Genomic DNA, 55,568 nt, shown 5'->3' with positions numbered 1-55,568 from the left:
ACGATGCCGATATAGACCGCGAAATCGGTCTGCATCATCACCAATGGCTGGTCGATCACCCCCATGCCCATCAGCATGTTGTTGATCACACCATTGCTGCGCAGGAAGCCCATCCATGCATAAACCCGCAACAAAAAGCTTGTCCAGAAGGGCAGGATCACCAGCAGCAACAGCAAGGACCGGCGCGGTTCCGGCGCACGGGCAATGAAATAGGCCATCGGATAACCGATCAGCAGCGCAAAAATCGTCGAGACCGCAGCAATCCGGATCGAGGACAGATAGGCATTGCGATACAGCGCATCAGTCAGCAGGAAGCGGTAGTTTTCCAGACTGGCGATGATTTCCAGCGACCCGTCAGGACCACGTTCAAACAAGGGCGTATAGGGCGGGCGGGCAATGATGGCCTCGGCCAGCGAAATACGCCCCAGCACGAAAAATGGCGCCAGAAAGAACACCAGCAGCCACAGCATGGGAATAGCAATCACCAGCGTGCGCCCCGACAGGCCCAGCTTGCCCATGGCCCAGGCCGTGCCGCGCCAGGGGGCGGAACCTGTGATTACCTTTCCCGCGTTCATTCTGTCAGCACCCTGAAAGCCGCCGGTTGCACACTGATCCAGACCGGTTCATCCCATGAAATCGGGTCTTCATCACGCAGGCGGTTGGACTGGCTGGCGCGGATAAGACGGCCATTTTCCAGCCGGATTCGATACTGCGTCATATGGCCAATATAGCCCAGATCCTCGATCACGCCGCGCCATACATTATGCGCGCTATCAGGCTTGCGACGCGACAGGGCAAAGCGTTCGGGGCGTACTGCCCCCCAGACCTGCTGACCCCGTGTCAGTCCCGGTTGCGGCGGCAACAGCACCGGCCCCAGTTCCGCCGTTTCAATACGCATCAAATCGGGGGCAACCGCGTCAACCTTGCCTTCAAACAGGTTCACTGTGCCGATGAAATCGGAAACAAAGCGCGAATTCGGTCGCTCGTATATCTCGGCGGGTTCGCCGATCTGCTTGATGATCCCGTCTTTCATGACCCCGATGCGGGTTGCAAGCGTCATTGCTTCATCCTGATCATGGGTCACCACGATAAAGGTCACCCCAAGGCTTTCCTGTATCCTGATCAGTTCGAACTGGGTTTCTTCGCGCAGCTTCTTGTCCAAGGCGCCCAGCGGTTCATCCAGCAACAGAAGCTTTGGCCGTTTGACAAGCGCGCGGGCAAGGGCCACGCGCTGGCGCTGCCCGCCCGATAACTGGTCGGGTTTGCGCCGCGCCAGTTTTTCCAGCTTGACCATTTTCAGCATCTCGCCCGCGCGGGCATAGGCTTCACGCTTGGGCAGACCTTCGCGCAGCAACCCGTAGGCCACGTTCTTTTCCACGCTCATATGCGGGAACAGCGCATAGGACTGGAACATCATGTTGGTCGGGCGCCGGTCCGGAGGCACGCGCGCCATATCTTCGCCATCGATCAGAATGCGCCCTTCGGTCGGGGTTTCAAATCCCGCCAGCATGCGCAGTAGCGTGGATTTTCCGCAGCCGGATTCGCCCAGAAGGCAGAATAATTCACCCTTGTAGATATCCAGATCGACATCGGACACCGCGGTGAAATCATCAAACCGCTTGATCAGCCCTTGCACGGAAATAAACGGCACCGCGTCCGGTTTGCGCCACGGTTTGGTATCAGCAGCTATCGCTGGATCTGGCATTTACTGTCCCCGCAACATGACCCGAAAGCAAAAATTCCGCGCCCGCAATATATCTGCGGGCGCGGCATGTGGGTTACTGGCCCGTGCGCAAGCGTGTCCAAAGGCGGGTGCTTACCCGCTCTGTCCGGTTGTCATAGGGCTGCAATGTCCAGAACCCCGCCCGCGCAGCGTCGGACGGATAGACTGTCGGGTCATTCAGCACATCTTCGTCAATCAACGGGGTCGATGCGGAATTTGCGTTGGGGAACATCACATAATTGGTGATATCGGCTGCGATCTGTGCATCCATGATGAAGTTGATGAACGCATGCGCCCCTTCGGGGTTGGGCGCATCGACCGGAATGGTCAGCATGTCGAACCACAGATGCGCGCCTTCATCGGGGATGGCATAGCCTACCTCGAATTCCTGATCAGTCTCGGATGCACGTTCTGCAGCTTGCAGCACATCACCCGACCACCCGACAGCAAGGCAGATTTCACCATTCGCCAGATCGGAAATATACTGCGAGGAATGGAAATAGCGCACAGTCGGGCGCACCTGCATCAGCATGTCAGCGGCGGTGTTGAAATCCTCTTCCGAGGTGGAGGTCGGCTCCAGCCCCAGATAGCGCATCGCGGGCGGGATCAGTTCCTTTTCAGTGTCCAGCCATGCAATGCCACAATCCTGAAACAGGGCCGCTTTTTCAGGGTCAAACAGGATGGACCAGCTGTCCACGACATAATCTTCGCCCAGCCGCTCCGCCACGGCCTGCGTGTTATACCCAATACCAGTGGTACCCCACAGGTAAATGACCGAATGCTCGTTCCCGGGGTCAAACGCTGCGGCGAGTTCCATCAGATCGGTATCCATATTGCCCAGATTGGGCAGCAGGTCGCGATTCAGCGGTTGGTACACGCCTGCCATGATCTGGCGCTGCATGTAATCCGATGTCGGCACCACCACGTCAAATCCAGAAGACCCGGCCAGCATCCGCGCTTCCAGTGTCTCGTTGGAATCAAACACATCATAATTAACGGAAATGCCGGTTTCCGCTGTGAATTTTTCGATCGTGTCGGGGGCAATGTAGTCAGACCAGTTAAAGACATTGATACTGTCTGCAGTTGCGGCACCGGCCTGCGCGGCCATCGCGGCGCATACTGCAAGAATAAATCGGTTCCTCATGGATTTCTTCTCCCTGTTATGGGCTGGCACCATTTGAACATGATACGCTTGTTGCCCAGTCTTGCCGGACCATTCCACAAGAAAAAGGCAGGCCTTGGCAAGCCTATTTCTGCCTTGAAGCTCAAAATTTGATCAAATTTTTCCGGAAATCCTGTGATAAGGGCAGCATCCACACGCGCATCAATTCCCGATCTTCAGAACAATCTTCCCGATATGAACCGAGCTTTCCATCCGCGCATGCGCCCCTGACGCATCTGCCAGCGGGAATTCACTGTCGATGACAGGGGCCAGCCGCCCACCCGACAGCAAGGGCCAGACCTTCGCTTCCAGATCAGCTGCAATCGCGGCCTTGGCAGCATCGGATTGCGGGCGCAGGGTGGACCCTGTAATGGTCAGGCGGCGCATCATCAGGGGCGCGAAATTCACCGCAATTTTCGGTCCTTGCAGGAAGGCAATCTGAACCAGCCGCCCGTCTTCGGCCAGTGCTTTCAGATTGCGCGGAATATAATCGCCCCCCACCATATCAAGAATCAGGTCCGCCCCGCCTTCGGCTTGCAGGATAGGCACGAAATCTTCATCGCGGTAATTGATCGCGCGTTCCGCACCCAGTCGGGTGCAGGCCGCGCATTTGTCGTCACTGCCTGCGGTGGCGAAAACGCGCGCACCAAACGCATGCGCCAACTGGATAGCGGTGGTTCCAATGCCAGAGGAGCCGCCATGTACCAGAAACCGCGCACCCGCCTGCAAACCGCCGCGCATGAACACATTGGACCAGACCGTGAAGAATGTCTCTGGCAAGCAGGCCGCCGCTTTCAGGGTCATCCCTTCGGGGACCGGCAAAACCTGTCCTGCATCTGTCACAGCATATTCGGCATAGGCCCCGCCGGGAAACAACGCGCAGACCGCATCGCCAATATTCCAGCGCGTGACACCCGGCCCCACGGCCACAACATGCCCCGCGCCTTCCAGCCCGGGCAGGCGGGACGCACCCGCCGGCGGGTCATATGCCCCCGCCCGCTGCAAGGCATCGGGACGGTTGACACCCGCATAGGCCAGCCGGACCACAACCTGCCCTGCCCCCGGTACCGGCACCGGACAGGCCACTTCGTGCAACACCTCCGGCCCGCCTGGCGCGGAAATTTCGATCGCGCGCATCATATGTGACATGCTCATCCTTTTCCTGCCCGTGTCATCTTGCGTCAAATACTCCGGGGGCTGCTATGGGGCAGCGCCCCCAATCCCCCTGCGCTTACGTCACTCCTGCGCTCAGCGCATAGTCCCAGTAAAGCTGCCTTGCGCGCAAGCCCATGCGCGGCGTTCCCATAACGCGGTCCTGATAGCGCGACACCGGCATCACCTTGGCAATATTTCCGGTCACGAAAATTTCTTCGGCCGCATCAAAATCCTGCAGGCTCAGGCTGGTTTCCACCACCTCCACCCCATCGGCGCGCAACAGCCCGATGACCCGCTGGCGGGTGATCCCGTTCAGGAACATGCCATTGGGCACTGGCGTAAACACCACCCCGTCGCGCAGCATGAACACATTGGTTGATGCGGTTTCGGCAACATGCCCGTCCACATCCAGCGACAACGCATTGGAAAAGCCGCGCGCACGGGCATCCGCCATGATGCGGGCGTTGTTGGCATAAAGCGATCCGGCCTTGGCTTCGGTCTGGGCCATATCAGGGCGGGGGCGGCAAAAGGGCGACACGGTCAGGCTGAAGCTGCCCGGTTCAGGCATGGCCAGCGCTTCGATACAAATCGCGAATCCGGTGCTTTCGGGCACGGCATCAATGATACCGGGGGCAGATTCGCGCGACCACATCATCGGGCGCAGGTATAGGGCTGCATCCGGGGCAAACTGCTTGCAGCCTTCTTCCAGCAGGCCCTGAACGGTGCCTGCATCCACGGGCGGCACCATTCCCATGACTTGTGCGGACCGGATGATACGCGCTGAATGCAGGTCCAGATCGGGGCGCACGCCTTCAAACTGGCGGGCGCCGTCGAACACCTGCGATCCCAGCCATGCGGCATGGTCGGCGGCCCCGATGATCGGTGCGCTACCCTTGTGCCACTGGCCTTCATACCAGGTGACAATCTCTTTTCCGACAGCCATCGGCCATACCCCGCGTCATTTCACAACCGGCGCAACCTGCGGCGCAAATGCGCGGGCGTCAACCCTGTCCGGGCGGTGTCGGGCGCAGATGCCCCGGCAGGTCGTCACGCAGATCGCGCGACGGAGCCTTGATGCAGGACAACATCGCCTGCGGCCCCGCCAGAATCGTGCGCAACAGCGGGTTGCGGTTTGCAGCAGCCTTCATCCGTTCGAATTGCATCACATCATCAATGCGCCGGTCCAGAAACGCCCAAGTCGCCTGTGCGCCTGCACTGTCATCGCCCAGCCAGAACAGAATTGTCGCGGAATACACTCCCGACAATGTGGCGCGTTTGGTATACCAATTTACATCATGCGATGTGTCGCCAAGGGCAGTCCAGATATGGTCCGCGGTGCCCCAGATGGCGCGCGCGCCATCAGCGGCATAGGGCGGCAAGGCGAAAAGCGTGGTGCCGCGCCGGACCAGTTCGCGGTCCTCGCAGGCGTCAATCCGCAGGCGCACAGCAGTCGCAATCCGGTCACGAAAGCGCAATTCCTGCAAATCCGTCACCGCCAGCGCCGCCAGCATCTGCGCGTCGCCCCGCCGGTGATAGGCCAGCGCAAGGTCCACGCCGCCACGCGGAAACAGCGCCTTCGCATGCGCGGTGTCCAGCCCGGTATCGCGGGCCGCCGCGTTCAGGCTCGCATCACTCCAGCCATCGAAGGGAACATGGTTCAATGCTGCATCCAGCAGGATGTCGGATTGGTCAGCCATGATGGCGCACCTCCTTATATCGGTTGCCTTGGTCGCTTCCGGGTAGACATAGCACATGGTTTTTGCTATGCGACCCATTCCTGCACTATATGCAACTCTAACTTGGAAAGGTGGTGAAAACCACATGCAGGTATCGGTTCGTGATAACAATGTCGATCAGGCGCTTCGTGCGCTGAAGAAAAAACTTCAGCGGGAAGGTGTGTTTCGTGAAATGAAGCTTAAAGAGCATTTCGAGAAACCCTCTGAGAAGAAAGCCCGCGAGAAAGCTGAAGCGATCCGCCGTGCGCGCAAACTTGCGCGCAAGAAGGCGCAACGTGAAGGTATGCTCTGATCCGGCAGAACCATGGCATGGGCTCAGTCCCTGTCTGAAATACGAACCCCCTCAGGCCCGTCCTGCGGGGGTTTTTATTTGACGGATCCCTGCCTGACCTTCCACCTTGCGGGCATTCACAAGGCATCCCCCATGATGACGCAGGGGTATTTGATCAAATCTGTTGCGCAGGCTTGCGTTTATCGGGATTATGCGTGTTAGTATTGCAGCACAGCCAATCCGTGACGGGGACCATGCCAGCGACGCCAGTGATAGAGATTCGCGATCTGCACAAATCCTATGGCACGCTGGATGTGCTGAAGGGTGTCAGCATTAACGCGCAGAAGGGCGACGTTGTGTCGCTGATCGGGTCATCAGGGTCGGGAAAATCCACGCTTTTGCGGTGTTGCAACCTGCTGGAAGACAGCCAGCAAGGCGAAATCCTGTTTCAGGGCGAACCCGTGCGCTGGCGCGGCGCCGGGCAAACCCGCCACCCAGCAGACCGCGCGCAGGTGACACGCATCCGCACCAATCTGTCCATGGTTTTCCAGAGTTTCAACCTGTGGTCGCATATGACCGTACTGCAAAATGTCATGGAAGCACCGCTGCATGTCCTGAAACAGGACCGCGCCAGTGTCGAGGCCCGCGCCCGCGCCCTGCTGGACAAGGTGGGCATTGGTGACAAGGCCGATGTGTTTCCGGCACAGATGTCTGGCGGGCAGCAACAGCGCGCGGCAATTGCACGCGCGCTGTGCATGGAACCCGCAGCGCTGTTGTTTGATGAACCCACATCCGCGCTGGACCCGGAACTGGAACAGGAAGTCGTGCGCGTGATCAAGGCGTTGGCGCTGGAAGGGCGCACCATGCTGATTGTTACCCATGACATGCGGCTGGCGGCGGATGTGTCCGATCATGTCGTGTTCCTGCACGATGGCCGGATTGAAGAACAAGGCCCGCCGGAATCGCTTTTCAAAACACCGCAATCTGCGCGGCTCAAACAATTCCTCAGCCATGCGCAAGCGGCCTGAGGCACCTATAACCAACAACAGACCACCACCAACACGGGGAGACGACATAATGAAAACAACAAGCCTGACACTGGCCGCACTGGCCTTCGCGACCACCGGGGCAATGGCGCAGGACGTTGTGCGCATGGGGTCCGAAGGGGCCTACCCCCCCTATAACTTCATCAATGACGCCACGGGCGAACTTGACGGCTATGAACGCGAACTGGGCGACGAAATCTGCCGCCGCGCAGAACTGAACTGCGAATGGGTCATCAATGACTGGGACACGATCATTCCCAACCTGGTGTCCGGCAATTATGACACCATCATGGCCGGGATGAGCATTACCGACGCCCGCATGGAAGTGATTTCCTTCACGCAGAACTACCTGCTGCCGGAACCTTCGGCCTATATCGGGCTTGCAGGCACGGATGCATCGGTGCGTGACGGCGGCGTGATTGCGGTGCAGTCCAACACCATTCAGGCAGGCCATGTTGCCGAAGGCGATGCCGATCTGCTGGAATTCCCCACACCGGATGAAACCATTTCCGCCCTTCGCAATGGCGAGGCTGACGCCGTTCTGGCCGACAAGGCGTTTCTGGCCCCCTATGTGGGTGATTCCGGCGGCGAGCTGGTCTTTCTGGGCGATGACGTATTGCTGGGCGACGGGATCGGTGTTGGCGTGCGCCAAAGCGATGACAGCCTGCGCGAAACCCTTGATGCCGCGATTGCCAGCATGAAGGAAGACGGTACGCTGAACGAAATGATCGTCAAATGGTTTGGCGATGAACACCCGCTGTTTGACTGATTGACCATCGGGCGGGGCCGCTCGGCCCCGCCCATGGCATTTCGCGCACGCGCATGTTCAGTTTTTGCACCGACCCGTCCAGCCTGCCGGATTGGCAGTGGTTCGCCTGTTATCTGACAAGCGCAACCCATCTGAACTTTTATCGCGCCTTCGGGGTGGTGCTGCTGCTTCTGGCCATCACCGCGCCTGCCGCCCTTGCCATGGGCATGCTGGGGGCGCTGGCGCTGCGTTCGCGAGTGCCGCCGCTGAACTGGCTGGGCAAAGGTTATGTCAATATCGTGCGCGGTGTGCCCGATATCGTGTTTTTCCTGTTTGTTCCCATTGCGTTGGGACAAGGGATCGAATGGGTCATGCATCACATCAACTGCCCCGACTGGGACCAACCCATCCGGCAGGGCAATGATTTCATCGTCTGCCGCGATGCCAAGGTGCCGCCGGTCAATTCGCCCCGTTGGGTGTATGACATCTATGCGTTCTTCATGGCGGTTGTCGCGTTCGCGCTGGTTTTCGGGGCGTTTGTGGCGAACACGCTTTACGGGGCCATGCGCGCAGTACCGCAGGCGCAGATTGAAACGGCCGAGGCCTATGGCATGACGCGCAGGCAGGCGTTCCGCCGCATCATCCTGCCGCAGATGTGGGTTTACGCCCTGCCGGGCCTGTCGAATATCTGGCAGATCCTGACCAAGGCCACGCCGCTTCTGTTCCTGCTGGGCATTCAGGATATTGTCTATTGGGCGCGCGAGTTAGGCGGACAGAAGACATCGCTGTTCACATACCCGCATCCGGACTGGCGAGTGTGGTATTTCCTTGTTCTGCTGTGTTTCTACCTGACGCTGACATGGGCCAGCGAACGCGCTTTTGGTCGCCTGAATGACAGGCTGTCACGCGGACAGGCCACGGCTGCGGGCGAACGCCAGCGAAAGGCCGCGCCATGAGGACCTGTCTGGAAAGCCTGCAAGGCTACGGGTTGCGCGCGCTGGGGCGCCAATATGGCGAAAACCTGTTGCCGCGCGGCCTTGATATTACGCTGTGCGATCAGATTTTCCTGATCGGCAGCGGGCTGATGTGGAACATCTATTTCGCGGCAATTGCCATTGTGATCGGGTTCTTTCTGGCAACCGGGGTGGCGCTGGCCAAATTCAGCCAGAACCGCTGGGTCAACCGCCCTGCATCTGCGTTTGTCTTCATCTTTCGTGGATCGCCCCTGTTCATCCAGTTCTTCTTTTTCTACGCCGTGTTCATTCTGCTGCCGCGTTCGGGTGTGGACATTCCGCTGGGGTTCACCACCCTGACGCTGGACACAAGCGCGCTGACCACCGCGCAGGTGGGCGGGCTGGTCGTGCTGGTGCTGAACACCACCGCCTATTCCGCGGAACTGTTTTATGGCGCGCTGCGGTCAATCCCCAAGGGTGATCTGGAAGCGGCAGATGCCTATGGTCTGCACGGGTTCACAAAATTCCGGCGCATTGTCTTTCCATCCATGTTGCGGCTGGCATGGCCCAGCTACACGAATGAAGCAATCTTCCTGACGCATTCGACGACGCTGGTGTTCCTGTCCGCCTTTCCCGCGCGCCAGCAATCGGGAGAAGCGTTTTATTACGCGCGTTATTTCGTGGACCAGACTTTTAACCCTTTCGTCGCCTATCCGATTGTTGCGGCCTATTTCGTGGCACTGACACTGGCCATCATCGGGATATTTGCGCTGGCCAATCTACGCCTGAACCGCCATCTTCCGCGCGAACGCCGCCAACGCCTGTGGTTTCGTCCGCAATACATCCGCTAACTCATGGACCCACATAAATTGCAGAATATCCGGATTGCCATTCCCGACCTGAACGGCCAGGCCCGCGCCAAGCGGGTTCCGGCCGTACAGTATGATAAACTGATGCGCGGAGAAGCGAAAATGCCGCTTTCAGCGCTGAACCTTGACATATGGGGCAATGACATCGCCGACAGCCCGCTGTTGTTTCAGACCGGCGATGCCGACGGTTTCCTGCGCCCGACCGAGCGTGGGCTGCTGCCCATGCCATGGATCGGCCCGGATGCAGGCCTGCTGCCCATGAGCATGTATCACGAAGATGGCCGCCCCTTCGCGGGCGATGCGCGCCATGCGCTGGCGCAGGTCGTCGCGCGGTTGCAGGCACGCGGGCTGACCGCGGTGACCGCCACTGAACTGGAATTCTATCTGATCGATGACAGCGGGCCGGAATACCTGCCGCCCGCCAGCCCGATTTCCGGACGGCGCGCAATGGGGTCTGCCACCCTGTCGTTACGCATGCTGGATGAATTCAACGCCTTTTTCGATGCGCTTTATGACGGCTGCGATGCGATGGGCATTGACGCCGATACCGCCACATCCGAAGCGGGGCCGGGGCAGTTCGAGATCAACCTGAACCATGGGTCCGACCCCATGAAAATGGCCGATGATACATGGGTGTTCAAACTGCTGGTGCGCAGGCTTGCCCGTCAGCATGGCATGGCCGCAAGCTTCATGGCGAAACCCTATGCGGGCGCATCCGGCAGCGGGCTGCATCTGCATGCATCCCTGCTGGACAGTGACGGGGCGAATATTTTTGACAATGGCGGGCATGACGGCAGTACGGCACTGCACAACGCCATCGCGGGCACATTGTCCAGCATGTCCGATGCTACGCTGATCTTTGCGCCCCATGCCAACAGCTATGCCCGGCTTGTGCCCGGCGCGCATGCGCCGACGGCAATTGCCTGGGCCTATGAAAACCGCACCGCGTCTGTGCGCGTGCCACTGGGTTCCCCCAAGGCGCGCAGGCTGGAACACCGCGTAGCTGGCGGTGATGTGAACCCCTATCTGCTGATGGCCGTGGTTCTGGGGGGCATGCTGCTGGGGCTGGAAGACGGGCTCGCGCCGCCCTCGCCCATCACCGGCGACGCCTATGCACAGGACTTGCCGCAAATTCCCGCCACATGGTCAGATGCGCTGACCGCGTTTGAGGAATCGGCGCTGATGCGGCGGATTTTCGACCCGCTGTTGATTGACAACATGATCCGTACCAAACGCCAGGAAATGGCTGCATTACAGGGGCTGGAACCCCAACAGGTGCTGGATCTGTATCTGGAAACAGTCTGACGGCATCCTTGCCCGGTGCAACCAAGGCTGCTAGGTTTGATCAAATTCTGAAAGTCCCGGAAAATGAAAATCGGTATTCTGCAGACGGGCCAGGCCCCGGACACATTGCGCAGTGAACTGGGCGATTACCCCAGCATGTTCGAGGATCTGCTGTCCAGGGGCGGTTTCACTTTTCATACATGGCATGTCGAAGGAATGGAATTTCCCGCATCAGTGTATGATGCCGATGGCTGGCTGATTACCGGTTCGCGCCACGGTGTTTACGAAGACCATGCCTTCATCGCGCCACTGGAACAGTTTATCCGCGATGCTTTTGCTGCAGGACAGCCGGTGGCGGGTATCTGCTTTGGCCATCAGATCATGGCGCAGGCCCTTGGCGGGCAGGTCGGAAAATATCCGGGCGGATGGGCTATTGGCGCGCAAGAATATGATTTTGAAGGCGAAACCTTGACCCTGAACGCATGGCATCAGGATCAGGTGCTGACCCCACCCGAAAATGCCCGCGTCACCGCCAGCAGTGCATTCTGCCGATATGCGGCGTTGTCCTATGGCGATCAGGGCTATTCGGTACAGGCCCATCCGGAATTTTCAGATGCGTTCATTCAAGGGCTGATCGACACGCGCGGACGGGGAGTTGTGCCAACGCCGCTGCTGGAACAGGCCGAAGCCGCGCAGAGTGGCCCGCGTGATTCCGATATCATTGCCGACCGTATTATGGCATTTTTCCAATATCACGCCCAAGAACACCCCGGCGCATCCCGCGCCTGAACCCTGTAGGAGGCCCTATGGCCGAATGGAGAGAACAAATCCCCCAGACCGCGCGCGACTATCTTAGCGGGCGCCGTCTGGACGAAATTGAATGCATCATCGCCGATATGGCCGGTGTGGCGCGTGGCAAGGCGATGCCTGCAGCAAAATTCGACGGGAATTCGACATATTACCTGCCCACGTCAATCTTTTTGCAGACAATCACCGGCGGCTGGGCCGAATTCCGGGACGGGGCCGATCTGGAACCTGACATGATCATGCGCCCCGATTTTTCGACCGCGACAGCGGCGCCCTGGACCGCAGACTGGACATTGCAGATCATCCATGACGCGGAAGATGCGAACGGCAATCCCATCCCGACTGCACCGCGCAATGTACTGAAACATGTGCTGGATCTGTACCGCGCCGAAGGCTGGCAGCCGGTCATCGCGCCGGAACTGGAATTCTTCTTTGTCGCGCGCAACACCGACCCCAATATGCCGATCATTCCGCCTATGGGCCGCACCGGGCGGCGGGCGGCAGCGCGCCAAGCCTATTCCATGTCGGCCGTTGATGAATACGGCAAGGTGATCGACGATATCTATGATTTTGCCGAAGCCATGGGGCTGGAAATTGACGGTATCCTGCAGGAAGGCGGCGCAGGTCAGGTCGAAATAAACCTGGCCCATGGCAAGCCGATCGAGCTGGCAGATCAGGTCTTCTATTTCAAGCGCATGATCCGCGAAGCCGCCCTGCGCCATGACATGTTCGCCACCTTCATGGCCAAACCCATCGAAGGGGAACCGGGCAGCGCAATGCATATCCACCATTCGGTGATCGATATTGCGACCGGGCAGAACCTGTTCTCCACCGAAACAGGCGAAAGCACCGAAATGTTCATGCATTTCATCGGAGGGTTGCAGCGCCACCTTCCGTCAGCGGTTGCGCTGATCGCGCCCTATGTGAACAGCTATCGCCGGTATATTCCGGATTTCGCCGCCCCGATCAACCTGGAATGGGGGTATGACAACCGCACCACGGGCTTGCGCATTCCCATTTCTTCACCTGCGTCGCGGCGGGTAGAAAACCGGCTGGCGGGAATGGATTGCAACCCTTACTTGGGTATCGCGGCCTCTCTCGCCTGCGGCTATCTGGGCCTGAAGGAAAAGCAGCACCCGCGCGCGCAATGCACCACAAACGCCTATATGGACGCCAATGAACTGCCCATGACGCTGGGCGCATCGCTGGACATGTTCGACAATGCGGAAAAACTGCATTCGATCCTCGGGCCGGAATTCTGCCGTATCTACAGCGCGGTCAAACGCGACGAATACAATGAATTCCTGCAAGTCATCAGCCCATGGGAACGCGAACATCTGCTGCTGAACGCATGAACCTTCTGTTCGCCAATGACCGGGCGGGGGAATACCCGCCCAGCTATTACGCGGCATCAACCGAACTGCCGCCGCCCCTACCCCCGCTTGAAGGCGCCGCAACTGCGGATGTCTGTATTGTCGGCGCGGGGTATACCGGCCTGTCTGCTGCATTGCATCTGGCGCAGCGCGGCTACCGCGTGGCCGTGCTGGAGGCCCATCGCGTGGGCTTCGGCGCATCGGGGCGCAATGGCGGGCAGGTCAGTTCTGGCCAACGTGTGGAACAGGATCAGGTTGAACGCATGTTCGGGCGCGATGACGCCCGCAATCTCTGGCAGGTCGGCGAGGACGCGAAGGAACTGGTCAAGCATCTGATCGCCACCCATGACATGGGAACCGGTTTTCGCCCAGGCGTCATTCACGCCGACTGGCAGACGCGCGATGTGGCCCATTCCCATGCCTATGCCGAAAAACTGGCGCGTGACTATGGCTATGATCAGGTGCAACCGCTGAACCGCGACCAGATCAGGGGCATTATCCGCACCGATGCCTATCAGGGTGGGGTCATCGACACTGGCGCGGGCCATGTTCACCCGCTGGCCTATGCGCTGGGGCTTGCGCGGATCGCACAGGCCGCAGGCGCGCATATATTCGAGAATTCGCTCGTGGTGGATATTCAGCACGGCGCGCGTGTCCGCGTCCGGACAGACAGCGGTCATGTTGACGCAGACCACCTGATACTGGCTGCGAATGGCTATATTGGCGGGCTGGTGCCGCAGGTCGCGGCCAAGGTCATGCCGATCAACAATTTCATTGTCGCGACCGAACCCCTGCCCCATGGCACGGTTCTGACCAGTGATGTGGCTGTGGCGGACAGCAAATTCGTGATCAACTATTTCCGGCTGTCGCGCGACGGGCGGCTGTTGTTCGGCGGCGGCGAAAGCTATGGATACCGCTTTCCGGACATCATGAAAACCGTGCGCAAACCTATGCTGCAGGTCTTTCCGCAGTTGAACGACACGCGCATCGACTATGCATGGGGGGGCACGCTGGCAATTACAGTGAACCGCATGCCCCATTTCGCGCGGCTGGCCCCGAATATTCTGTCTGCATCGGGCTATTCGGGGGCGGGTATCGGGATGGCCACATTGGCGGGACGCATCATGGCAGACACAATCGCGGGGCAAACAGAGAGGTTTGACCTGATGGCCGCGCTGAACCTGCCCCGGTTCCCGGGCGGCCCGGCCCTGCGCAGCCCGTTGCTGGCGCTGGCCATGACCTGGTTTGCCCTGCGCGACCGGCTGGGCGTGTGACTATTTATCCAGACCCGAAAGCTTGCTTTGCAGCTCCGCCAGTTGCCGCTTTATATCGGACAATTCCTCAGACGCGGATTTGTCATCATCCTTGTCAGCGACACCGGCAACGGGTGGCCAGCCCGCCATCATGGTTTTCATGAACGCCTGTTGTTGGCGCTGCATTTCCTCAAATCCCGGCATTGCTGCCATCGGGTTGGCGCGGGTCATGTTTTCCACGATATGTGACTGACCATCGCGCAGCATTTCAAAGGACATGGCAAGGAACTGCGGTACAACGCTTTGTGCCTGCGTGGTATAACTGCGTACAAGATCGGTCAGCACATCCAGCGGCAGCACGTTTTCGCCCCGGCTTTCGTGTTCCGCAATGATTTGCAGCAAATACTGGCGTGTCAGGTCGTCCCCCGATTTCAGGTCAACAATCTGCACTTCACGCCCGGCGCGGATGAATCCGGCGATATCTTCCAAGGTCACGTAGTCGCTGGTCTCGGTATTATATAACCGGCGGCTGGCGTAGCGCTTGATCAGCAGCGGTTTGTCGTCTTGGGCCACGAGCGTCCCTCCCTGGGGTTTTGCACTGCAGCAACACTAGGCGAGCAATTTCCAAAAGAAAAGGGCGAGCATGACGCTCGCCCTTATTGAAGGCATCCGACGGGGAGGACATCGTACGCTTCGTATTCACATCCGGCGATTATTTCGCGCCAGCGGTCTTTGCAGCTTTGGTTGCTGTGTCGGTTGCTTTTTTGACAGCAGCAGCGGTTTCTTCCTGCATGTCCTTGCCAGCGGCCATCAGCAGTTCAACTGTGTCCATCTGCACTTTTTTCGCGATTTCAGCGAAAGCAGCAACATGTTCAGCAGTCATTTCAGCCTGTGCCGATGCGAAATCGGTGATGGCTTTGCTGTAATCTGCCGGGTCTTCCTTGACGGTGGACACGTCGCCGACTTTGGCCAGCGTGGTCTTGGTCCATTTGGTCGAAACTTCGGTGGACTTTTCCGCGGCTTCCAGAGCAACTTTGCTCATTTTTTCGGCCAGAGCGGCTTGCGATTTGAACGCATCCTGCAGTGCGGTTGTGTCCATCGGGAACGCGCCCATCATGTCTTTCATCATCTTGGTGTAATCAACGGTCTTGGTCATGGTCTCTCTCCAATGTTAACTGTTTTGCAGTTTCTGGATCATCCATTCCCTGCATCTGCAACCAATATGCATGCTGCAGTGCAGCATTTCAAGTGTTTTTTCTGCACCGCAGCATTAATTTAGATTGCGATGGTTCAAGCCTATGACATTTCATCATTTTTTGAACTTACCACATAGCGCCCAGGGGCGTCATCCAGCGCGGGATAGGACGAATCACCCGGAATGCGGGCCTCAACTTTCGCGCCAGAACGCCTGGACAGCCAGTCACCCCAACGTGGCCACCATGACCCTTCGTGGAATTCAGCGGCCGATTTCCAGTCATCGGGGCTGCCTTCGGGGGCCGCGCCAGTATAGTGCCCGTATTTCTTCTTGGAAGGCGGGTTGATGATACCGGCGATATGCCCCGACTGCGACAGAATGAAGGTCTTGTCCCGGCTGCCCATGCGGGACATGCCCCGGAAACTGGACCGCCATGCCGCAATATGATCGGTTTCGCAGGCAATAGCACATAACGGGTGCTTTACATCACTGATGCTGACATCTTCACCGCAGATGCGGAAACTGGCTGCGGAAAACCGGTCCTGCTGGCACAGCCCGCGCAGGTATTCGACACACATTTTCCCCGGCAGGTTGGTGCTGTCCCCGTTCCAGTACAGCAGATCGAACGCGGGCGGAGCTTCGCCCATCATGTAACTGCGGATCGCGGGCGCATAGATCAGATCGTTGGAACGCAGGAACGAAAAGGTGCGCGACATGAAGAAACTGTCAAGATAGCCCTTTTCGTTGCATTCCGCTTCAATCCCGTCGACGAAGTCATCTTCCAGGAACACGCCCACTTCGCCCTGATCGGAAAAATCCGTCAGGGTGGTAAAGAACGTGGCAGAACGCACGGATTTGTCCTTGCGCTTGTTCATCAGCCCCAGTGTCAGCGACAGCGTGGTTCCCGCGATACAATAGCCCACGGCATTAACCTGCGCCTCTCCGGTAATCTCCTTTGCGACGCGGATGGCCTCCAGATAGCCTTCTTCGACATAGGTATCCATGCCGACATCTGCATAGCGGGCATCAGGATTGACCCAGGACACGACGAATAGCGTATAGCCCTGATCGACGATCCACTTGATCAGGCTGTTCTGGGGTTTCAGGTCCATGATATAGAATTTGTTGATCCAGGGCGGAAAGATCACGATCGGCGTGCGATAGACCTTCTCGGTAGAGGGCGCGTACTGGATCAGTTCGAACATCCGGTTACGGAAGACCACCTTGCCGGGCATGGTCGCCAGGTTCTCGCCCACCCTGAATGCGTCCTGATCGGCAAGGGTCACCAACAGTTCGCCCCCTCCCGCCTCTATATCATGCACAAGGTTTTCCAGACCCTTGATCAGGCTCTCCCCTTCAGTTTCAACCGCTTTCATCAGCGCATCAGGATTGGTCGCAAGAAAATTCGTCGGGGCCATCATATCGACGATCTGCTGCGTGAAATAATGCAGGCGTTTCTTTTCACGCGGGGACATCGTGTCCAGCGTCATCACTGCGTCCTGCACTGCCTCGCTGGCGATCATATATTGCTGTTTGATGTAGTTGAAATAGGGATGGGTTTTCCAGAGCGGGTTGGCAAAACGACGGTCATCAGGCGTGTGGTCTTCGGGGGCCCGCAACTTGCCGCTGCGCAGCACTTCCTGCGCCTCGACCACATGTTTTAGGGATTTGCCCCAATACTCCAGCTGCTTTTCCAGAACCTTGGACGGGTTTTTGACCATTTCGGTCCAGAAGGCCGCTGTGGCCTGAACAAATATGTCCGAATCGGGTGCCTGCAGGCTGCCACGCGGCGGATCACGTTGCGCCAGCGCATGGGTCAGGCGCGCGGTCAGTTCCTCGATCCGTGCCATATTTGCCTTCATACGTTCGGCTTTTTGGTCGTCGTCATATTCAGAAGTTGTCATAAATTGATTTCCCCCCTATCCTTCGCACGTGCAGCATATGATAGCTGATAATTAAGTAAAGCCGCGTAAACTCGAATCGCTGCGGGAACGACGGGCAGCTTGAAAGGGACTGGTATGAAGGGCATGGCAACCTATGATATGATGGAAACCATCCGAAACACGAATGAGTGGATGGGCGCATCTGCGCGCGCTTTTGCATCATACCCGATCTGGGGCATGGTTCCAAACCCCATGTTCAAGGCGCTGTCGGCATGGGGCCGGGTGACCGAACGCAGTTTTGCGCGCATGGTCATCAAGCCCGACTGGGGCATCCGGTCCGTGGTTGGTGCGGATGGGCGCGACCACGTGGTCGAAGAAGTCGTTGAAGTCGCGCGCCCGTTCGGGGACTTGCTGCGCTTCAAGGTTCACGACCGCCCCGAAAAACCGCGCCGCGTGCTGCTGGTCGCGCCCATGTCCGGCCATTACGCCACCTTGTTGCGCTCCACAGTGGCCAGCCTGCTGCCTGATTGCGAAATCTGGATCACCGACTGGCATAATGCGCGTGACATTCCCGTGTCAGAAGGCAAATTCGACATTGAGGATTATACCCTCTATCTGGTGGATTTCATGCGCCATATGGGGCCGGACACCCATGTTCTGGCCATTTGCCAGCCTGTCCCGCTGGCACTGGCTGCAACCGCCTATCTGGCGGAACTGGACCCCGATGCGCAGCCCCGCACCCTGACATTGACAGGCGGCCCGGTGGACCCCGACGCCGCCCCGACCGAAGTGACCGATTTCGGGCGCAGTGTCACCATGGGCCAGCTGGAACATCTGGCCATCCAGCGCGTGGGGTTCAAATACAGTGGCGTCGGGCGGTTGGTTTATCCCGGTTTGCTGCAGCTTGGCGGGTTCATTTCCATGAATCTTGAACGCCACGCCAATGCCTTCTCGGACAAGATTTCCGCCGCAGCACGCGGCGAAGATGGCGAAAGCGATAAGCACAACCAGTTCTATGATGAATACCTTGCTGTGATGGACATGACCGCGGAATTTTACCTGTCCACTGTGGAACGTATTTTTAAAGACCGTGAAATCGCGCGCAATGCCTTCGTTGTGGACGGGCACAAGGTTGATATCGGCAAAATCACCAATGTTGCCGTCAAGATTGTCGAGGGTGAAAAGGATGATATCAGCGCCCCCGGCCAATGCCTTGCTGCACTTGGTCTGCTGACCGGCTTGCGCGACGACCAGAAAGCCAGCCATCTGGAACCGGGGGCTGGCCATTACGGCATCTTCGCAGGCAAATCCTGGCGCAACAACATCAGACCCTTGGTCATGGAATTCATGGATGCGCATTCCGGCCCCGACGGCGGCAAGGCACAGTTGAAGGCAGTTGTGTCAAACGGTTAAACCGACCACCAGACCAACAAAAAGCCCCGCAAAACAGCGGGGCTTTTTGTTGGCTACAGCATGTTCAGGAAAACCCTTGAAAACAGGCCTTGAGAATCCCGAACACGCGCATCCCCTGATCCCCGATGGGTGCTTATGGGCCGCGTGCAGCATTTAACCCTTGCCGTGTTTCAGCAGTGGCCAGTTGCGAATGCAGTCTTTCAAACTGTTCACGGGCCACAACGCGCTGGCCGGAATTCAAATAAGCATAGGCGCGCAGAATGGCCAGATCGCGGCGCAAACCACCCTGCACCTGTTCCAATGCGTTGAAATAGCTGATGGCATGGTGGAAATCCCCCTGCCGGAAGGCACGCACGCCACGCTGGTCCAGAACAATGGTTTCGATTTCACGGCGTTGGGACGCATCAAGGCTGACTTGCGACGCAACCTGCGCGCCTTGTTCCGTCATGTTCATCGCCAGATAAGACAGCGCCAGCCCGAACACCGCGTCCCGTCCCACATTCGGCCCCAGACGGTCGCCCACACGCGCAGCCTGCTGAAAACCCACAAGCGCCTCTGTCGGGCGGTCGTGACTATAGGCGCACCACGACCGTTCATATAACAGATCGAGTGATCGCGGCCCGGTCGATGCCGCCAGACACCGTGCGAATTGCTCCTGATCTTTCAGGCGGCGGGCTTCCGACAGACGCGGATCCCCTGACAGCGGCAGATTAGCAGGCGCTGTGGCGGGCTGTTCCATAACCAGCGGGGCCGCCACGGCCTGCGGCTGGGCAGCGGCGGGCGGCGAGGCGACGGGCTGGGCCGCCGGCGCGGGGGCCTGTTGCTGTGGCGCAGCGGCAGCGGGCTGAGGCGCGGGCGCGCCACCTGTCAGTTCTGCATAAAGCCGGTCCAGCTGCGCAGACGCCCCGCTATTGGCGGCGCGCGCGGCAGCGAATAATTCCTGTAACTGCACGCCTGATGCCACGGCGCTGGCCTTTTGCAGGCTGGTCTGCATCTGGCCGAAGCTGGTGCAGGACTGCACGGCGTTGCGATAGGTGGTCAGCGCCGCCTGTGTCTGCCCGGCCAGAACATACATATCGGCCAGAACCCATGCATTGTTGATGCGTTCACAGGTCATGATTTGCGGCGACCGGCGGGCAACGGCAATGGCCTGCCCTGCATCGCGGCTGTTTACGGCAGCGTCGAAATTGCTTTGCGCCTCGTTCATTTCCAGAACGCGCAGCATATCCGCGGGCGGCGACCAGCCAGACACGCGGGCGCGGCCATCATCGATCAGGCGGCGCGCGCCTGCATAATCATTCAACTCGATACGCCGCCAGATTTCGCCTTCATCCACCCCGGCCTGCGACGGGGGCGCGGCCAGAAGTTCGTTCAGGTCGGCGGGTGGGCGCCAGTCAGGAAACGCCCCGCGCAGGCGCCGCAATTCGGCCTGGGTGGATGCAGCGTCATTCTGGGTCAGGTAGTAGCGCAGCGCACGCAGGTCATCATAGCTGGCAGTCTGCGCCGCTATTCCCGGCGCCAAGGCCAGAACCATGAGTCCGGCCAGCGCCAAGGGGCGATATTGTGCAAGCAAACTGGTCATAGTGGCACACATTCCGGAAGGGTTTCATTTGACGCAACCATCGCAAACAGCTGCAAGGTCGCAGGGTAATAGGGCTGATCGGCTGAAAATGGCGGGATAGCTGCGCCAGTCGCATTGCGCGCAGAACACATTGTCAGCCCGGCAAGCGCCTGATAGCCCATATCCCCGCTTGTTTCCAACACCACGCCCGACAGCGGTTCAATCACCGTCGGCACACCAACACCCGGCTGAACCGTGCGTTCATATACGGCCGCCATCCGCCGGACTGCTGCATGTTGCGGAATGCGCGACCAGATCATGAACAAGGGCACGCGCAGTGCTTCGTAACCCGCATTTGATGACAGCGATTGCGACCCGCTGACGCCGCCTTCAGACACATCTACCCAATCGGGCACCAGCCCTTCCGCAGCAATCCGGTTCAGCAATGCCTCTCCCTGCTGGGCACAGATCGCGATGCGGCTGACACCTGTGGCCGCAGCCAGTTCGCGCATCGCAACCGGCATGTAATAGGACGGGTTGATGGACATATGCGTGTCATGCTGAAATCCGAATGCCGCAGGCAGAAACACTGTCTGATCGGATGAGCCCGGCATGGCAACAACACAGGTTTCAGCAAGCGCCTGCGCGATGTCCCGCGCGCGCGCCAGATAACCGGGATTGTTGAATTTCTGCGCAGCCTTCACCAGCGCCCAAGCATAAAACAAATCCCCATCCGATGCATTGTTGCGGTCGGGCACCGGATTGCCCTGTCCCGGCAACCAGCGCCACGCCAGCAACGGGTCCGGACGGATTGCCAGGTTCCGCTCGGTCCAGTGATACATGGACTGAAAACTTGCAGCGTCATCAAATATCGCGGCCAGCACCATACCATAGCCCTGCCCTTCGGAATGGCTGGCATCGCGCTGCAACCCGTCAATGACGCGGCCGTCACTGCCCAGAAAGGCTGATTTCCAGCTTTCCCATAACGGGCGCGCAGACTGCGCCAGATCCACCTGTCCAAGTGCTATGGCGGACCGTGCCAGACCTGCGGCGGCAACGGCACCAAAACCTGCAATCAGTGTTCTTCTGTTCATGTCTTGGTGTCTCTTGTTGAAATGACCAGACGCAGCGCAATCACAGCCGAAAGCAGCGCCAGGAAAAGTATCATCAGCGTGAAGAAAATCGGTCTGGCCGATACCAGATTTCCCATGGCATGGCGGAAATTCCGCAATGACCAGGGTTCCAGCAAAATCGGGCGCCTGTCAGGCGCGACCCAGTTCTGCCAGGCGCCCTGATGGCTCAGGATGGACACCTGCCCGCGCGGCCCCGCCCCGCTGATACGGGCTGCGGCAATCGCATGGGCGATCGCGTGAATGTCACTGTCGGGGCTGCGCAACATCCAGATTTCATCCGGGCGCGCGGGGTCCAGATGAAACAGGATTGCCTGTCCGTGCCGGGCGGCCAGCCATTGGTTCAGTTGCTCGCCGGAATTGGGGAAAATCCTGTCCTTTACCCAGATCACGGTTCCGGTAATTACCCCCCAGCCATTGCTGATGGCACGGCTTACCCCGATACTGAAGCCGGACCCTTGCTGGCGACGGCGCTGGAACGGGTCGTCATTGGACGCAAGCGCAGGGTCGGTTACGGCATCACCCGCAGCCGGAATACTCAACACCGAATCTTCCAGCAGTCTGCGATCCGCCCTGTGATGCGCCGATGGCACAGATCCCAGATCATCAAGCGATATCAGGTGCAGCGTGGCTGCGCGGATTTCGGCCTGCGACCGGTCCAGCGCCGCCGACAAGGTTACAATATCAGCGTCGCTATAGGCGCGCCCGCTCATTTCATTCAGCCGGATGCTGTCAGGCGTCAACGCCCCGAAGGCCAGATCCATATCTGGAATCGCCATGGACGGGCTATAGGGCACATGTAGGGTTGATGTGTCGCTGATCTGCAGGAACGCATGGTCCGCAGCAGGACAAGGCAGGTCGGGCGGGTCACCGGGAACCATCAGTTCGAATGTCAGCCGGTTGGTGCCGGGCTGCAGGATGCGCGCTTCAAAATCGATAGGGAACTGCGAAATATGCTGCCCCCCTTCGTCACGCAATGGCAGCAGGCGAATGGCCTCGTCGTTCATGCTGATCAGCAGCATCGACTCCCGCGGCAGGCCGGTCGCATAGATATAGTCGAAATTCAGCCGTGCCTTGGCGGCGGTCAGAACCAGCCAGTCATCGGGCAACCGGAAAGGGTGGTCCCGGCGGGCATAGCGCTGCGAGAAACTTTCTGTCTGCACCCCGAACGCGGATAGCGGCACATCCTGTTCAGGCTGGATCAGTGGCGCACGGCTTGCGGCTGGCTGCGGTGCCAGCTGCGCCATTGTCAGAATATCTTCCGGGCGCGTGTCGGGACCGATTTCCAGCACCATCACATGCGCCCCGTCACCCCCGATCTGATAGCTGACGCGCCCGCTGGATGCTGGCAGAACGGTAATCCGCGCCAACGCGCGGTCCTGCTGAGCAAGCGTCCAGTAATCACTGAAACGAAACACCACGGGGCTGCCCAGAAGGGCCTGATTGAAACCCCGCACCAGATGCCGCCGCCATTCGGCAGCCTGCGGCCCCAATTTGTCCAGCCCGCGAATTTCGGCAGAATGGCCGCTGGCGACCTGCGCCGCGAACGCCATCATGAAACCGTCCGCATCCGCCACAGCATCCGCATGGTTCACCGACAGGCCCGACTGCGCCAGATCGATATCTGTCCATAACCCGAAGGATGCTTCCGGCCCGCAGAAAATGCGGTGGCCCTGCCGGAATTCTATCTGAACCTGATTACGCCCAACGCGCAGCACCCCATCGGGAATATCCAGAAAATCGGCGGCATACCCGTCAAAATTCCCCAGCCGCGCAACACCGATGTCCTGTCCGTTCACGTGCACCCGCATGGATGACCGTTCCGGCAACAAATCAATGCTGGACTGGGTTGCCAACTGCAACTGACGGTGCGTGTCTGGCGCACTGACATAAAGGTCAAATCCCACGACCTGCCGCTCGCCGCTGATGCGTGCATTGCGCCCGGTGACGGGAATTTGCATATTCGTCAGCCGTAGCGGCGAAACCCAGTCAAGCGTCGCATTTTCGGTTGCAGTGTCGATGCTGCGGCGCGCGGGATCAATGCGATCCGCATTCAGGGTGGGTGGGTCGTCCTGCACCAGCGGAGTCAGCCCGTCATCATCTGGCAGCAGGATAAGCCCGCCGCCAGTTTCCTGCGCCAGCACCGCCCCGCCACCATCTGCCAATGACAGGAAGAACCCCGCAGCAATAGCACCGCACAGCGCACGCCCGATATGCGCGGTCATGTCGGCACCTCGCGGTCAGCGGTCGGTTGACCATGCGTCGGCATAACCGCACGATGCAACATCTCCCGGTGGGCGGCGGGCGAATAGGGGCGCGGCAGATCAGGGTTCACGACGACAGGGTCGAATGCTTCACCAAACGCCAGAATATGCGCTGGTGCCTGAATCGCGCCAACCTCTGTACGGTCGCGTTCCTCGGCGCGTTTACGGCGTGCAGGTTCAGCCGCCAATGCACGCATTGTATGGTAAACTCCTGTAACAGCAAGATAAATCACATACCCAAATCCGGCCAACAGGCCCTTGGGCTTATTCCTGCTTTCACGGACGGCTTCCCAGACGGCCGAGTCACCAAAAATCAGATAAGCGATGGTTTCGCGCGCCACCATCGGCTGTTCCGGGTCATAATTCACGCCCACGATAATACCGTTATTTTCACGCTGCACATTCTGGACCTGCACGCGGATAGCATTTTCCAGATGCGGCGATTTGGGGAATTCCGGGGTGAAATAGAAGATATAACCCTTCTCGATCGCGGCAAATTCGCCCATGTCAGTATCTGGGCCGGGGCGCAGCAAAATCCGCGCGCCACTGGTCGAGGAATCAAGTACCGTCGCACCCGTGAAGCTGAACATGTCATTGCGCCCGATTGCCGCGACAGCGGGCACATTCATGTCCACACGCGGCACACCACGACGCTGCTGGCGTTCGGCAATCGCGCGCAGCGATGCGCTGACAATCACAAAATTGAAAACGGCCCAACCGCCAACGATTGACAGGATGGTCTGATCGCCCGGAAACATGACCCAGCGGATACCTGCGGCCACCACGCCCATCAGCGACAGAATCCAGACGAACAGAAGCGGCTTGTACAGCGGCGAGATGTAATCCTCGATCAGCACTTCGTCCTTGGCGGTCACATTGAACTTTGCCCCGCGCGGCTTGAAAATTGTCTTGATGACAACGCCTGACAGATAAGGCGCCTGCGCGGTTTCATAAAGTTCCGAAATCAGCGGCCAGCGCACCCGCGCATAAAGCGCGTTCTGCACCATGAAGCTGATCGCCATATAGGCACCCATATAGACCAGCACTTCCTGAATCGTGGCGACGAAAATATGCAGGCCGAAAAACAGATAGGCCAAGGGTGCCAGAATAAAGATCATACGTACCAGCGGAAACAGCCAGAACGTCATGGAGTTCAGGTAGCATAACCGCTGGGTCAGACTCATGCCTTTGCGGCGCAACGGATTTTTCAGCATCAGAAGCTGCATCATCCCCGCCGCCCAGCGCCCGCGTTGTTCGATGAAGGTGACAAAGGTTTCGGGCTGAAGCCCCGCAATCATCGCGTGATCGACATACAGGCTTTTCCAGCCGCGACTGTGAATTTCCAGTGCGGTTTCCGCATCTTCGGTAATGGTTTCGCCCGCGAACCCGCCCACATCATCCAGTGCCGCGCGGCGCAGAACGGATGCCGATCCACAAAAGAACGCCCCCCCCCATCGGTCAAGCCCGCGGTGCCCCTGATGATAGAACATTTCATTTTCAGGGGGGCAATCAGCGCGCAGCCCGATATTGCGGTCAATCGGGTCAGGGTTAAGAAAGAAATGCGGGGTCTGGACCAGAAACAGTTTTGGATCGACCACAAAATACCCCACCGTGCGCGCCAGAAAATCGCGGCTGGGAACGTGGTCGGCGTCGAACACCACAACCAGTTCCCCGTTCAGCCGTTCCAGCGCAGCGGACATATTGCCCGCCTTGGCGTGGACATTGCGCGCGCGGGTGGAATAAACGATGCCCAGATCCGCACAAAGCGCCTGCAATTCCTTGCGGCGTGCCCGGGCCTTGCTGGCAATGTCGGGGTTTTCATGGTTGCAGCGTTCATCCGTGCCGCCATCATCGCACAGGACAACCGTGCGTTTGCTGGCCGGATAATGCATGTTCTTGGCCGCAGACAGCGTAACCGCCAGCATGTCGGTCGGTTCATTATAGCTGGGAACCAGAATATCGACAGTCGGCAGGCTTTGGGCGGCCACTTTTGGCGGAAGCGTCCGGTGAATCGGGTCAGCGGTTACAAAGGAACTGACAAAGAAAACCCAGATCGCATAGGTTTCAACCGCGAAAAGCGACACCGCAATCCCGAATTCCAGCGGATTGGACACCGAAGGCAGTGTTTCCGTCAACCGCCAGAACCAGTAGCGCATGACAATCGCACTGGCTATGGCCAGAAGCGCGAAGCGCGCGACAATGGTTTTCATGGTAAAGGGTTTCAGCGCGGCCACAATCAGCACCGCAAACAGTCCCAATGCCCCCTGTACCGCAGTCGAGGTGGGAATACTGGCCAGAAACGCCAGCGGAATGACGACCGCAAGCCACAAAAAGGCCAGCAGCACCTCTCCCGGGCGCAGACGTCTATTGGCTATCAACATACTCATCGCAATAAAATGCCTTCCCGGCTGACTATCAGAAAACGGGGCCCGCCAACCCGAAAGCCCCCTGCCCGATGGGGGCAAGCGCGCGTTCGGTCTGGCCGGAAATACAATTCCTTAGCATGATATCAAGCGCCGTTGCGCCACGCGGCAACGCACGGCTGCCCATTTGCGTCCGGCGGAATGCCAGTACGCAAGTGACGTCTCCGCCGGGCGCGCGCGTTGTATAGGTGACATCGCCATATTGGTCGGTCGCGGCCATCAGACCACCGTCGGAAATTGCCCCGAAAGGTGCTGGTGCGCCGCCGAACTGACGCAGCACATCATCCAGAACCAGCCGTGACCTGCTAGCCGTCTGCGCGGTCTGGGCACGCAGCAAAATGACATTCTCGCCTTGCAGGCTGGTCGTGTTGGGCAAGGTGATCCGTTGTTCCAGTGCGCCGTCAAGTTCGCGTTCCAGAACGACCAGCGCATTGGGCACGTTGATCAGCGCACGGGAAGCGGGCACGACGCGATATTCCGTTACGGCCTCGGCCAGTTCGGTGGGGCTTGATCCGTCCATACTGGCCAGAAAACCGCCATCACAGGCAGACAAAGCCAACCCGCCAACCACGGCCAACACCAGAAGGTGTATGCGCGCACGAACGCCGGGCGCGAAACTACTTAATCCGCCAGATACATAACCTTTATACATTGCCCTGCCTGTCGGGGCATGACCCGCGCACGAACACCCAGGACACATAGCGCCCTGACGTCACATTGCCGGATCTGGTCGGATGACCAGCCCATTTCTTGCCTCTGCCTCATCGATGTCGCACCTCTTGCGGGTGTCTTTATCGACAGTTTCCGGAATTTCGTTCCGGTTTATTCTTGATTTCTGCGTCAAGAATACCCCAGCGCTTTGCCATTTGCAACGATTGATCAAACTTGGCGCGCGCCACGGGCATGCTCGCCCCGACTGATAGTGCGCGGCAGCGCGGTCATGCGGCAGCGCCGCCTGACAGGGCGCGGTACCCCTGTACAAAAGGGCGCAAATAGCCCTTTACACCCTTTGACCTACAATATCTCGTCACCTTGGTGGGATGGCAGGCCTGTTGCGCGATGGCAACAACTCCTGCCCCCACACGGCTGTTCTGTCAGCGCCGGGCGCGCAACTTGCCCAATTCGCTGTCCAGAAGATTGCGCATCTTGTCAGTCGCGCCAGTCACGGCGGAACGGATATTGTCAGCTGCATCCTCCGCCGTGACGGGCTGGCGGCCTTCAAGCCGCACTTCCACCTTGCAATGCTTATCATCAGGGCCGTTCTTGGTGGCGTTCTGATCCTTCAGATAAACTTCCACCCGCGTGATGGAGCCGGATACCGCGCCAAGCTTGGATTCAATCACCTGAGTGACAAAACTGGTCACATCCTCGCGCCCTTCGATGGTGTTATCAGTGTTGACCTGAATATGCATGGCGTTGCCCTTTCCGGCTTGTTGTTACCCCTCAAGGGTATGCATCATTGCGCGCCGCTTCAAGATTGCCCGGCATGATTGCGGCGATATTCGCGCACCATGCAGGTCGGCGCATCCGCACGCAGGGAAAGTTCCGCCACAACGGACCACTGGTCCGGCGCAACGGCTGGAAAGAACGTGTCCGCATCGGGCACGTCCAGGTCAACATCCGTCACCAGCAGCCGGTCGGCCAGCGGCAGGAAGGCACGGTAAATCCCCGCCCCCCCGATCGCGTAAATGCGGAAATACCCCGCAGCCCGCGCAGCACTGACAGCCTGATACAATGGCAGAAACAGCGCATCTTCGCTGTCACCGGGTCGGGATGTGACGACAATGTTCAGCCGCCGGGCCAAGGGGCGCTTTGGCAGGCTGTCCCAGGTGTTGCGGCCCATAACCACCGCACCGCCCAATGTCTCTCGCTGGAAGAATTTCAGGTCTTCGGGCGCATGCCAGGGGATAGTGTTGTCCCGGCCGATGGCCCCGTTTCGCGCACGCGCAACAATCAGGCTGATCATGGGCTATACCGCCACCGGGGCCTTGATCCCCGGATGGGGGTCATACCCGTCTATACTGAAATCCTCATAGCGGAAATCAAACACGCTGGCAGGGCTGCGGGCGATGGTCATCTGCGGCAACGGGCGCGGGTCGCGCGCCAGTTGGGTGCGCACCTGATCCATATGGTTGGAATAGATATGCGCATCGCCCAGCGTGTGAACAAAACTGCCAAGTCCAAGCCCGGCAACCCGCGCCAGCATCATCTGCAACAGCGCATAGGACGCAATATTGAACGGCACGCCAAGGAACATATCAGCGGATCGCTGGTATAGCTGCAAATGCAACTTGCCCGCAAGAACCCGCACCTGCCACAATGTATGACATGGCGGCAGCGCCATATCCGGCACATCCGGCGGGTTCCATGCCGATACGATCATGCGGCGGCTGTCGGGCGTGTCGCGGATCATGCGTTCTATTTCGGCAATCTGGTCAACACCGCCGAAATCGCGCCATTGCCGCCCATAGACCGGCCCCAGATCGCCGGAACTGTCCGCCCATTCATCCCATATGCTGACGCCGTTTTCCTTCAGATAGCGGATATTGGTGTCACCAGACAGGAACCACAGTAATTCATGTATGATGGATTTCAGATGCACGCGCTTGGTGGTCACCAGTGGAAACCCGTCCGCCAGATCATAGCGCATCTGCATGCCGAAGACCGACAATGTGCCGGTTCCCGTGCGGTCATCCGATGGTTCCCCATGGTCCAGAATATACTGCAATGCGTCCAGATACTGCTTCATGAATCCCCTGCCCCACAAGATACGGTGGTTAAGTGCCGCAGAATGGCGGCAACGCGCTGATTCTGGAACCCCAAACAGGGATTGAAGCTGCTGGAAATGGAATTATCATACCCATCAACAAGGAGAGCACGCATGAAATATCTGCACACCATGGTCAGGGTCAAAGACCTTGATGCATCAATTGCCTTTTTCAAACTGCTGGGGCTGGAAGAAACCCGCCGCCATGAAAGCGAAAAGGGGCGCTTCACATTGGTATTTCTGTCCCCGCCGGGACAGCCCGAATGCCCGGTCGAACTGACCTATAACTGGGACGGGGATGAAGACTTGCCTTCTGACAGCCGCCATTTCGGGCATCTGGCCTATGAAGTGGCCGATATATACGCGAAATGCGCAGAGTTGCAGGCCGCAGGCGTGACAATCAACCGCCCGCCCCGCGACGGACACATGGCCTTTGTCCGGTCCCCCGACAATATCTCGATTGAATTGCTGCAGGCGGGCGATGCCCTGCCCCCGCAGGAACCCTGGGCCAGCATGGAAAATACCGGTCACTGGTAGGCGCTGGTCGTCAGGCCCGCTGAACAGGCGCGAAAAATATGCCATCATCCAGCACGGACTGGACGGTGGCACGTTTCACGACAGCCTCGTTCTGCGCAAACGCATAGGTCAGGGACATGTCGCATAACTGGTTTATCAGCCTTGGCACACCGCCGGTGGCTTCATAAACCAGCATCGCGGCCTGTTTGCTGAAGATACTGGAACGCCCGCCCGCAATCTTCAGGCGGTGGGCAATATAATGGGCCACGGTTTCGGGCTTCATATAGGGCAAATGGTAGTTGGCCGCGACGCGCTGCGCGAACTGAACCAGATCGGGGCGGCGTACATGATCGCGCAGTTCCGGCTGACCGATCAGGAAAAGCTGCAATACTTCTTCCTTGCCCAGATTGATGTTGGTCAGCATGCGTAGTTCTTCCAGCGCCTCGGGGGAGAGGTTCTGCGCCTCGTCAATGACAAGCAGAACGCGGCGTCCCTCGTTATACTCCTGGATCAGGAATTCCTGCACTTTCAGGAATTTGCCTTCCTCGCTCAGGTCGGATTTCGTCAGTTCCGGCAGCAACCATTGCAGGATGTCGCGCGTATTGGGCCGCGTGTTGGTCACCAACGCAATGGACAGCGCGTCATCATCTTCGGCTTCTTCGATGAAATGCTGTAACAGGACCGTCTTGCCTGCGCCAATCTCGCCGGTCAGCAGCGTAATGGGGGACCGTGTTGCCAGCCCGTATTGAAGCATGGCATACGCCCCGCGTGCGGCATCCGACCAGAACAGGAACTCCGGATCAGGTGTCAGGGAAAACGGCCGCTGATGCAGGCCGAAATGCTCCAGATATGAACTAAAACTATGGGACATTGATCCTTGAAGCCGATACAAAACGTTGATCACAACCTACTACGCAACCCGGTCTACAGGCGGGATGTGACAAAATTCAAGCTGAAACAAGACAAGGTCGTGGCAATCCAACTTCCGAAATGACCCTGAAAATCCGATTCGCCGATGTTTACGCGAGAAGGTCAGAATCACGACATAATACTGCCACTACAGCACTGAAGTACTAAAGCATATGTCAACAATCAGGCCCGGACGCAGCGACAGAACACCAACCAGAAACAATACCGCCGGTTTTGCAGTAGAATCCCTATACCGCATGAATCTGTGGTGCTTTTTTAAAGCGCGGCCAGCCTGTGTGATGTATCAAACTTTATGTGTTTAGGAATCAGTAAGCTTTTCAGGCCGTGGATTCGTTCGGTCCAGGGAAGCGTCTATCAGGACTAGTATTATGGCAAGTGTCACGTCATCCAGCTCCCCCATTGCGCAGTATCAGGCACAATCACAGAAGATGGTGATGCCACGTTATTTTCTGCGTGGGGCCTATGCCAGATTTGGCAAACGTATGGTCGACATTGCCTTCGTCCTGCTGCTGCTTCCCATTGCGATTCCGGTTGTGGCATTCAGTGTTATTGCGCTGCTTGCCACTGGGGCCAGTCCGTTTTACGTTCAGCCCCGGATCGGGCGGCGCGGCAAGGTGTTCCAGATATTGAAATTGCGCACCATGCATCCGGATGCGGATGCCCGCCTGAAACATATTCTGGAAGCAGATTCCGCCCTGTGCGCCGAATGGACCGAGAACCAGAAATTGCGCAATGATCCGCGCATCACATGGGTTGGGCGCTACCTGCGCCGCACATCAATAGACGAACTTCCGCAATTGCTGAATGTTCTGCGCGGCGACATGAGCCTGCTTGGCCCGCGCCCGATGATGCCTGAACAGGTGGCGCTCTATGGCCCGACCTTGCCCGTATATATGGCATTGCGTCCTGGCATTTCAGGTCTGTGGCAGGTCACCGAACGCAATGATGCCAATTTTGCCCAGCGCGCAAGAATTGACGCCGATTATGCTGCAACGCTGGGCTTCGCCAATGACCTGCGGCTTGTGTGGAAAACCATTCGGGTTGTCCTGCGCAGCACCGGTTTCTGAGCGGCCATGCGGCTGATCGCCAGACCACGCGGCCATAATCACGGCACCGATGATGACTTGCAACCGGTGGAATACAGTGTCAAAGCCGCGATTATGGCGCCCAGAAACGTGACCTTTCAGACCAGAACCAACAGCCCTGCCGTGCTTGTGCTGGTCGCAATCACCTGCCTGCCGGAAATTCTGCTGACGCTGTTGGGCACAATTTCTCCCAATGCGTCCCAATGGCGCATGACCGCGATTGCCTATGGCGCCTTCTGGAATGGGCTGCTGCAGGGATGGGAACCGCTTTATCTGTTCCAGCGTGAAGCCATGTTTGCAAGCTATGCATTCCTGCATGGCGGGCTAATGCATCTGCTTGGCAATATGGTTGCCGTGCTGGCGCTTGGCGGGATTGTTGTCGCACGCATAGGGCAAAAAGGTTTCCTGCTACTCTATGCAATCAGCGCCTTCGGCGGGGCGGCGGGGTTCGCGCTGCTGTCGGGCAGCGAGACACCGATGGTTGGTGCATCAGGTGCGGTTTTCGGCCTGATCGGGGCGTGGAAATTCTGGGAATGGCAGGCACGTCAGCATTTTGGCAGCCCGATGCGGCCGCTCTGGTCGTCACTCATCGGGCTGGTCATATTGAATATCGTGCTGTGGGTATTGCTGTCGGGCCTGCTTGCATGGGAAGCGCATCTTGGCGGGTTTCTTGCCGGTGTCCTGTTCGCCGCGATCGTCACGCCGACCCTGCGCTACCGGGTGTAGGAACACGGTTATCCTGATTCAGCGGCTAACTGCCGCGATAGGTCGAAAACCCATAGGGCGACAGCAATAGCGGGACATGATAGTGACTTGCCGCGTCGCTGATGCCGAAGCGGATTGGAACCTCGTCCAGAAACAGCGGCGCGGCCCCGGCCTGCCCGGTTGCCCGCAAATAATCGCCAGCGGCAAAAACCAGTTCATACCGGCCTGTGGCAAAACCCGCTTGCGGCAGGATCGGGCTGTCGGTGCGCCCGTCCTCATTGGTTGTCATCCGCGCCAGTTCCACGCGGGCACCGTCTTGCAACCTGTAAAGCGTGATCTGCAAGCCCTGCGCGGGCAATCCGCGGGCCGTATCCAGAACATGGGTGGTCAGAAAACCGGACATTGCGCGACTCCGTTTTGTGCAGATATGGTCAACAGTCTAGACCGGCGCACCTGATACACACCAGCCCCTTGCCATGACCCACGCTTTCAGGTCTTTCAAAAAATGACTGAAAGCGACAGTGGTTATTCTGCGGTATCACATCGTCGTCCTGAATGATCGGAGGCCACCTTGCAACGCTACCCCCGCAACCTGACCGGCTATGGTGCAACACCCCCTGATGCCGCATGGCCCGGTGGCGCAAAAATCGCCATCTCGCTGGTGCTGAACTATGAAGAAGGGGGCGAGAATTGCCTGCTTCATGGGGATGCCGCGTCTGAAGGGTTCCTGTCCGACATTCCCGGTGCCGCGCCATGGCCCGGTCAGCGGCACTGGAACATGGAATCCATCTATGACTATGGCGCAAGGGCCGGGTTCTGGCGGCTGCACCGGTTGTTCACATCGCGCGGATTGCCGGTCACGATTTATGGGGTCGCCACAGCGCTGGCACGAAACCCCGAACAACTGGCCGCCATGAAAGCGGCGGATTGGGAAATTGCCAGCCATGGCCTGAAATGGGTCGAGCACCGTGACATGCCAGAGGATCAGGAACGCAGCGCCATAGAAGAGGCTATCCGCCTGCACACAGAGGTTGTGGGCAGCCCCCCATGCGGCTGGTATACGGGGCGCTGTTCAGTCAACACGGTGCGGCTTGCGGCAGAAACAGGTCAGTTTGACTGGATTTCCGACACGTATGACGACGATCTGCCGCATTGGATGGAATTCGGACCGCGTGATCAGCTTATCCTGCCCTATACGCTGGAAGCAAATGACATGCGCTTCGCCACTGCGCCCGGCTGGGTGACAGGCAGTGATTTTGAAACCTATCTGAAAGATGCTTTCGATGTCCTTTATGCCGAAGGGGACGCGGGCGCGCCGAAAATGCTGTCCATCGGGCTGCATTGCCGCCTGATCGGGCGTCCGGGCAAGATTGCGGGCCTTATGCGTTTTCTGGACCATGTGCAGGCGCATCAGGGGGTGTGGTTCGCGCGGCGCATCGACATCGCGCAACATTGGGCCGCCACGCACCCTCATCACCGCCGCACCCGCCCCAGCACGCTTGACCGCGCCGGTTTCATCGCATGCTTTGGCGGCGTTTATGAGCATTCACCATGGGTTGCCGAGCGCGCCCATGCACTGGAACTGGGGCCTGCCCATGACAGCGCGACAGGGCTTGCCAATGCCATGGCGCGCGCCTTCCGCGCGGCCAGCGCGGATGAACGTCTGGCCGTGTTGCGCGCGCATCCCGACCTTGCGGGCAAACTGGCCGCCGCCAAACGCCTGACACCGGACTCGACCCATGAACAGGCCAGCGCCGGGCTGAATGCACTGACCGACACCGAACGCGCCACCTTTGAAAAGCTGAATGCCACCTATGTTGAAAAACACGGCTTCCCCTTCATCATTGCCGTGCGCGACAACACCAAGGCATCCATTCTGGCGGCATTCAATGCGCGCATCGAGCATGACACCGCAACAGAATTCATCACAGCCTGCCAGCAGGTCGAACGCATTGCCGAATTGCGCCTGCACACTATTCTCGGGGCTTCATCTTGCTGAAAACACTCAATTGCAGCCGCTAAACCCAACGGAACCGCCACAATGACGCGCAACCTGGCCATACGCCCCCTTACCCCCGCCGCATTCGTACTCTTTGGCGATGTGCTGGACATTGAAGGGCAACCTGACAAGCTGATCAATCAGGGCCAGTGCGGACGCTATCACGACCGCGCACACGTGGATTTCGGCGAAGGCGGGCGGGCGGGGATTTCGCTGTTTGACGCCCAGCCCCGCGCTCTGCCCTATACGCTGACCATGATGGAACGTCATCCCGATGGCAGTCAGGCCTTCATCCCCATGCATACGGAACCATTTCTGGTGATCGTGGCCGAAGATGCCGGAAACCGCCCCGATACCCCCCGCGCATTTTTGACCAATGGCGCACAGGGCGTCAATTTTCACCGCAATATCTGGCACGGAGTTCTGACGCCATTAGCGCAGCCCGGCCGCTTTGCCGTGATCGACCGTATCGGCGATACGCCCAATCTTCAGGAATACTGGTTTGACACCCCATGGCAGGTTCAGCACCGGATCTGAATGCGCGTCACGAATCGCAGATATTCAGCAAGCTGACCCATTGACCGTCATTCAGCAACGCACCGCGCGGGGACTGCGTCAGCGTGTCCATATCCGCGCGCAGCTGGTCGGAGATCTGGCCCAATGCGGGATCAAGGGGCGTGGCATTGGCCAATAGCGGGCCGGGCGACAGCTCCAGCCGTTCAAAACGCGCCTGTATCGCCGCAATATCCGGCACAGCCACTGGCGCATTCAGAACCGCGCGCGCATACCCACGTATGGCATTGGGTCGCAATTCCCCCGATGTCAGCAACCGAAAGGTGGAAAACACCCCCGCATGCCGCAACAGCGGGCGCAGCGGATCATCCGCTGCAGCACGCGCACCGGCAAGGACCAGCGCACCGGCCAATGCTTCGACGCTTTCGGCCTGATCAACAAGGCGCGCATCCACCACGAATAACCGCCCCGGCAAGTGCTGTATGCGCGGGGCTTCCAGTGACAGATCACGCAGGATAACCAGCCGCGCCGGTGCGTCGAACAAGCGCCGCTGCAAGATACCAAGCGCATTGGTCCCCAAACTGCTTTGACATTGTGTCGCACCCGTTTGGCGCAATTCGGCCAGCAAGCGCTCCGCGATCTCTGTGCGTTTGGCCATGGGCACGACCGACGCAGTATGATCGACCAATGCAGGCGGCAGCAGGAATGCACCAAGCCCCAGAACCAAAAGGCTTAACGCCCCCATGATCGGCACGCGCAAGCGTTCAATCAGACCCTTTGGCGGGGCCAGCGCCGCATGCAGTTCTTTCAGCGCATCGATCAGCAGATCTTCGTCCAGTTCCAGCACTTCACTTGCATCGCCATCGGGGCTGAACAATGCGGGGCGCTTGCCCGGGTTCAGACGTTCAATCGCTGCCAGCGACCAATGTGACAGCACATGCATGCTACGGCTGTCCATGATGACCAGCGTCGCATCCCCGAAGGATACCACGACTTCGCGGCGCTGTTCTTCAACCGCGCCTGACCAAAGGCCCATGCCTTCAAGTTTATGATATTTCTTAAGCGCGGTCGTCATGCCGCTTGCCTGCTCTGCCGTTTTGAGGGCATCTTAGCGCAAACCCGCACGCAAGACCAGCACGTCACAGCGCGCGCACCAGGTCACGCAGATCGGATTTCTGTATCTTGCCGGTCGCTGTTTTCGGCAGGTCCATGAACACGACTTTCTTCGGGGTCTTGAACCCTGCCAGATGATCACGGCAAAAGGCGATCAACTCCTGTTCGGTCACCTGCGCACCCGGTTTCACCTCTATACAGGCGCAGGGCACTTCACCCCATTTCGCATCCGGCCTTGCAACCACCGCTGCCAACCACACCGCCGGGTGCTTCATCAACACGCTTTCCACCTCGACCGAGCTGACATTTTCGCCCCCCGAAATGATGATGTCCTTGGCCCGGTCCGCGATCTTGATATAGCCATCGCTGTGCCAGAACGCGATATCGCCGGAATGGAAATACCCGTTGCGAAACGCCTCTGCCGTCGCTTGCGGGTTCTTGTAATACCCTTTCATCACGCCATTACCACGATGCAGGATTTCGCCCAGGCCGACCCCGTCGCGGGCCACCTGCACCATGCTGTCGGGCTGCATCACGATCACATCTTCCATGAAGGGCATCAATACGCCGGTGCGGGCCTTCACCTCTGCGCGGTCATCGCCTTGCACGCTGTCGAACCCGTCATGCCACAGGCATTCCGTTGCGGGGCCATAGGTTTCGGTCAACCCGTAAACCTGCGTCACATTGAACCCCAGCGGTTCAATAGCCGCCAGAACGGCCGATGGCGGCGGGGCACCTGCGGTAAACACCTCTACCAGATGATCAAAGGGCAGCCGATCTTCGGGGGGCGCATTGATGATGGTCTGCAACACAATCGGCGCCCCCCCGAAATGGGTCGCCTTTTCCACGCTGATCGCATGATAGATGCCCGCAGCGGTCACATCGCGCAGGCGGAGGATACACCCGCCAAGCACAGGAATCATCCAGGGGTGGCACCACGCATTGCAATGAAACATCGGCACAATCGTCAGATACCTGGGGAACAGCGTCATGCGCCAGGATATTGGCTGACTGAGGGTGGACAGATACGCGCCGCGATGATGATAGACCACGCCCTTTGGGCGGCCTGTTGTTCCGGATGTATAGTTCAGCGCAATGCTTTCCCATTCGTCCTGCGGAAGGATCCATGAAAATTGCGGATCGCCCGCGTTCAGAAACACCTCATATTCAATGTGGCGTCCGGTCGGGGCAAATCCCGCCTCATGATCGGCAACTTCGACAATCACGGGCGGGTTGTCCAGTTCCGCGCAGGCCGCTTCGGCAAGGGGCAGAAACGCCGTGTCCACCAGCACAAGTTTTGCCGCGCCGTGACCCAGAATGTACGCCACTGTGCCGGTTTCCAGCCGGGTGTTGATTGCATTGAGCACTCCACCGCAGGCAGGCACTGCAAAATGCGCCTCGGCATGGGCCGGGATATTGGGCAGAAGCGTTGCCACCACATCCCCCGGTGCCACGCCATGCGCGGCCAGACTGGCGGCAAGGCGCGTCACCCGTGCGCCATATTCGGCATATGTCCGGCGTGTGGTCCCATAGACCAACGCTTCATGCCCCGCAAACACATCTGCGGCGCGGCGCAAATGCGACAATGGCGTCAATGCAACATGGTTTGCTGCATTCCGGTCCAGTCCGGTTTCATCCTCAAGCCAGCCCATCGCCCCCCCTATCGCCCCGTCATGCAGCCGACTCCACCCGCAGCATTGCGCGAAATTATCCAGAGTTCCCTTGGATTGAAATAAAATTGCCTTGGAAATGTCCAGTTCTTTCCCTGATTCTGTCCTCAACAAATGGTAAATCTGAAAGTAAGGCAGGAATGCACCAACGACAGTACGGACTCAAAAAGGAGATTCGGAATGCTGAATTCAGGAGATAATGCGCCTACACGTTTTGGAAGTCTGTCCGCTTTTGCGCCCGCGATTTCGGTGGCCATGCACAAGGAAGCCGGGCTCTATGATGTCGCCCTGCGCGAAGACGGGCTGCTTCCCGGAACACTGATCGGCACGGCTTCGGGGTGGCGCGGTGTGGAAACAATCCAGCCCGGCGATCTGGTTCTGACATTTGACAATGGCATGCAACGGATCGAGGCCAACCACAAGGTGACCATCGCGCAAGCAAGCCTACCCGCACACAAAGCATTCATGATGGTGATTCCCGCAGGTGTTCTGGGCAATCGCAAACAGATAACGCTGCTGCCCTGTCAGGAAGTCATCGTTGAATCAGACCTGGCCGAAATCGACTTTGGCGAGCCATTTGTCCTGATTCAGGCCCTGATGCTTGAAGGGTATGGCGGCATTCACCGTGCGCCTATCACGGGGGACGTTACCGTTCACATGCTGACCTTCGCATCCGAACAGGTCATTCATTGCGCGGGGGCCGCATTGGTCAGCGCGCGTGCCGAAAGCGATTTTTCGCCCCTGCATGCAGCGGCTGCCGTCGGCGCATCATCGGACACACCGCGCTTGAACCTGTCGCAACTGCACAGGATTGCAGAGAACCTGAAACAGGACGCGGCCTGCACGGGGTTTGCCGCACATGCCGCGTCGTTCACTTATGCCGCAGCAGATTCGCGGTTTGCATAGAAGCCGCGCCCGGTCTTGGCCATCTGGCGCAGCAGTTCGGGGGCGCTGAACCGCGCCCCGAACCGCGCTTCAAGATCATCGCACACAGAGACCGCAAATTCCGGGCCAAGCATATCCAACCACGAGAACGGCCCGCCCGACCAAGGTGCAAACCCCCAGCCCAGAATCGCGCCAACATCCCCTTCGCGGATATCTTCAAGCACACCTTCTTCAAGGGCACGCACCGCTTCAAGCGCCTGCGCAAACATCAGTCGGTGCTGCACAGTTATCAGGTCGGGCTGGTCATCTGATTTCGGGAATTTATCTGCAATCCCCTGCCACAGCCCCTGCCGTTTGCCCTTGTCGTCATAGGTATAGAACCCGGCAGCGGATTTGCGCCCCAACCGCCCCTGCTCAACCATCCAGAACACCACTTCATCCACGTCACCATCGGCATAGGAATCCCCCATGGCGACGCGGGTGGCCTTGGCAATCTTGGCGCCCAGATCAAGCGATGTTTCGTCCACCAGTTGCAGCGGCCCCAACGGCATGCCCATCAGCTTGGCGGCATTTTCCACCAGCGCGGGGGCAACCCCTTCGCGCACCATGCGCATGCCTTCGTTCAGATAGGGGATGATGCAGCGATTGGCATAGAAAAACCGCGCATCATTCACGACGATCGGGGTCTTGCGAATCTGGCGGACGAAATCCAGTGCCTTAGCCACTGCGCGATCACCGGTTTCGCGGCCCTTGATGATTTCCACCAGCAGCATCTTGTCCACCGGGCTGAAGAAGTGAATGCCAATGAACTGACCGGGCCTTGCGCTGGCCTTCGCCAGATCAGAGATCGGCAAGGTCGATGTGTTGGTCGCGAAAATCGCGTCATCGGGCAGCACGGTTTCGGCCTTGGTGGTCACTTCGGCCTTGACCTTGGGGTCTTCAAACACGGCTTCGATCACCAGATCACAGCTTGCAAGCGCGTCATAATCAGTAGTCGGTGTGATGCGCCCCAGGACTTCGGCCTTCTTCGCCTCACTGAGCTTGCCGCGTTTTATCCCCTTGTCCAGCACCCCCTCGGCGTAGCCCTTGCCTTTTTCCGCCGCTGCCTGCTGCGCGTCGATCAGCACGACATCAATGCCTGCATTGGCCGCGACATAGGCGATACCGGCACCCATCATACCCGCGCCCAATACGCCCAGCTTGCGGACTTTTTCATCCGCCACCTGCGGCCGGTTCGCACCTTTTTCCAGCGCTTCCTTGTTGATGAACAGCGACCGGATCATCGCGCCGGAACTTGGGTTCATCAACACATGCACGAACCAGCGCGCTTCGATCTTCAGCGCTGTGTCAAAGGGCACCTGCGCCCCCTCATATACCGCCGACAGCAATGCCTTGGCCGCCGGATAAACCCCCTGGGTCTTGCCATTGATCATGGCTGATGCACCCACAAAGGTCATGAACCCGGCCGGGTGATAGGGCGCGCCACCGGGCATCTTGTAGCCCTTGGCATCCCATGGTTTCACCAGATCGGCGTCTTTGGCCCCCAGCACCCATTCCTTCGCGCGGGTCATCAGGTCATCAGCAGGGACCACTTCATCAATCAATCCCGCCGATTTGGCCTTCTTCGGGTCCGACAGCTTGCCTTCCAGCAGGAAGGGGGCCGCCCCCATCGCGCCCAGCTTGCGCGCCAGCCGCGTGGTGCCACCGGCGCCGGGGAAAATACCCACCATGATTTCAGGCAGGCCAATCTTGGCTTTCGGGTTTTCGGCAGCGATGATGCGGTGACACGCCAGCGGGATTTCCAGACCAATGCCAAGCGCAGTGCCAGGCAATGCCGCAACAACCGGCTTGCCGCCTTTCAGCGTCTTGGGGTCCATGCCCGCGCGTTCGATCTTGCGCAGGCAGCGATGCATCGACATGATCCCGTCGAACAGGCCCTTTTCGGGCTGATCGCCGGCCATTTCCTTCATACGGGCAATCACGTTCAGGTCCATGCCGCCCGCGAAATCTGCCTTGGCCGAAGTGATGATCACGCCCTTGACGGCCTCATCGCTCAGCGCCGTGTCGATATGCGCTTCCAGTTCGGCCAGCCCTTCCATCGACAGGACATTCATGGATTTTCCCTGAATGTCCCATGTGATGGTCGCAACCCCGTCCGAATCCACGGAATAATGAAAATCAGTCATTTTATTCGCCCCCCTTACACGCGCTCGATGATCGTGGCCGCACCCATGCCGGATGCGACACATAGCGTCGCAAGGCCAGTGCCCTTGCCAGTGCGTTCCAATTCATCCAGCAGCGTGCCGATGATCATGGCCCCTGTCGCGCCAAGTGGATGACCCATTGCAATCGCGCCCCCATTGACGTTGACGCGGTCGCTGTCCACGTTGAACGCCTGCATGAAGCGCAGCACGACTGCGGCAAATGCCTCGTTAACCTCGAACAGGTCGATGTCGGAAATCTGCATGCCGGAATCGCGCAGGATTTTCTCGGTTACCGGCACCGGGCCAGTCAGCATGATTGTCGGGTCTGTGCCGATCTTGGCGGTGGCGCGAATGCGCGCGCGTGGTTTCAGACCGTATTTTTCGCCAAATTCCTTATTGCCGATCAGCACGCCCGCCGCCCCGTCAACAATCCCCGATGAATTGCCCGCATGGTGGATATGTTCAATCCGTTCCAGATGCGGGTATTTCATCAAGGCAATCTTGTCGAAACCCGGCATCACCTCGCCCATATCCTTGAACGCGGGTTTCAGGGTCGACAGACTGTCCATATCCGTGCTTGGGCGCATGTATTCGTCGCGGTCCAGAATGGTCAGCCCGTTGATATCCGTGACCGGTACAATCGACCGGGCAAAGCGCCCTTCCTGCCACGCGATGGCCGCGCGTTTCTGGCTTTCGACGGCCAGTTCATCGGCCATCTGGCGGTTGAACCCGTATTCGGTGGCAATGATGTCCGCGGCAATCCCTTGCGGAACGAAATACTGCTCCATCGCGACGGACGGATCCACTGCCACGGCCGCCCCGTCGGACCCCATGGCAACGCGACTCATCATCTCGACCCCGCCTGCGACATAGGCCATTCCAGCACCGCCGCGTACCTGATTGGCCGCGATGTTCACAGCTTCCATGCCGGACGCACAAAAGCGGTTGATGGCCAGCCCCGGCACCTGTTCATCGAAATCCGATGCAAGAACTGCGGTGCGCGCCAGACAGCCGCCCTGTTCGCCCACCTGGGTCACATTGCCCCAGATCAGGTCTTCAATCGCGCGGGTGTCCAGATCGTTGCGGGATTTCAGCTGGTTCAGCACCAATGCCGAAAGGCGCATTGCCGTCACTTCGTGCAAGCTGCCATCGGCCCGCCCCTTGCCCCTCGGCGTGCGGATGGTGTCATAGATATAAGCGTCGGTCATGTGTTCCTCCGTGTCATGTTCTGTTCATGGGGCGCATCGAAGCCTGTCATCCGCGCTTTCGTCCTGCCCCTGATATGCTCGCCGAAGGCGCCGCCGGTCATCGCTTGCGCGCCTCAAGTTCCGAATTGAACATCCGCAGGCGATGTCCCAGATTTTCTGCATGGGTTACCGACTCAAAATTCTCGAAAAGGAAAGACAGGGCTTCGCCTTCCTCCAGTCCGGCTTCTTGTGCAAATCGGCGTAAACGGCGGTATCCATCTTCGGTCATTGCCATGTTGAACCGGCGGGTCAGACGAAAACGTTTGGGCATGGAAACCTCCGTTCAATAGGTCAGTTGCCGGGTCACAGGGAACCGGCAACTTGTGTTGTAGCTAAAACTGATCAGGGCTAAGCGCCATCATCGCCCCGGACCCGCTGCGTATGCGGACCAGATGCAACGCAGTCGCGGGCAGATGGCGCGTCATGTAATAGCGCCCGGTGGTCAGTTTCGCGTCCAGAAATGCGCGGTCAGTTGCCCCGCCATCCAATGCGGCAAGCGCGGCTTTCGCCATTTGCGCCCAAACCAGACCCAAACAGACATGCCCGAACAGATGCATGAAATCATTGGACCCTGCCAGGGCATCATTGGGATTTTTCATGCCGTTTTCCATGAAATACATGCCAGCCGCCTGCAGATCCTTTGATGCCGCTTTCAACGGGTTCAGAAACTCATCAAGGCGGGCATCCCCTTCGTTTTCCTTGATGAAATCCTTGACCAGCGCAAAGAACGCCATCACATGCTTGCCGCCGTCCTGCGCCAGTTTGCGGCCCACAAGGTCCAGCGCCTGAATCCCGTTCGCGCCTTCATAGATCATAGCGATCCGGGCATCACGGGCGTATTGCGACATGCCCCATTCTTCAATATAGCCATGGCCGCCATAGACCTGCTGGGCCTGAATGCACATGTCAAAGCCCTTGTCGGTCAGGAACCCCTTGATCACCGGCGTCAGCAACGAGATCAGACCATCCGCCTGCACGTCATTCATGCGGTGGGCACGGTCGATCAGGCTGGCCCCCCACATTGTGAATGCCCGTGCCCCTTCGACAAAACTTTTCTGATCCATAAGCATTCGCCGCACATCAGGGTGTACGATCAGCGGATCGGCAGGGCCATCAGGGTTTTTCGTTCCCGTCACATCACGCCCCTGCAAGCGGTCGATGGCATAGGCCAGCGCATTCTGATACGCGATTTCTGCCTGCGCATAGCCTTGCAGCCCGACGCCAAGCCGCGCTTCGTTCATCATAGTGAACATCGCGCGCATGCCCTTGTGCAGATCACCGACCAGATAACCCGTTGCCCCGTCATAATTCATGACGCAGGTTGAATTACCGTGAATGCCCATCTTTTCTTCGATCTTGCCCACGGAAACCGCATTGGGGGCACCAAGGCTGCCATCATCCTTCACCATGATCTTGGGAACAATGAACAGCGAAATTCCTTTGGTGCCATCACCGCCACCCGGTGCCTTGGCCAGCACCAGATGGATGACATTTTCCGCCATGTCGTGATCACCGGCCGAGATGAAGATCTTCTGCCCGGTAATCTGGTAGCTGCCATCATCCTGCGGATCGGCCTTGGTGCGGATCAATCCCAGATCAGTGCCGCAATGCGGTTCTGTCAGGTTCATCGTCCCGGTCCAGTCAAGGCTGATCATCTTCGGCAGGAAAAGCGCCTTCTGCGCGTCGGACCCATGCGCAATGATTGCGGAAATCGCGCCATGCGTCAGGCCCTGATACATGTTAAACGCCATATTCGCGCCCGAAAACAATTCACCAACCGCAGATTGCAGGACATAAGGCAGGTTCTGCCCGCCATATTCTTCCGGCAGGTCCAGACCATTCCACCCACCGGCCTTGACCTGTTCGAACGCTTCTTTGTACCCGTCTGGCGTGCGCACCACCCCGTTTTCCAGTCGGCACCCCTGCTGGTCGCCAATGGCATTCAGCGGGGCCATCGCGCCTTCGGCCAGCTTGGCAGCTTCGTCCAGAATGGCGGTGGTGAATTCACTGTCCAGATCGGCATATCCCGGAATTTCCGATGCGCTGATCTTCAGCAGGTCATGCAGGACGAAGCTCATATCCTTGGTCGGCGCTTTGTAGCTGGGCATTACATTTCTCCGTGGAAACTTAGGTGCTGCATATCAGGACAATGCAGGATTCTGTGTTATTCGGCGGCTTCAGGCTTGTCGGACTGGCGCAGGACGGATTCGCCCCATGCCAGTTCCTTTTTCAGGTCGACAATTGCTTCTGTCAGTTCGTCGCGCTGGCGTTCCATGTCGGCCAGTCGCGCCAGCGCGATTTCATAGGTCTTGCGCAGCTGCTTTAACTCGCTGTCGTCGCGGTCATACATGTTCAGAAGCTGGCGAATTTCTTCCAGGCTGAAACCGAAACGCTTGCCGCGCAGAATAAGCTTCAGCCTTGCCTGATCGCGGCGGGTAAACAGGCGGTGCTGCCCGTCGCGCTGGGGGGACAACAATTCCTTCGCTTCATAGAAACGCAATGTGCGTGGTGTCACGCCGAATGCATCGCACATCTGCCTGATTGACCTGACATCTTCTGACATGGCTTCCCCCTCCGGAAAATGCGCGCTTTTCAGAGCGCCGCCTTGGGGGATAACATATGCAGGTTGACGTGAAGGTAAAGCAAAACGCCACGTCAAAACGTAGTGTTACGTCACGTTTCGCCATTCTTCAGAAGTCTGGCTGCGTCTTCGCGCAGCTTATGCAGATCGCTGATCGTGCGGTCAAGTTCAGCGGCCTGTTCGCGCAGGGCAACAAGCTGGCGATCCGCCATGTTCAACCATGCAAGAAGCTGGGTTTCTGTCCCGGATTGTTCGTATATTTCAAGCCATTGCCTGATTTCTTCCAAGCTGAAGCCGAACCGCCTGCCGCGCATGATCAGGGTCATCCTTGCCACTTCGCGCGGGGTGTAGAAACGGTTTCGGCCCTCTTTTTCGGGGCACAGCAATTCTATGTATTCGTAATACCGCAGGGTGCGCGGTGTTACGTCGAACTTCTCGCACATCTGCTTGAATGCAAGTCTGGTCTCCGTCAAATCACATGCCTCCCTGCAATATGGATATCATGCTACGCGCTCCATCGCGCTGATGCAATTCCCCGCGCCCCCTTGCCATTTGCGCCGGAACGGGCACAGATGGAATTCCCGTTATCGCCAGAGGTTCCCATGTCACAACCAGATCCGCATAGTTTCATCAGCGCCCTGCCCTTTGCACGCGCATTGGGCATGCGACTGGAAGCGATCAGCGCCGGCGAGGCGCGTATTTCCATGGATTGGGACGCGCGTTTTGTGGGCGATCCCGCAACCGGCGTCATTCATGGCGGGGCGGTGTCCGCACTGATGGACACTTGCGGTGGTGCGGCGGTAATGTCCTATCCCGGCGCGACAACAACTGCGACGATTGATCTGCGCATTGATTATATGCGCGCATCGACACCGGGACAGCGGATAACCGCGCGCGCCGTCTGCTATCACGTCACCCGCAACGTGGCCTTCGTCCGCGCGACGGCCCATGACGACGACAGCGAAAACCCGGTTGCAACCGCTTCCGGCGCATTCACCTTCGATCACGTGAAAAAGGTGTCGAAATGAAACACCCCGAACCCGTGCAGCAAGTCAAGTACCGGCGTGATACCGCGCTGCAAACGCTGGTGGGGGCCATTCCTTATGCGCAGTTCATCGGCATCCGGTTCGAACGCCACGGCGACGAACTGACTGCCGTGCTGCCATTTGATGAAAGCCTGATCGGAAACCCCATTCTGCCCGCGTTGCATGGCGGGGTAATTGCATCCTTTCTGGAAGTGGCAGCCATTGTCGAATTGAGTTGGGCCATGCTGTGGAAAGAACTTGAATCCGGCAGATTAAGTGCAGAAAGCATGGCGCAGAACATGCCACGCCTGCCAAAGACCATTGATTTCACAATCGATTTCCTGCGCACCGGCCTGCCCCGCGACGCATATGCGCGTGCGCGGGTCAACCGGTCCGGACGACGCTATGCCAGTGTTCACGTTGAAGCATGGCAGGATAACCGCACACGCCTGTTCGCGCAGGCCACCGGGCATTTCCTGATGCCTCCGGCCGCAGAAAACCCATCTGGCAAGGCCTGACATGACCACTGCCCTAACGGCATCGCGGCCTGTGACCAACAGGCGGGTTCTGCGCATTGCCGTACCGATCGTTCTGGCCAATATATCTGTCCCGCTGCTTGGCGCGGTGGATACCGGCGTTGTAGGCCAGATGGGGGCCGCCGCGCCCATTGGCGCTGTGGGGCTGGGCGCGGTCATTCTGGCATCGATCTACTGGATTTTCGGTTTCCTGCGCATGGGCACGACAGGGCTTGTCGCACAGGCCAGCGGCGCGGGTGATCTGGCCGAAAGCGGCGCTGTGCTGACACGCGGTATCATGCTGGGGCTGGTCGCCGGGGTGGTGATGGTCGCGGCGCAGGCCCTGATCATGGCCGCCGCCTTTCGCATAGCCCCCGCCAGCGCCGCGGTTGAAGAACTGGCCCGCGACTATCTGGTCATCCGTATCTGGGGCGCACCTGCCACAATTGCACTTTACGCGGTCAATGGCTGGCTGATCGGCACGGAACGCACACGGTCGGTCCTGATTCTGCAACTATGGATGAACGGGCTGAATATTGCGCTGGACCTGTGGTTCGTTCTGGGACTGGGCTGGGGCGTGCAGGGCGTGGCCATCGCCACATTGATCGCGGAAGCAACATCGCTGATTCTGGGGTTGTACCTGTGTCGCGCGGCGTTTTCGGGGGCGCAATGGCGCGACTGGGCGCGGGTTTTCAACCGCGCCCGGCTGCACCGGATGTGGGCCGTCAATTCCGACATCATGCTGCGCACCATCGCATTGCAAGGCGCAATGACCGGCTTCATGTTCATGTCCGCAGGGTTAGGGGATGTGGAACTGGCCGCAAATCAGGTGTTGTGGCAGTTTCTGATGGTCACGGCCTTCGCGCTGGACGGGTTTGCCTTTGCCGCCGAAGCGCTTGTCGGCCATGCCGTGGGCGCGCGTTCCATGGTTGCCATGCGACAGGCCGCAACGCGTGCATCTGTCTGGGCCATCAGCGCCGCGCTGGTGATGGCACTGGGGGTCTGGGTGCTTGGCCCGTTTGCCATTGACCTGATGGCCAAGGATACAGGCGTTCAGGAAACCGCGCGCGTCTTTTTGCCCTATGTCGTTGTGTTATGCGTGCTGGGTGCCGGGGCCTATATGCTTGATGGAATATTCATCGGCGCCACCGGCACGCGCGAAATGCGCAACACTGTTACTCTGGCCGTGGCAATCTATGCGGGCATCATCTGGTGGGCAGTGCCGGTCTGGGGCAATCATGCGCTATGGGTGGCATTGATGGTGCTGAACATCCTGCGCGGGGCGTTTCTGGCAGCGTTTTATCCACGGCTGGAGCGACGCGTAGGTGCAGATCGCGCATAAACCACTGAGTTTTTTTTCGCATTTCGAGCAAGGAAAGTTTACAGCCATTTTTCCCGATCCGTGCCCACGGCTTCCGCCACATTCGCGAATCCATCACGTTCCAGCAAAGCAATCAGACCATGATTGATGCGCGACACCAACGACAGCCCTTCATAGACAAGCGCAGAATACAGCTGCACCGCCGATGCCCCTGCCCTGATCTTGGCATAGGCCTGCTCGGCAGAGGACACCCCGCCCACGCCGATCAGCGGCAGCTTGCCATCAGTAATATGTGACAGTTGCGCCAGAACGCGCGTGGATTTTTCAAACAGCGGCGCACCTGACAAGCCGCCCGCTTGTTGCGCATCGGCGCTGGTCAATCCATCGCGTGACAATGTGGTATTGGTGGCAATGATGGCATCCAGATTGGCTGCAAGCGCCACCTGCGCAATTTCAGCAAGTTCGGCCTGTGACAGATCGGGCGCGATTTTCAGGAAAACCGGGATCGGGCGAGGTAATTCAGCGCGCGCATCCATTACCCCGGCCAACAGCGCCGCCAGGGCATCCGCTCCCTGCAAATCCCGCAGGCGTTCGGTATTGGGCGATGAAACATTGACCGTGGCAAAATCGATATGCGCCCCTGTCATGCGCAACACTTCCGCGAAATCGCCAGCGCGGTCGATGCTGTCCTTGTTGGCCCCCAGATTCAAGCCCAGCACCATACCCGCAGGGCGGCGGGCGAGCCGCGCTGCAATGGCTTGCGCGCCTTCATTATTGAACCCGAACCGGTTGATAACCGCGCGGTCCTGTGTCAGCCGGAACAGGCGCGGGCGCGGATTACCCTGTTGCGGGCGCGGGGTGGCAGCGCCCGTTTCGACAAAACCGAAACCTGCGCGCGACAGCCCCCGCAATGCCGTGGCGTTCTTGTCAAACCCCGCCGCCAGCCCGACAGGGTTGGGCAGATCCAGCCCCGCGACCTGCGTTTTCAGCTTGGTTGACACCACAGGGCGCGGCATGGGGGTCAGCCCCGATTGCAGCGCCTTGATGGCCAGACCATGTGCCGTTTCAGGGTCAAACCTGCGCAACAGGGCAAGGCCCGCGCTTTCAAGAATGCTCATACCAGCCCCTTCGGAAAGATGTGGCCCGCCGCGCCAAGCGGCAGGGATGTATCCCAGCGTACGTCCGCGCGGCGCAGCGGCCGGTAAAGATGCGGGAACAGATCACCACCGCGCGACACTTCCCATTTCAGGGCAGCGCCCAGATCATTGGCATCGACCGCAATCAGCACCAGATCGCTTTCCTGTGCGAAGTGCTTTGCAGCAGTTTCCATGACCTGCCCCGCAGTGGAGAAATGAATATAGCCATCCGCCAGATCGACCGGCGCACCATGGCTGTGCCCGGTCGCAACCATGTCATCCCATTCGGGGCGGCGGAATATCTTGTAAATCAGCATGCTGTGGTCTTGCCCAATACCAGCGCCAAGGTCAATTCCCTACAAGGGTCCGGGCAGGCGTTCTTCACTTAGCAGCACATTGGCATCCACCGCGCCGATGCCCGGCAATGTCATGATGCGCCGCCGCAGGATGCGTTCAAAATCCGACAGATCCCGCGCGACCACCCGCAACCGGTAATCATAAAGGCCCAGCACATGCTGCACGGTCTGCACTTCGGGAATGGCGGACACGGCGCGTTCGAAATCCGCCAGAGAGACGCGGCCCTTTGCGGCCAGACTGATGCCCAGAAACACCGTGACCCCGAAGCCCAGTGCGGCCACATCCAGATCAACGCGCTGCCGCGCGATGGCACCGCAATCGCGCAACCGTTTCAGCCTGCGCCACGCGGCAGGTTGGCTTAACCCCAGCTTACGCCCCAATGCACCGGCGCTTTGGGTGCTGTCCCTAGCGAATGCGCGCAACAAGGCGCGGTCGGTTTCGTCCAGATCAATCATGGCGTTTCACGGGTGCCGACACAGGGGCGCTGCCGCATTCACCCCAGTGTATCTGGCGTAAGATGAAGATCATAGCGGCAGACTTTCTTCGGATTTGATGTCAGACAGATGCATCAGCGCTTCCAGATCCGAGATATGCGGCAGTGTCAGAATACGGTCCCGGTAGATTTGTTGATAATGGCCCATGTCGCGGGCAATGACATTCAGGCGCACATCGACACGGCCAAGAAAACTCTGAATTTCAAGAACTTCCGGAACGGCGCGTGCTGCCGCGATAAATTCATCAAAGGCGCGTGGGTTGGTCTTGTCCAGGGTGATCCGCAAGCTGACTTCAACCTGCCAGCCAAGGGCGCGCCAGTCGATCACCGCCTGTTGCCCGCGCAGAATGCCCGCATTGCGCAGCCTGTCCAGCTTGCGCCAACAGGTGGCTTCGGTCATGCCCGCGCGCGCGGCCAGTTCTGCGGTACTGGCACCGGGGGCGGCCATCAGTTGGCGTAGCAGGCGGCGGTCACTGTCATCGATACGCATGATTATTTCTGTTTTTACATTTTTACGAATGATAATTATCATAACTGGCAAATATACGCGAGATATGAAACGCATTTTGCAGGAAAATCGTTATGCTGCGCCCAGACACACACCTACTGGAGGAAGACCCATGCGCGTATATTATGATCGCGATTGCGATGTGAACCTGATCAAGGACAAGAAAGTGGCCATTCTGGGCTATGGCAGCCAAGGCCACGCCCATGCGCTAAACCTGCGCGATTCGGGGGCAAGGAATGTTGTTGTCGCCCTGCGCGAAGGGTCGGCCAGCGCCAAGAAATGCGAAGCCGAGGGCCTGAAGGTCATGGGCATTGCAGAAGCTGCTGCATGGTGCGACGTGATCATGTTCACCATGCCCGACGAATTGCAGGCCGAAACCTACAAGAAATATGTGCATGACAACCTGCGTGACGGCGCAGCGATTGCCTTCGCCCATGGCCTGAACGTGCATTTCGGCCTGATCGAGCCGAAACCCGGTGTCGATGTCATCATGATGGCCCCCAAAGGCCCCGGCCACACGGTGCGCGGCGAATATACCAAAGGCGGCGGCGTGCCCTGCCTTGTGGCCGTGCATCAGGATGCGACTGGCAAGGCAATGGAAATCGGCCTGTCCTATTGTTCCGCCATTGGTGGCGGGCGTTCTGGGATTATCGAAACCAACTTCCGTCAGGAATGCGAAACCGACCTGTTCGGCGAACAAGCCGTCCTGTGTGGCGGTCTGGTCGAACTGATCCGCATGGGTTTTGAAACGCTGGTTGAGGCTGGCTATGAGCCGGAAATGGCGTATTTCGAATGCCTGCATGAAGTGAAGCTGATTGTCGACCTGATCTATGAAGGCGGCATTGCCAACATGAACTATTCGATCAGCAACACTGCTGAATATGGCGAATATGTTTCCGGCCCGCGCATCCTGCCTTATGACGAAACCAAGGCGCGGATGAAGGCAGTACTGAGCGACATTCAGACCGGCAAGTTCGTGCGTGATTTCATGCAGGAAAACGCTGTCGGCCAGCCCTTCTTCAAGGCCACACGCCGCATCAATGATGAACACCAGATCGAACAGGTTGGCGCGAAACTGCGCGCGATGATGCCCTGGATCGGTGCGTCCAAGATGGTCGACAAGGACCGCAACTAAGCGCTTCGCACAAACTCCTGCCCCTTCCCTCCGGGGAGGGGGCGTTTCGATGTGTCCGCCCTTTCGGCCATTCAGTTCTGCTGCATCAACGCGCCGGTTGGTTTAGCGCTACTCTTCCCCGGTGGGGGGATCAGTCGAAAACCTGAATGGCACACTGTCCTGAAGCGCATTGGCCAGATCAACGCTGCCTTCGCCAATCCGGACTACCGAGAAAACCGCCAGCCCGATCACCGCCGCCGACAGGACCACCCAGTCCACTGTTACTGCACCCGATTCAGACGCAGAAAATGCGCGGATGCAACTGTCTGTTCCGCGCCTTTGCATTCTGCTTCTATCCCTGATTGAACTGGTTATATTTTCCATAAAACACTGACATCACGTGTTTTTCTGGACTTAAATCAGACATTTTCGGGGCTTACACCGGAATGTGACTCCTGCGCCACTTGCATCTTGCAGACTGGACATCCTTGCAGTCGCGTCGCATTACTGCACATGTTCAAGACCTAGCGCACCCAAGGGCCGTTCCCATGCCGACCACCCCGAGCCTGACCAACTGGATGTCATTGATCGCCCTTGGCCTGATCTGGGGTGCATCCTTTCTTGGCATTGCCATCGCGCTTGAAGGGTTCGCACCGCTTTGGGTGGCTGCGGGGCGCATCGTGATCGGGGCCCTGACGCTTACGGGCGTTGCATTCGTGCTGCGGATCAGGCTGCCGACCCGGCCTGAAATCTGGGCCTTCGCCGCGGCGATGGGCGTGCTTTCCAGTGCCCTGCCGTTCTTTTTGCTAAGCTGGTCGCAGCAACATGTCACATCGGGTTTTGCCGGCATCAGCATGGCGGCCATTCCACTATTCGTTCTGGGGTTGGCACATTTTCTGGTTCCCGGCGAAAGGCTGAGCAATGCCAAGACGGGCGGGTTCGTTCTGGGCCTGCTGGGTGTGGCTGTGCTGATCGGACCTGGCGTTCTGGCGGTATCCGGGTCCGAACTGGAAGCACTGGCGCGGCTGGGTTGCCTTGCGGCTGCATTAAGTTACGCCGTCGGCGCGATCGTTACGCGCCGCTGTCCGGATGTGCACCCGATGGCGTTTGGTGTGCTGGCGCTGTGGGTGGCGAGTGTCATCATGCTGCCCGCCGCACTATGGCATGAAGGTGTGCCCTCCCTGCCCGGACCGCGCCCACTGCTGGCATTGCTTTTCCTCGGGCTTTTACCGACCGGTCTGGCAACATTGCTGAAAATCAGCATTATCCGCAGTGCGGGGCCAAGCTTTCTGTCGCAGGTGAATTACCATGTGCCGGTCTGGTCGGTGCTGATGGGGGTGCTGATCCTGTCAGAGGAGCTTTCCGCCCGCATCCTGCTGGCATTGGGTATCATTATTGCAGGACTAATGGTCAGCCGCAGCCGCAAGTCACAGCAAAACCCTGCCACCTGACAGTCCCCAATCGCATTAGCGCCGGAAATATGCGTCCCGAAAGCCCATGGCGCGCACGATCTGCATCGCCCGACCGGCCTGTGCCGCATCGGCAAGTGGACCAATCGTCACCACGTTCAGGCCGGATTCCATGTGAACTCCCGCAGGCAAGCCATGCGCCTGCAACCGTGCGCGCAGACCTGTCGCATTTGCCGGCACCCGGAAACTGCCAACCTGCAAATGACTGCCATGCTGGCGCATAACCACCGGCGCAGGTGCGGATGTCGGCATGACAGTGTTCGAAGGCAGTACAACAGGGCCGTGATGGCCCGCATTCGACCCAAGTCCCGCGGGGAAATGATCAGGGTGCGCCACGCACAGGACCATAAGGCGCGCATCACTGGTGCGCACGACCTGCCCGTAGGGTGCATTCAGCGGGCAATCCGGATGGCGACCGGATGCATCGGGCCGACGTGGCACAGCACGGCGCGGGGTGGCGCGGCGCGGCGCGGTTGCACCGCGCAAGGGTTCCTTGCCGCTGGCCGCAGGCGCAGGCCGCGCGGTTGACCCGACGGGTTGCGGCACCGGCTGAATGGCGGGTTCACGCACTTCGGCGCGAATGCTGGGCGTGCCGCCACATACAGGTTGGCGGTCCGGACCATAGCGCGGCACCCATGTTACAGCGCCCCCGAAAGTGGAGCGCAGGAACACACAGCCGCGGCTGTCAGTGAATTCACGGCCATCATAACCTGCAGGCGGTAATTCGGCAGGCGTCCCGCTATTGGTCTGGGCCTGCGCAGGCATGGTAAGGGCAATGGATAAAACAGTTATGATTGCAAATGATCTGGCAGACATGAAACCCCCGCTTCAACACAATGACCATGGCCTTTTACCGAACTGAAAGTAAACCCGATTCGAAGTTTGTCGTGGCTTATGATGTGCCGAAAATCCGGTCACCCGCATCCCCTAGTCCCGGAACGATATAGCCATTCTCGTTCAGGCATTCATCCAGTGCCGCCGTGACAATGCGCACATCCGGGTGCGCGCGGACCATGCAATCCACGCCTTCAGGCGCGGCAAGCAGGCATTGGAACACAATATCGGTCGCGCCTTTGGCCTTGATCAAATCTATCGCGGCGGCGGCCGAATGGCCCGTTGCCAGCATCGGATCAACCACAATCACACGCCGACTCGCAAGTTCAGGTGGCAGCTTGCAGTAATACTGCACCGGGCGCAGCGTTTCTTCGTCCCGATAGAGGCCCACAAAACCCACACGCGCGGTTGGCAGCACTTCCAGCATGCCGTCCAGCAAGCCGTTCCCTGCCCGCAGAATGGACACCAGAACCGGATCTGGGCAATCCAGAACCGGGGCCTGCATTTCCGTCAGGGGGGTGGTGATCGTCTGCAAACGCAGCGGCAGGTCGCGCGTAACCTCATAGGCCAGAAACTGGCTGATTTCGCGCAGCAGGCTGCGAAAATCGCGGCTGGACAAATCCTTGTCACGCATCATCGACAGTTTGTGCACAACAAGCGGATGCTCGATGATCGTCAACTTTGGTTGGGGCATGCTTCCTCCAGTCGTTTCTGTAGCATCGCGCGCGTTGGCGCATCAGTAAAGGCCGCGTCAAGCGCTGTACGCGCGATTTCGGCAAAATCACTCGCGCCCCAGCCGAAGCTTTGGGCAAGCCCGTCATATTCCCGTGTCATGTCGGTGCGAAAAAACGGCGGGTCATCCGTGGACACAGTAACCTTCGCGCCAGCATCACGCAATCTGGCAACCGGATGGTCGCGCAGGCGCGGATAAAGGCCCAGCGCAACGTTGGACCCCGGACAGGTTTCCAGCACCACCCCGTTTTCCGCCAGATGCGCAACCAATGCGCGGTCTTCGATTGCCCGCACACCATGCCCGATGCGCGATACGCGCAGATCATGCAACGCCGCGCGTATGGCATCCGGTCCCGCCCATTCCCCGGCATGCACCGTCAGCCCAAGCCCGGCTTCGCGCGCGGCATCAAAGGACCAGCTGAATTCACACGGCTGAAAGCATGTTTCATCGCCCGCCATGCCAAAGCCCGTCACAAAATGACCCGCCGTTTCCTGCGCACAGGCGGCGATTTTGCGCGCCTGTGCGGGGCCATTATGGCGAATACAGGTCACAATGGCGCGCATGACAATGCCCGACTGTGACTGCGCGCTTTCGGCAGCAGCTTCGATCGCGGCCAGAAAGTCGCGCCACGCCACAATGTCGCCCGCACCGCAAAAATCCGGCGACAGGAAGGTTTCCGTGTAAATTACGCCGTGGCTGGCTGCGTTTTCCAGCACAATCAATGTCAGGTCATGATAATCCTGCGGGGTCTTCAGCGCTGCGCAGGCAGCTTCATAGGCGGCAAGAAACCCCGCAAAGCCTTGCCAGCGATATTGCCCCTGTTCGTCAAACAATCCCGACAGGTCGATATGCCTGCGCTTCGCAAGCTCGCGGATGAATGCGGGCGGTGCGGCCCCTTCCAGATGCAGATGCAGTTCCAGCTTTGGGATTTTCGCAAGTTCATGTCGATCCGTCATGGCAGAAAACTCCGGCCCGGACCTTGCGCAGGCACACCAAGATGTGCGGCGATGCTGGCGGCGACATCGGCAAAGGCGCAATGCCCAATCTGCCCCGCGCCATAGCCCGCCACCAGCACAGGAACCCGCTCGCGCGTATGGTCAGTGCCCGGCGCTGTCGGGTCATTGCCATGATCAGCGGTGATAACCAGCATATCGCCGCTGCGCAGCCGTTCTAGCGCCTGCCCCGCAACCTTGTCGAACCGTTGCAGCGCGCGGGCATATCCGGAAACATCACGGGTATGACCATAAAGCGTGTCAAATTCCACGAAGTTGCAAAAAGTCAGGGAACCTGCCTCGGATTCGTCTATCAACCGCAGAAAATGTTCGAAAAGTGCATGGTCGTCTGCCCCTTTATATTTCCGTGTTATCCCCTGCCCCGAAAAGATATCACCAATCTTGCCCACGGCATGCACCTGCCGACCCGCAGTCTGAACCCAGTCGCATAATGTCGGCGCAGGTGGTGCCATTGCAAAATCGCGCCGGTCGGGGGTGCGCACGAACCCTGTTGCTGCCGTCCCCGTAAACGGACGCGCAATCACCCGCCCGACGCGCATGGCATGCAGCGTGGGCGCCAGATCGGCGCAAAGCCTGTGCAACCTGT

At 58.9% G+C, this 55,568-nt stretch carries 57 protein-coding genes (2 of these 57 running past the window's edge); 21 read left to right on the top strand and 36 right to left on the bottom strand.

Features of this window, described 5'->3' with window-relative positions:
- The 6 genes from PUT78_RS01695 to PUT78_RS01670 all read right to left on the bottom strand — a co-directional run.
- Positions 1 to 518: the 5' portion of an ABC transporter permease subunit gene (locus PUT78_RS01695; RefSeq protein ID WP_274350469.1), read on the bottom strand. The gene continues 373 nt to the left of window position 1, outside the view; 518 of the gene's 891 nt are visible here — the first part of the coding sequence; its start codon is at positions 516 to 518; its stop codon lies off the left edge, out of view.
- Between the two features lie 53 nt (positions 519 to 571).
- Positions 572 to 1,705: an ABC transporter ATP-binding protein gene (locus tag PUT78_RS01690; RefSeq protein WP_274350304.1), complete on the bottom strand. Its 1,134-nt coding sequence runs from the start codon at positions 1,703 to 1,705 to the stop codon at positions 572 to 574.
- Positions 1,706 to 1,778: 73 nt separating this feature from the next.
- Positions 1,779 to 2,867, bottom strand: coding sequence for a polyamine ABC transporter substrate-binding protein (locus tag PUT78_RS01685; RefSeq protein ID WP_274350303.1), 1,089 nt, complete (start codon positions 2,865 to 2,867; stop codon positions 1,779 to 1,781).
- A 180-nt stretch (positions 2,868 to 3,047) separates the two neighbouring features.
- A complete protein-coding gene (locus PUT78_RS01680) occupies positions 3,048 to 4,040 on the bottom strand; it encodes an NAD(P)H-quinone oxidoreductase (RefSeq protein ID WP_274350302.1) in 993 nt (330 codons plus the stop codon).
- 76 nt (positions 4,041 to 4,116) lie between these two features.
- Positions 4,117 to 4,983, bottom strand: a complete 867-nt coding sequence (locus PUT78_RS01675; protein ID WP_274350301.1) for a branched-chain amino acid aminotransferase — start codon at positions 4,981 to 4,983, stop codon at positions 4,117 to 4,119.
- A 58-nt stretch (positions 4,984 to 5,041) separates the two neighbouring features.
- Entirely contained in the window at positions 5,042 to 5,737 is a 696-nt protein-coding gene (locus tag PUT78_RS01670; protein ID WP_274350300.1) for a COQ9 family protein, read from the bottom strand.
- Positions 5,738 to 5,861: 124 nt separating this feature from the next.
- Here PUT78_RS01670 and rpsU point away from each other — a divergent pair, with 124 nt between their 5' ends.
- The 9 genes from rpsU (at position 5,862) to PUT78_RS01625 (ending at position 14,401) form a co-directional block, all read left to right on the top strand.
- The gene (gene rpsU / locus PUT78_RS01665; RefSeq protein ID WP_274350468.1) at positions 5,862 to 6,068 is read left to right on the top strand and encodes a 30S ribosomal protein S21; all 207 of its coding nucleotides are present in this window, start codon (positions 5,862 to 5,864) and stop codon (positions 6,066 to 6,068) included.
- A 233-nt stretch (positions 6,069 to 6,301) separates the two neighbouring features.
- Positions 6,302 to 7,075, top strand: coding sequence for an ABC transporter ATP-binding protein (locus PUT78_RS01660; protein WP_274350298.1), 774 nt, complete (start codon positions 6,302 to 6,304; stop codon positions 7,073 to 7,075).
- Between the two features lie 49 nt (positions 7,076 to 7,124).
- Entirely contained in the window at positions 7,125 to 7,862 is a 738-nt protein-coding gene (locus PUT78_RS01655; RefSeq protein ID WP_274350297.1) for a transporter substrate-binding domain-containing protein, read from the top strand.
- Positions 7,863 to 7,915: 53 nt separating this feature from the next.
- Positions 7,916 to 8,797 (top strand): ABC transporter permease, encoded by an 882-nt coding sequence (locus PUT78_RS01650; RefSeq protein ID WP_274350296.1) that lies wholly within the window; start codon positions 7,916 to 7,918, stop codon positions 8,795 to 8,797.
- Positions 8,794 to 9,645 (top strand): ABC transporter permease, encoded by an 852-nt coding sequence (locus tag PUT78_RS01645; protein WP_274350294.1) that lies wholly within the window; start codon positions 8,794 to 8,796, stop codon positions 9,643 to 9,645. The genes PUT78_RS01650 and PUT78_RS01645 overlap by 4 nt, the downstream gene beginning before the upstream one ends.
- Positions 9,646 to 9,648: 3 nt before the next feature.
- Entirely contained in the window at positions 9,649 to 10,968 is a 1,320-nt protein-coding gene (locus PUT78_RS01640; protein ID WP_274350293.1) for a glutamine synthetase family protein, read from the top strand.
- 63 nt (positions 10,969 to 11,031) lie between these two features.
- The gene (locus tag PUT78_RS01635) at positions 11,032 to 11,736 is read left to right on the top strand and encodes a type 1 glutamine amidotransferase (RefSeq protein WP_274350291.1); all 705 of its coding nucleotides are present in this window, start codon (positions 11,032 to 11,034) and stop codon (positions 11,734 to 11,736) included.
- Positions 11,737 to 11,753: 17 nt separating this feature from the next.
- Positions 11,754 to 13,109: a glutamine synthetase family protein gene (locus tag PUT78_RS01630; protein WP_274350290.1), complete on the top strand. Its 1,356-nt coding sequence runs from the start codon at positions 11,754 to 11,756 to the stop codon at positions 13,107 to 13,109.
- A complete protein-coding gene (locus PUT78_RS01625; protein WP_274350288.1) occupies positions 13,106 to 14,401 on the top strand; it encodes an NAD(P)/FAD-dependent oxidoreductase in 1,296 nt (431 codons plus the stop codon). The genes PUT78_RS01630 and PUT78_RS01625 overlap by 4 nt, the downstream gene beginning before the upstream one ends.
- Here the strand turns inward: PUT78_RS01625 and phaR are convergent, their stop codons facing one another.
- The 3 genes from phaR to phaC form a co-directional block, all read right to left on the bottom strand.
- On the bottom strand, positions 14,402 to 14,953 hold the full coding sequence (gene phaR, locus PUT78_RS01620; RefSeq protein ID WP_274350286.1) for a polyhydroxyalkanoate synthesis repressor PhaR: 552 nt from the start codon (positions 14,951 to 14,953) through the stop codon (positions 14,402 to 14,404).
- Between the two features lie 139 nt (positions 14,954 to 15,092).
- The gene (locus PUT78_RS01615) at positions 15,093 to 15,536 is read right to left on the bottom strand and encodes a phasin, PhaP (protein WP_274350284.1); all 444 of its coding nucleotides are present in this window, start codon (positions 15,534 to 15,536) and stop codon (positions 15,093 to 15,095) included.
- Positions 15,537 to 15,676: 140 nt separating this feature from the next.
- Positions 15,677 to 17,479 carry a class I poly(R)-hydroxyalkanoic acid synthase gene (gene phaC / locus PUT78_RS01610; protein WP_274350282.1) on the bottom strand — a complete coding sequence of 601 codons (1,803 nt, stop codon included), beginning with the start codon at positions 17,477 to 17,479 and terminating at the stop codon, positions 15,677 to 15,679.
- A 114-nt stretch (positions 17,480 to 17,593) separates the two neighbouring features.
- On the opposite strand from phaC, the gene phaZ reads away from it, so the two are divergent.
- The gene (gene phaZ, locus PUT78_RS01605) at positions 17,594 to 18,871 is read left to right on the top strand and encodes a polyhydroxyalkanoate depolymerase (protein ID WP_274350281.1); all 1,278 of its coding nucleotides are present in this window, start codon (positions 17,594 to 17,596) and stop codon (positions 18,869 to 18,871) included.
- A gap of 133 nt (positions 18,872 to 19,004) precedes the next feature.
- Here the strand turns inward: phaZ and PUT78_RS01600 are convergent, their stop codons facing one another.
- The 8 genes from PUT78_RS01600 to PUT78_RS01565 all read right to left on the bottom strand — a co-directional run bounded on the left by PUT78_RS01600 (position 19,005) and on the right by PUT78_RS01565 (position 28,998).
- Positions 19,005 to 20,453, bottom strand: a complete 1,449-nt coding sequence (locus tag PUT78_RS01600) for a hypothetical protein (protein WP_274350279.1) — start codon at positions 20,451 to 20,453, stop codon at positions 19,005 to 19,007.
- Positions 20,450 to 21,526, bottom strand: a complete 1,077-nt coding sequence (locus tag PUT78_RS01595) for a family 8 glycosyl hydrolase (protein ID WP_274350278.1) — start codon at positions 21,524 to 21,526, stop codon at positions 20,450 to 20,452. The genes PUT78_RS01600 and PUT78_RS01595 overlap by 4 nt, the downstream gene beginning before the upstream one ends.
- Positions 21,523 to 23,787, bottom strand: a complete 2,265-nt coding sequence (locus PUT78_RS01590) for a cellulose biosynthesis cyclic di-GMP-binding regulatory protein BcsB (protein WP_274350276.1) — start codon at positions 23,785 to 23,787, stop codon at positions 21,523 to 21,525. The genes PUT78_RS01595 and PUT78_RS01590 overlap by 4 nt, the downstream gene beginning before the upstream one ends.
- Entirely contained in the window at positions 23,784 to 26,213 is a 2,430-nt protein-coding gene (bcsA, locus tag PUT78_RS01585; protein ID WP_274350275.1) for a UDP-forming cellulose synthase catalytic subunit, read from the bottom strand. Before bcsA ends, PUT78_RS01590 begins: the two co-directional genes overlap by 4 nt.
- 28 nt (positions 26,214 to 26,241) lie before the next feature.
- Complete coding sequence (locus tag PUT78_RS01580) at positions 26,242 to 26,901, bottom strand: hypothetical protein (RefSeq protein WP_274350273.1); 660 nt, start codon at positions 26,899 to 26,901, stop codon at positions 26,242 to 26,244.
- Between the two features lie 442 nt (positions 26,902 to 27,343).
- Positions 27,344 to 27,661, bottom strand: coding sequence for an HPF/RaiA family ribosome-associated protein (locus PUT78_RS01575; protein ID WP_274350272.1), 318 nt, complete (start codon positions 27,659 to 27,661; stop codon positions 27,344 to 27,346).
- Between the two features lie 59 nt (positions 27,662 to 27,720).
- Positions 27,721 to 28,215, bottom strand: coding sequence for a dihydrofolate reductase (locus tag PUT78_RS01570; RefSeq protein WP_274350270.1), 495 nt, complete (start codon positions 28,213 to 28,215; stop codon positions 27,721 to 27,723).
- Positions 28,216 to 28,218: 3 nt separating this feature from the next.
- A complete protein-coding gene (locus tag PUT78_RS01565; protein WP_274350269.1) occupies positions 28,219 to 28,998 on the bottom strand; it encodes a thymidylate synthase in 780 nt (259 codons plus the stop codon).
- A gap of 132 nt (positions 28,999 to 29,130) precedes the next feature.
- On the opposite strand from PUT78_RS01565, the gene PUT78_RS01560 reads away from it, so the two are divergent.
- A complete protein-coding gene (locus tag PUT78_RS01560; protein ID WP_274350268.1) occupies positions 29,131 to 29,553 on the top strand; it encodes a VOC family protein in 423 nt (140 codons plus the stop codon).
- A 10-nt stretch (positions 29,554 to 29,563) separates the two neighbouring features.
- Here the strand turns inward: PUT78_RS01560 and PUT78_RS01555 are convergent, their stop codons facing one another.
- The gene (locus PUT78_RS01555) at positions 29,564 to 30,403 is read right to left on the bottom strand and encodes an ExeA family protein (RefSeq protein WP_274350267.1); all 840 of its coding nucleotides are present in this window, start codon (positions 30,401 to 30,403) and stop codon (positions 29,564 to 29,566) included.
- A 493-nt stretch (positions 30,404 to 30,896) separates the two neighbouring features.
- On the opposite strand from PUT78_RS01555, the gene PUT78_RS01550 reads away from it, so the two are divergent.
- Positions 30,897 to 31,529 carry a sugar transferase gene (locus tag PUT78_RS01550; protein ID WP_274350266.1) on the top strand — a complete coding sequence of 211 codons (633 nt, stop codon included), beginning with the start codon at positions 30,897 to 30,899 and terminating at the stop codon, positions 31,527 to 31,529.
- 6 nt (positions 31,530 to 31,535) lie between these two features.
- A complete protein-coding gene (locus PUT78_RS01545; RefSeq protein ID WP_274350264.1) occupies positions 31,536 to 32,273 on the top strand; it encodes a rhomboid family intramembrane serine protease in 738 nt (245 codons plus the stop codon).
- A gap of 25 nt (positions 32,274 to 32,298) precedes the next feature.
- Here PUT78_RS01545 and uraH read toward each other — a convergent pair whose 3' ends face one another.
- The gene (gene uraH, locus PUT78_RS01540; protein ID WP_274350263.1) at positions 32,299 to 32,655 is read right to left on the bottom strand and encodes a hydroxyisourate hydrolase; all 357 of its coding nucleotides are present in this window, start codon (positions 32,653 to 32,655) and stop codon (positions 32,299 to 32,301) included.
- Positions 32,656 to 32,823: 168 nt separating this feature from the next.
- Here uraH and puuE point away from each other — a divergent pair, with 168 nt between their 5' ends.
- Entirely contained in the window at positions 32,824 to 34,251 is a 1,428-nt protein-coding gene (gene puuE, locus PUT78_RS01535) for an allantoinase PuuE (protein WP_274350262.1), read from the top strand.
- 42 nt (positions 34,252 to 34,293) lie between these two features.
- The gene (locus tag PUT78_RS01530) at positions 34,294 to 34,788 is read left to right on the top strand and encodes an ureidoglycolate lyase (protein WP_274350261.1); all 495 of its coding nucleotides are present in this window, start codon (positions 34,294 to 34,296) and stop codon (positions 34,786 to 34,788) included.
- 7 nt (positions 34,789 to 34,795) lie between these two features.
- Here PUT78_RS01530 and PUT78_RS01525 read toward each other — a convergent pair whose 3' ends face one another.
- Together PUT78_RS01525 and PUT78_RS01520 are read right to left on the bottom strand one after the other, a co-directional pair.
- Positions 34,796 to 35,839 (bottom strand): hypothetical protein, encoded by a 1,044-nt coding sequence (locus PUT78_RS01525; RefSeq protein ID WP_274350260.1) that lies wholly within the window; start codon positions 35,837 to 35,839, stop codon positions 34,796 to 34,798.
- 64 nt (positions 35,840 to 35,903) lie between these two features.
- On the bottom strand, positions 35,904 to 37,529 hold the full coding sequence (locus tag PUT78_RS01520; RefSeq protein ID WP_274350259.1) for an AMP-binding protein: 1,626 nt from the start codon (positions 37,527 to 37,529) through the stop codon (positions 35,904 to 35,906).
- 198 nt (positions 37,530 to 37,727) lie between these two features.
- On the opposite strand from PUT78_RS01520, the gene PUT78_RS01515 reads away from it, so the two are divergent.
- A complete protein-coding gene (locus PUT78_RS01515) occupies positions 37,728 to 38,453 on the top strand; it encodes a Hint domain-containing protein (protein ID WP_274350258.1) in 726 nt (241 codons plus the stop codon).
- Here PUT78_RS01515 and PUT78_RS01510 read toward each other — a convergent pair.
- The 6 genes from PUT78_RS01510 to PUT78_RS01485 form a co-directional block, all read right to left on the bottom strand.
- Complete coding sequence (locus PUT78_RS01510) at positions 38,423 to 40,618, bottom strand: 3-hydroxyacyl-CoA dehydrogenase NAD-binding domain-containing protein (RefSeq protein WP_274350257.1); 2,196 nt, start codon at positions 40,616 to 40,618, stop codon at positions 38,423 to 38,425. The two genes, PUT78_RS01515 and PUT78_RS01510, sit on opposite strands and share 31 nt — an antisense overlap.
- Before the next feature lie 14 nt (positions 40,619 to 40,632).
- A complete protein-coding gene (locus PUT78_RS01505; RefSeq protein WP_274350256.1) occupies positions 40,633 to 41,844 on the bottom strand; it encodes an acetyl-CoA C-acetyltransferase in 1,212 nt (403 codons plus the stop codon).
- Between the two features lie 97 nt (positions 41,845 to 41,941).
- The gene (locus tag PUT78_RS01500) at positions 41,942 to 42,154 is read right to left on the bottom strand and encodes a hypothetical protein (RefSeq protein WP_274350255.1); all 213 of its coding nucleotides are present in this window, start codon (positions 42,152 to 42,154) and stop codon (positions 41,942 to 41,944) included.
- A gap of 61 nt (positions 42,155 to 42,215) precedes the next feature.
- Positions 42,216 to 43,991 (bottom strand): acyl-CoA dehydrogenase C-terminal domain-containing protein, encoded by a 1,776-nt coding sequence (locus PUT78_RS01495; RefSeq protein ID WP_274350253.1) that lies wholly within the window; start codon positions 43,989 to 43,991, stop codon positions 42,216 to 42,218.
- Between the two features lie 56 nt (positions 43,992 to 44,047).
- Complete coding sequence (locus tag PUT78_RS01490; RefSeq protein ID WP_274350252.1) at positions 44,048 to 44,446, bottom strand: MerR family transcriptional regulator; 399 nt, start codon at positions 44,444 to 44,446, stop codon at positions 44,048 to 44,050.
- A 110-nt stretch (positions 44,447 to 44,556) separates the two neighbouring features.
- Positions 44,557 to 44,937 carry a MerR family transcriptional regulator gene (locus PUT78_RS01485; RefSeq protein WP_274350251.1) on the bottom strand — a complete coding sequence of 127 codons (381 nt, stop codon included), beginning with the start codon at positions 44,935 to 44,937 and terminating at the stop codon, positions 44,557 to 44,559.
- A 129-nt stretch (positions 44,938 to 45,066) separates the two neighbouring features.
- Between PUT78_RS01485 and PUT78_RS01480 the strand changes: the two genes are divergently transcribed.
- Genes PUT78_RS01480 through PUT78_RS01470 form a run of 3 tightly spaced genes read left to right on the top strand, consistent with a single transcriptional unit; the run spans position 45,067 to position 47,346 of the window.
- Positions 45,067 to 45,492, top strand: a complete 426-nt coding sequence (locus tag PUT78_RS01480) for a PaaI family thioesterase (RefSeq protein WP_274350250.1) — start codon at positions 45,067 to 45,069, stop codon at positions 45,490 to 45,492.
- On the top strand, positions 45,489 to 46,007 hold the full coding sequence (locus tag PUT78_RS01475; protein WP_274350249.1) for a PaaI family thioesterase: 519 nt from the start codon (positions 45,489 to 45,491) through the stop codon (positions 46,005 to 46,007). Before PUT78_RS01480 ends, PUT78_RS01475 begins: the two co-directional genes overlap by 4 nt.
- Position 46,008: 1 nt before the next feature.
- Positions 46,009 to 47,346 carry an MATE family efflux transporter gene (locus PUT78_RS01470; protein WP_274350248.1) on the top strand — a complete coding sequence of 446 codons (1,338 nt, stop codon included), beginning with the start codon at positions 46,009 to 46,011 and terminating at the stop codon, positions 47,344 to 47,346.
- Positions 47,347 to 47,384: 38 nt separating this feature from the next.
- On the opposite strand, the gene PUT78_RS01465 is transcribed toward PUT78_RS01470, so the two are convergent.
- From PUT78_RS01465 to PUT78_RS01450, 4 genes are all read right to left on the bottom strand, one after another.
- Positions 47,385 to 48,443 (bottom strand): quinone-dependent dihydroorotate dehydrogenase, encoded by a 1,059-nt coding sequence (locus PUT78_RS01465; RefSeq protein WP_274350247.1) that lies wholly within the window; start codon positions 48,441 to 48,443, stop codon positions 47,385 to 47,387.
- Positions 48,440 to 48,778: a DUF952 domain-containing protein gene (locus tag PUT78_RS01460; RefSeq protein ID WP_274350245.1), complete on the bottom strand. Its 339-nt coding sequence runs from the start codon at positions 48,776 to 48,778 to the stop codon at positions 48,440 to 48,442. Before PUT78_RS01460 ends, PUT78_RS01465 begins: the two co-directional genes overlap by 4 nt.
- Before the next feature lie 39 nt (positions 48,779 to 48,817).
- On the bottom strand, positions 48,818 to 49,273 hold the full coding sequence (locus tag PUT78_RS01455; RefSeq protein WP_274350244.1) for an Lrp/AsnC family transcriptional regulator: 456 nt from the start codon (positions 49,271 to 49,273) through the stop codon (positions 48,818 to 48,820).
- A 69-nt stretch (positions 49,274 to 49,342) separates the two neighbouring features.
- Positions 49,343 to 49,801 (bottom strand): Lrp/AsnC family transcriptional regulator, encoded by a 459-nt coding sequence (locus tag PUT78_RS01450; protein ID WP_274350242.1) that lies wholly within the window; start codon positions 49,799 to 49,801, stop codon positions 49,343 to 49,345.
- Between the two features lie 130 nt (positions 49,802 to 49,931).
- On the opposite strand from PUT78_RS01450, the gene ilvC reads away from it, so the two are divergent.
- A complete protein-coding gene (gene ilvC, locus PUT78_RS01445) occupies positions 49,932 to 50,954 on the top strand; it encodes a ketol-acid reductoisomerase (RefSeq protein ID WP_274350241.1) in 1,023 nt (340 codons plus the stop codon).
- 108 nt (positions 50,955 to 51,062) lie between these two features.
- On the opposite strand, the gene PUT78_RS01440 is transcribed toward ilvC, so the two are convergent.
- Positions 51,063 to 51,278 (bottom strand): hypothetical protein, encoded by a 216-nt coding sequence (locus tag PUT78_RS01440; protein WP_274350239.1) that lies wholly within the window; start codon positions 51,276 to 51,278, stop codon positions 51,063 to 51,065.
- A 203-nt stretch (positions 51,279 to 51,481) separates the two neighbouring features.
- Between PUT78_RS01440 and PUT78_RS01435 the strand changes: the two genes are divergently transcribed.
- Complete coding sequence (locus tag PUT78_RS01435) at positions 51,482 to 52,384, top strand: DMT family transporter (RefSeq protein ID WP_274350238.1); 903 nt, start codon at positions 51,482 to 51,484, stop codon at positions 52,382 to 52,384.
- Positions 52,385 to 52,399: 15 nt separating this feature from the next.
- Here PUT78_RS01435 and PUT78_RS01430 read toward each other — a convergent pair whose 3' ends face one another.
- The 4 genes from PUT78_RS01430 to PUT78_RS01415 all read right to left on the bottom strand — a co-directional run.
- The gene (locus PUT78_RS01430; protein WP_274350237.1) at positions 52,400 to 53,218 is read right to left on the bottom strand and encodes an SPOR domain-containing protein; all 819 of its coding nucleotides are present in this window, start codon (positions 53,216 to 53,218) and stop codon (positions 52,400 to 52,402) included.
- A gap of 76 nt (positions 53,219 to 53,294) precedes the next feature.
- The gene (gene upp / locus PUT78_RS01425) at positions 53,295 to 53,930 is read right to left on the bottom strand and encodes a uracil phosphoribosyltransferase (RefSeq protein WP_274350236.1); all 636 of its coding nucleotides are present in this window, start codon (positions 53,928 to 53,930) and stop codon (positions 53,295 to 53,297) included.
- Positions 53,912 to 54,925, bottom strand: coding sequence for an adenosine deaminase (locus PUT78_RS01420; protein WP_274350235.1), 1,014 nt, complete (start codon positions 54,923 to 54,925; stop codon positions 53,912 to 53,914). The genes upp and PUT78_RS01420 overlap by 19 nt, the downstream gene beginning before the upstream one ends.
- A protein-coding gene (locus tag PUT78_RS01415; RefSeq protein WP_274350234.1) for a phosphopentomutase crosses the window boundary here: on the bottom strand, positions 54,922 to 55,568 show its 3' portion. Its footprint extends 556 nt past the window's final position; the window shows 647 of its 1,203 coding nt (coding positions 557-1,203); its start codon lies off the right edge, out of view — the gene reads right to left on this strand; it ends in the stop codon at positions 54,922 to 54,924. The genes PUT78_RS01420 and PUT78_RS01415 overlap by 4 nt, the downstream gene beginning before the upstream one ends.

Origin of the sequence: Roseinatronobacter alkalisoli (assembly GCF_028745735.1) — a bacterium.
In the GTDB taxonomy this organism is placed as follows: domain Bacteria; phylum Pseudomonadota; class Alphaproteobacteria; order Rhodobacterales; family Rhodobacteraceae; genus Roseinatronobacter; species Roseinatronobacter alkalisoli.
The sequence above is the reverse complement of the archived record's forward strand: the minus strand, read 5'-3'. Positions and strand labels throughout refer to the sequence as shown.

What these genes read in the sequence shown, in the direction of transcription:
- PUT78_RS01690 (WP_274350304.1), bottom strand. Translation starts at nt 1,705, where the DNA reads ATGCCAGATCCAGCGATAGCTGCTGATACCAAACCGTGGCGCAAACCG.
- PUT78_RS01685 (WP_274350303.1), bottom strand. Translation starts at nt 2,867, where the DNA reads ATGAGGAACCGATTTATTCTTGCAGTATGCGCCGCGATGGCCGCGCAG.
- PUT78_RS01680 (WP_274350302.1), bottom strand. Translation starts at nt 4,040, where the DNA reads ATGAGCATGTCACATATGATGCGCGCGATCGAAATTTCCGCGCCAGGC.
- PUT78_RS01675 (WP_274350301.1), bottom strand. Translation starts at nt 4,983, where the DNA reads ATGGCTGTCGGAAAAGAGATTGTCACCTGGTATGAAGGCCAGTGGCAC.
- PUT78_RS01670 (WP_274350300.1), bottom strand. Translation starts at nt 5,737, where the DNA reads ATGGCTGACCAATCCGACATCCTGCTGGATGCAGCATTGAACCATGTT.
- rpsU (WP_274350468.1), top strand. Translation starts at nt 5,862, where the DNA reads ATGCAGGTATCGGTTCGTGATAACAATGTCGATCAGGCGCTTCGTGCG.
- PUT78_RS01660 (WP_274350298.1), top strand. Translation starts at nt 6,302, where the DNA reads ATGCCAGCGACGCCAGTGATAGAGATTCGCGATCTGCACAAATCCTAT.
- PUT78_RS01655 (WP_274350297.1), top strand. Translation starts at nt 7,125, where the DNA reads ATGAAAACAACAAGCCTGACACTGGCCGCACTGGCCTTCGCGACCACC.
- PUT78_RS01650 (WP_274350296.1), top strand. Translation starts at nt 7,916, where the DNA reads ATGTTCAGTTTTTGCACCGACCCGTCCAGCCTGCCGGATTGGCAGTGG.
- PUT78_RS01645 (WP_274350294.1), top strand. Translation starts at nt 8,794, where the DNA reads ATGAGGACCTGTCTGGAAAGCCTGCAAGGCTACGGGTTGCGCGCGCTG.
- PUT78_RS01640 (WP_274350293.1), top strand. Translation starts at nt 9,649, where the DNA reads ATGGACCCACATAAATTGCAGAATATCCGGATTGCCATTCCCGACCTG.
- PUT78_RS01635 (WP_274350291.1), top strand. Translation starts at nt 11,032, where the DNA reads ATGAAAATCGGTATTCTGCAGACGGGCCAGGCCCCGGACACATTGCGC.
- PUT78_RS01630 (WP_274350290.1), top strand. Translation starts at nt 11,754, where the DNA reads ATGGCCGAATGGAGAGAACAAATCCCCCAGACCGCGCGCGACTATCTT.
- PUT78_RS01625 (WP_274350288.1), top strand. Translation starts at nt 13,106, where the DNA reads ATGAACCTTCTGTTCGCCAATGACCGGGCGGGGGAATACCCGCCCAGC.
- PUT78_RS01615 (WP_274350284.1), bottom strand. Translation starts at nt 15,536, where the DNA reads ATGACCAAGACCGTTGATTACACCAAGATGATGAAAGACATGATGGGC.
- phaC (WP_274350282.1), bottom strand. Translation starts at nt 17,479, where the DNA reads ATGACAACTTCTGAATATGACGACGACCAAAAAGCCGAACGTATGAAG.
- phaZ (WP_274350281.1), top strand. Translation starts at nt 17,594, where the DNA reads ATGAAGGGCATGGCAACCTATGATATGATGGAAACCATCCGAAACACG.
- PUT78_RS01600 (WP_274350279.1), bottom strand. Translation starts at nt 20,453, where the DNA reads ATGACCAGTTTGCTTGCACAATATCGCCCCTTGGCGCTGGCCGGACTC.
- PUT78_RS01595 (WP_274350278.1), bottom strand. Translation starts at nt 21,526, where the DNA reads ATGAACAGAAGAACACTGATTGCAGGTTTTGGTGCCGTTGCCGCCGCA.
- PUT78_RS01590 (WP_274350276.1), bottom strand. Translation starts at nt 23,787, where the DNA reads ATGACCGCGCATATCGGGCGTGCGCTGTGCGGTGCTATTGCTGCGGGG.
- bcsA (WP_274350275.1), bottom strand. Translation starts at nt 26,213, where the DNA reads ATGAGTATGTTGATAGCCAATAGACGTCTGCGCCCGGGAGAGGTGCTG.
- PUT78_RS01580 (WP_274350273.1), bottom strand. Translation starts at nt 26,901, where the DNA reads ATGTATAAAGGTTATGTATCTGGCGGATTAAGTAGTTTCGCGCCCGGC.
- PUT78_RS01575 (WP_274350272.1), bottom strand. Translation starts at nt 27,661, where the DNA reads ATGCATATTCAGGTCAACACTGATAACACCATCGAAGGGCGCGAGGAT.
- PUT78_RS01570 (WP_274350270.1), bottom strand. Translation starts at nt 28,215, where the DNA reads ATGATCAGCCTGATTGTTGCGCGTGCGCGAAACGGGGCCATCGGCCGG.
- PUT78_RS01565 (WP_274350269.1), bottom strand. Translation starts at nt 28,998, where the DNA reads ATGAAGCAGTATCTGGACGCATTGCAGTATATTCTGGACCATGGGGAA.
- PUT78_RS01560 (WP_274350268.1), top strand. Translation starts at nt 29,131, where the DNA reads ATGAAATATCTGCACACCATGGTCAGGGTCAAAGACCTTGATGCATCA.
- PUT78_RS01555 (WP_274350267.1), bottom strand. Translation starts at nt 30,403, where the DNA reads ATGTCCCATAGTTTTAGTTCATATCTGGAGCATTTCGGCCTGCATCAG.
- PUT78_RS01550 (WP_274350266.1), top strand. Translation starts at nt 30,897, where the DNA reads ATGCCACGTTATTTTCTGCGTGGGGCCTATGCCAGATTTGGCAAACGT.
- PUT78_RS01545 (WP_274350264.1), top strand. Translation starts at nt 31,536, where the DNA reads ATGCGGCTGATCGCCAGACCACGCGGCCATAATCACGGCACCGATGAT.
- uraH (WP_274350263.1), bottom strand. Translation starts at nt 32,655, where the DNA reads ATGTCCGGTTTTCTGACCACCCATGTTCTGGATACGGCCCGCGGATTG.
- PUT78_RS01530 (WP_274350261.1), top strand. Translation starts at nt 34,294, where the DNA reads ATGACGCGCAACCTGGCCATACGCCCCCTTACCCCCGCCGCATTCGTA.
- PUT78_RS01525 (WP_274350260.1), bottom strand. Translation starts at nt 35,839, where the DNA reads ATGACGACCGCGCTTAAGAAATATCATAAACTTGAAGGCATGGGCCTT.
- PUT78_RS01520 (WP_274350259.1), bottom strand. Translation starts at nt 37,529, where the DNA reads ATGGGCTGGCTTGAGGATGAAACCGGACTGGACCGGAATGCAGCAAAC.
- PUT78_RS01515 (WP_274350258.1), top strand. Translation starts at nt 37,728, where the DNA reads ATGCTGAATTCAGGAGATAATGCGCCTACACGTTTTGGAAGTCTGTCC.
- PUT78_RS01510 (WP_274350257.1), bottom strand. Translation starts at nt 40,618, where the DNA reads ATGACTGATTTTCATTATTCCGTGGATTCGGACGGGGTTGCGACCATC.
- PUT78_RS01505 (WP_274350256.1), bottom strand. Translation starts at nt 41,844, where the DNA reads ATGACCGACGCTTATATCTATGACACCATCCGCACGCCGAGGGGCAAG.
- PUT78_RS01500 (WP_274350255.1), bottom strand. Translation starts at nt 42,154, where the DNA reads ATGCCCAAACGTTTTCGTCTGACCCGCCGGTTCAACATGGCAATGACC.
- PUT78_RS01495 (WP_274350253.1), bottom strand. Translation starts at nt 43,991, where the DNA reads ATGCCCAGCTACAAAGCGCCGACCAAGGATATGAGCTTCGTCCTGCAT.
- PUT78_RS01490 (WP_274350252.1), bottom strand. Translation starts at nt 44,446, where the DNA reads ATGTCAGAAGATGTCAGGTCAATCAGGCAGATGTGCGATGCATTCGGC.
- PUT78_RS01480 (WP_274350250.1), top strand. Translation starts at nt 45,067, where the DNA reads ATGTCACAACCAGATCCGCATAGTTTCATCAGCGCCCTGCCCTTTGCA.
- PUT78_RS01475 (WP_274350249.1), top strand. Translation starts at nt 45,489, where the DNA reads ATGAAACACCCCGAACCCGTGCAGCAAGTCAAGTACCGGCGTGATACC.
- PUT78_RS01470 (WP_274350248.1), top strand. Translation starts at nt 46,009, where the DNA reads ATGACCACTGCCCTAACGGCATCGCGGCCTGTGACCAACAGGCGGGTT.
- PUT78_RS01465 (WP_274350247.1), bottom strand. Translation starts at nt 48,443, where the DNA reads ATGAGCATTCTTGAAAGCGCGGGCCTTGCCCTGTTGCGCAGGTTTGAC.
- PUT78_RS01460 (WP_274350245.1), bottom strand. Translation starts at nt 48,778, where the DNA reads ATGCTGATTTACAAGATATTCCGCCGCCCCGAATGGGATGACATGGTT.
- PUT78_RS01455 (WP_274350244.1), bottom strand. Translation starts at nt 49,273, where the DNA reads ATGATTGATCTGGACGAAACCGACCGCGCCTTGTTGCGCGCATTCGCT.
- PUT78_RS01450 (WP_274350242.1), bottom strand. Translation starts at nt 49,801, where the DNA reads ATGCGTATCGATGACAGTGACCGCCGCCTGCTACGCCAACTGATGGCC.
- ilvC (WP_274350241.1), top strand. Translation starts at nt 49,932, where the DNA reads ATGCGCGTATATTATGATCGCGATTGCGATGTGAACCTGATCAAGGAC.
- PUT78_RS01440 (WP_274350239.1), bottom strand. Translation starts at nt 51,278, where the DNA reads ATGCAAAGGCGCGGAACAGACAGTTGCATCCGCGCATTTTCTGCGTCT.
- PUT78_RS01435 (WP_274350238.1), top strand. Translation starts at nt 51,482, where the DNA reads ATGCCGACCACCCCGAGCCTGACCAACTGGATGTCATTGATCGCCCTT.
- PUT78_RS01430 (WP_274350237.1), bottom strand. Translation starts at nt 53,218, where the DNA reads ATGTCTGCCAGATCATTTGCAATCATAACTGTTTTATCCATTGCCCTT.
- upp (WP_274350236.1), bottom strand. Translation starts at nt 53,930, where the DNA reads ATGCCCCAACCAAAGTTGACGATCATCGAGCATCCGCTTGTTGTGCAC.
- PUT78_RS01420 (WP_274350235.1), bottom strand. Translation starts at nt 54,925, where the DNA reads ATGACGGATCGACATGAACTTGCGAAAATCCCAAAGCTGGAACTGCAT.